Source organism: Pseudoalteromonas sp. J010, from assembly GCF_003934235.1.
GTDB lineage: Bacteria > Pseudomonadota > Gammaproteobacteria > Enterobacterales > Alteromonadaceae > Pseudoalteromonas > Pseudoalteromonas peptidolytica.
On record NZ_RDBW01000027.1, the window covers coordinates 1 to 57,671 of the forward strand.

Here is a 57,671-nt window from a genome sequence, read left to right on the forward strand (position 1 = left end):
CTGCATTAATGGTTATTGGCAATTAGCGACATAGGTTAAATCGTTAATATGCTCCGGTGCGTCCATGATATAAGTCGCTTCGCCTGTATTGGCATCTAGCGTATAAAGTTTTGCATCCTCACCTTTGTTACGCCCAGACACATATAATGTGCCATCGCTACTCACTGCAAGACCCGAAGCCCAATTTACGCCATGCTCACCCACTAAGTCTAACGTCATGGCTCCTTTGTCAAGCACATACAATGCTTTGCCTGTTAACACATAAATTAGATTCGTGTCAGCTGAGTATGCAATATCGCCATGTGAGAAATCATCACCTGCATAGCTTAATTTGCCTAGTACCGTTTTTGCACCACTTTGTAAGTCAAACTCGTACAAGTACGTTTTACTGCTTGAAAGGAGCTTTGTACCATCTGGTGTAACCGCTGAGCGGTAAATCGGCCAAGAMACGGTATTGGCTGCRAGCGTTTGCTCGGCGCTATCTAGCGAAACTTTCCACAGTGATGAAGCTTTGGTCGTACCGTTAGTCTGCTCCATAAAATATAGCTCACCGTTGTGCGCCGCGATGTTAGAGGCGGTGTTATCRACGCCTTCTACATATGAATACGTACCACCACTGGTATCAAAGTGATAAACATAACTATTGCTTTGTTCGCCGAAGTTGTTTATGCCATAAACACCCACTTTACAACCCGTCGTTGGTGCTGGTGTCTGTGCTTCTTCTGTCACAACAACGTTGTCGAGTAACGCACCATAAGAATCAGAAGTACCAACTCCTTGAAATTTGAGTTGTGTTGAGCTTGATGTCGCCTCTACAGTAAACTCGTATTTTGACCATCCTCGTGTCGTCGCATTCATTGTTGCCAGCGTATTTTCGCCAAACCAAGCGCGTGCAAGATTTGTTGAGTTATTATCTACAACACGAGCCGAGTAATAAAAGCTCACTTTGTATTTTTTACCAGCTGTAGTCGGTATGTCTTGATAAATCGTGTAATTAGCCGTTGAATCAAGCTCTAAATACTGATCCCCGTCTTGTGCGTTAATGATACCAAGACTTTGCTTTTGGATCTCGAACCTTGCTCCGTCTCGATTCCAGCCCTGTAAGTCATTAAACAAAGCCCAATTGCCAGAAATACTACCTGATGTTTCAAATGAACCATTGATGACTAAATTATCAGCAGCATTGGCTGACCCAACTGCTAACAACATCGCACCTGCAATAACGCTTAATTTCATACCTACTCCAAACCACAAGCTGAATTTGTAAATTAAATGTTTACAAAAATCAAAACAACATACTACCATTGTCGTACTTTTCTACTCCATGGTCAATGAGCAATCAAAAAACCAGACTTAATCATTTATTTAATCCATTTCCACTCATAAAAAACAATACTTTTTAACTAGAGTGTTATGGGTGCGATTGAAAGTAACACTACCATTTCAAAGAATGCGTACATTAAACTCGGGGTTGTTAAACATAGAAGGGGGTCTTTAGTAATTTACCGTGCAGCTTCGTGTATTTTCTTGGTTACAATAATGAAAGTCTAAATAGTAGCTGTCTTGTGATGGCATTTTTCCCAATTTAATGGCGTGATACAGCAGCTCAGCTCCCTTGCGACCCATTTCAAACGGGTTTTGACCAATGTTTATTGTGGACAAGCGGTTTTCTAAGGCTCTCAACTGTATTTCTTCAGTATCAGCCGAAATAATTACGGCTTTTTCGCTACTCACTTTTTCCCTGTACGGAGTCAACTTCGTTATATATTTTGGATGAAACTGAGCAAAACCTGCTACCGCTAAAAAAATAGGCGGTTTCTCATACTGCATTAGTGCCAATAGTTGGCTAAGAGCATCGTCACGCTTGCCCATCGTATATAATGGGCAGCGCTCAAACTCAATCCAGCCATGCTCGCCTTTAAGTGGCTCTATACTTGAGTGCTCAGATAGTGCATACCTGACACCGTTCATTCGCTTATCTAGGTTTGGTGTTGAGTGGTGCCCTGTTTGTATGCAGATTTGTTGTGGCTCGCTAGACTTAAATGCTTTGGCGGCCTCACCTAACGCAACACCGAACGCAAAATTATCGGTACCTACATATGCGAGGCGATAACTTTTATGTGCTTCCAGTAAATCTGAATCAAAGGTTATTACTGGTATATTAAGCTGCTTTGCTTTTTTCAGTGAACGCGAAACCAAGAAATCAGAATCAGTCGTGGAAATTAATAACCCGTCTACTTTTTGCGATAATAAGTCATTTATCACTAAGCTTTGTGTTCTAAAGTCCTGATAATCATCAGCACCATCGTAAATACATGTCAAGTCAACATGACGACGTGCAAAATGAACACAGCCTTTGAAAGATTGCTCATAAAAGCTGTCGTTTTTAGTCTTACCAACGACGGCAATGGTTATGCTGGCGTACGCGTTCTGGCTCATAACTAATAGGCTTATCAAGCCTATTGCGATTACAATAAAACGCTGTACTTTATGAGTTAACTGCATGTTTCGAGTGGACTATTTTTAATCTCTACAGCAAGCATAACCGATATTTTAGACAACGCAACCCTCAATAAACCGGCATATAAAACAAGCAACAGGATGAACAATTAATGCAATGCCTAGGCTAGTCGCCCTACTCATCTAGAAGTACTTCAATAACGAACAATTCACAGGACGCTAAGCATTGCAGGTTTATTTTAATTATTGGCGTTCGTAAACTCTCTGTCTTTGGGTTTACTATCCAAATGTCCGCTACAGCGGGTTGCTATCAACGCCATCATGCTTATCAGTGCACCGACCCAAGCGGTATCTTGTAGTGACATGCTGTCAACAATCTGCCCCCCAAGAATAGATCCAAGTGCGATCCCTATGTTAAATGCCGCAATATTAAAACCTGATGCGACATCAACCGCCTTAGGAGAAACCTGCTGAGCCAATTGCACAACATAGACCTGTAACCCAGGCACGTTACCAAAGGCAAAAGCTCCCCATAATACGACCGTTATTATCACACCGACTTTGGACTGCATAGTGAAGGTAAGCGCCAACAACACCAGGCTAAGCATGGTAAAAATAATGGTAAGCGCACTGACAGCACCCTTTTTATCAGCTAGTTTACCACCATAAATATTCCCGACCGCAACAGAAACGCCATACACTAGCATGACAAGGCTTACCGCAGTAGAACTAAACCCAGCTTGTTGTTGTAATATGGGAGCCAGATAGGTAAAAGCGGTAAACGTGCCACCATACCCCAATATTGTGATTAAAAACACAAGGAGTAGCCTAGGCTGTGCAAGCACTTTTACTTGCTCTGAAAACCTTGCGGCAGGCGCTTTTTCAAGATTTTTAGGAATAAGCAATACGCAACCAACGAGTGCGATAAAACCAAGCCCAGCCACAATTAAGAACGTCGCCCGCCAGCCAAATATTTGCCCTACCCATGTACCTAACGGCACCCCGGTGACTAAAGCAACGGTCAGGCCTGTAAACATAATAGCAATTGCGCTAGCAGCGCTTTCTTTGGCCACTAAACTAGCTGCAATTGTCGCACCAATAGAGAAAAACACCCCATGTGCAAGCCCAGTTAGAACACGAGCAATAACTAACCTTTCATAACTTGGAGCTTGCCAAGCGATAAGGTTACCGAGAATAAATAGCACCATTAAACTGATAAGCAACCGCTTTCTCTCCCATGTGTTTGTAAGCGCAGTTAATAGTGGAGCGCCTATCGCTACGCCAATCGCGTAAAGGCTCACTAATAAACCTGCGCTAGGCAAAGACACGTTCAAATCAGCAGAAATGGTTGGGACTAACCCAACGATGACAAATTCAGTGGTTCCAATAGCGAATGCACTGAGGGTCAGTGCGAGTAAAGCAAACGGCATAGTGTACCTTTTGTGCCAAGATTAAATAGTTGCTGTAGTGTGCGTGAAGTTTTATTTGCCAAAAACAGTAAAAATGACAAAATACTTTTGTCAAAATTGAAAAGGTAACCCAATGGCTGTGAATTCAAAATCAGAAGATCTCGACGCTTTCGTTAGTGTGGTAGATACAGGAAGCTTCTCATCCGCTGCCAATTTGATGGATCAACAAGTTGCAAAAGTATCTAGAGCTGTAACCCGCTTAGAAAAGTCATTGAATGTAACGTTATTAAATCGTACCACGCGGCGTATCGAGTTAACTGAAGAAGGAACACTATTTTTGAACTATGCGCGCCAAGCGCTGAATACGCTTGCCCAAGGAGAAGAAGCGTTGCGGCTTCTGCGATTTTCCCCTGCAGGGAGGCYAAGAGTAGATGCTGCCAGTCCATTTGTACTCCACCAGCTTACCCCTTTACTTAAAGGCTTTAATAATGCTTTTCCCGCGATTAATCTTGAAATTACCAGTCATGATAGCATCATTAATTTGCTGGAATACAAAACTGATATTGCAATTAGAATTGGCGATTTACCTGACTCTAACCTCCATGCTCGCCTATTAGGGCGCAGTAAATTACATCTAGTCGCAAGCCCTGACTATCTTGAAAAGCTTGAAAACCCAAAGAATGAGCCTCTTGAACTTGCTGATCATCGCTTAATTGGCTTTACTGATGCGCCGCATCTCAATCATTGGCCACTACACACACCACAACAACTAAAATTTTCCATAAGTGCGTCGAGTGGCGAAACTGTGCGGCAACTTTGTATTGCTGGCCACGGTATCGCACTTTTATCTCACTTTATGGTCTGTGACGATATACGTTCAGGTAAACTGGTTGAGGTATTTCACGAGCGCATTGTTTCACCTAATAGACGAGAAACAGTGCAAGCTGTTTACTATCAAAATAGTGCCGTCTCATCGAGGGTTTCTGCATTTTTAGATTACATTACCCCTAGACTGCAACTTTGATTATCAAATTAAACAAGTTACAAATTCAGTATGTACGCTATAGATCAATCAATGTGTTTCATTTTAATCGACAATCACAGCTCGCTATGTGTTGAAAATACAACCGCGAGCCATGAAAGCCTATCGCTTAAAATCCCCATTGTAGAGACTAATTCTGTCACAGAGATAGTGTATGATGCCTAGCTCAATCCAAGGAGCATTATCGTGTCACAAATATTCTCATTTACTATCGTACTTACTTTTCTGATTTGCACATTTCATGCTTCAGCAACTTCCTTTTTAGCTTTTGGCGATATGCCATACACACAGGTAGACCATGAAATGCTGACATCAACAGGGGTGTTACATAAGTTAGCGAATGCGACTGAGCATGACTTTATCGTCCATGTTGGTGATATGAAGTCTGGCTCACTTTCATGCACGAATGGATTACTGCGCAGCAATTATGCTCTGATTTCTAATGTGAGTAGCAAACCCTTTGTCTACACACCTGGGGACAATGATTGGACAGACTGCGATCGTGAAACACTCTCGCCAAGATATGATGAGCTAGAAAGGCTGAACTTTATTCGCGATAACTTTGCAGTCCAAAGCCCTCATTTGCCACAATTTAAGCGCCAACTCACTCTACCAGAAAATCAGGCATGGGTAATTGATGACGTACAGTTTTTAACCTTGCATATCCCCGGTACCAATAATGGCCGCAGGCAGATTTTACTTTCAAATAAAAAAGCGGCGTACAATGCATCCCAAAGTCGTGATGAAGAAAATATAAAATGGCTGAATAGCTTGCTATCTTCTAAGCGTAAAGCGGCGGTTATATTCATGCAAGCCGACCTATATCAGCCACATAAGTACTCTGGACACTGTAACAAAACGACTAAAGCCAAGTGCGATGGCTATCAGCTATATCGCGAAACATTTGCACAATATGCAGCAAGGCTTAGTTATCCACTATTGCTGATCCATGGCGATACCGGTGAGTTTTGCTTTACTAAGCTTGCAAACAACCTGTGGCGGCTCAATGCACCGGGAGATTTTCAGTTTTTAGATATCGCAAAAGTCACTGTTACTGACGACAAAAATAAACCGTTTTCGGTTTCGGCATTGCACTCAAAGGCAAAGGTTGCCAAATGTAAGGGGCTGTAAAGCCCCTTTACTGTATGAGTCTAAGGTTATAATAACAGCTCTTGTTGTTTACTATGGCTTTCAAACTGCTCTTGCTGCACTGTGTCTACAAAGACCCACTCACTTTCTATTTTCTCTTTGCTGATATTAAGTGTYAAATAACCGCGCTGATGAATATTGGCATATTCAAGGTCATCTACTAACAATGTTAATACCTCAGCAAACTGTAACGCCTGCTCATCGCTCAATTGCAAATAGTGCTCAAGACCAGGAGAGCTCACCGAGGCCGTTGCATATTCATAGCCGCAAACCTCTCCCTTGGTATTACATAATTTACCTGACCACGCATTATGTGTGTCACCCGCAACAACGACTAGGTTTTTATTAGCGGCTTTTGCTGTCTGTAAAATAACTTCACGTTCAATCGGGTAGCCATCCCACGCATCAAGGTTGTACGGTGCAGTAAAATCTACTCGTGCTTTTTCTTGGACAGTTAGGGTCGGATCGCCCGCTATTAATCGTGTTTTTATTTGCGCAAGCTCAGACAGTTGTGCTGACATCTGCGCAGAAGGGTTTGCTAATGACATGAGTAACTCAGCAGGGATCATCATTTTGGTCATTAATACCTGCTGTCCCAACACTTGCCATTTGGCAGATGAAGTTTTCATATTATCGGTTAACCACGTAAGCTGTTCAAGTCCTAACAGTTGTTGCGTCGGTGCAGTGAGATCAGCTTGAAATCCAGTTATATCAAGTTGACCGCTTAAGGGGTCAATATAGTTTTGGTAATTTAAAGATTTTGCTCGACTTTCGTGGCGTGTGTCTAGCATATAGAGTGATAGTAAATCACCAAATTCAAACTTTCGATACAGACTTTCTAATTGCCCTTTGACCACAGGGCGTACTGGCATCCACTCATAATACGCTTGAAGGGCAGCAAGCTTACGGTCAGAGTATTCTCCCTCACCTTCATTATGATTTTCAGCGCCATCTAAATAGGAGTCGTTACAAACTTCATGGTCATCCCACACTGCAATAAAAGGCGTATTAGCATGGAGTGCTTGTAAGCCAGGATCCGTACGATACTTTGCATATCTCAAGCGATAATCATTTAACGAAATGATTTCTTCTGCATTATCGGACTCTAACGCTCTGCCCATTTGCGTCGCATTATCAGTCGCGTAGCCGCCCATACCATATTCGTAAATATAATCACCTAAATGCAATACAGCGTCTAGGTCATTACGCTTTGCAGCTTCTGCGTAAACATGAAAGTACCCAGCAGGATAATTTGCACAAGACATAACCGCCAATTTAACTTGGTTTACGTCATTAACAGGTAAGGTTTTGCATCTACCGATTGGTGAATGGGTTTCTGTGGTCACAAAACGGTAAAAGTATTGGCTATTTGCGCTTAGATCACTAAGATCGACCTTCACCGTATAATCGTTCTTCGCCTGTGCCACTAGCTGATGGCTTTGTAACAGCACCCCAAAATCCTGAGATTCAGAAACTTGCAAAGTGAGTGCAACACTACTTGGATTGCCTTGCGGCGTTACGCGAGTCCATAGGATAACTTTATCTGATAACGGGTCGCCACTGGCAACACCATGGTCAAACGCCACGGTAAAATCATTGCTTGCTATATCCTTGCTACCACTACTGCCACATCCGGTTAGCGAAACACTCACGGTTGCTGCCCCAATGCCAATCAGTGCACTTTTGATAAAATCTCGACGGGTAAAACTTGCCATTATTCTCGTTCCTTAACTACACAGTGCACCTTACGCTCTATTCTCCTTTTTGTATAAATAGATAACAGAGATGCACTGACTAACTTTTTGGACTGACAAGCTTAATGGGGCATTATGACAATTTTAGGACTGGTCTTATCTGTTTATTGCTCCATGGCAACCACGCTACCTCGTCCTTGACGTTTTGCCTCGCTCAGCGCTTCCTCAGCGCGGTGGATCATTGCTTCTACCGAGCTTTGAAGACCGCAAAACTCCACTACCCCGAACGAACTAGTAAGCGCGATGTTTTTATCACACGTCACCTCAAAGGCTTGCTGCACAATAAAATTTTTAGCACGAGCCGCCAACAATGAGGCACCTTCAAGAGCAGTATTGGGCAATAACAGGGCAAACTCAGTACCATTGATCCGCGCTATTATGTCGGTTTCTCTTAACATTCCATTAAGTAGGGAACTAAATTCAACAAGTACCCTATCCCCTACGGCATAACCATATTGCTCATTAATTGTTCTAAAATGATCAATGTCGGTAATAATTAGACTAAAAGGAACTCGGTAGCGCTCATATAACTTAATTTGACCATCAAGCTTTTCACTAAGTTGTCTGCGACTAGCAACCCGTGTCATCGGATCGATCTGAGACACAAAGTCGAGCTCGTTTTGCAAATGCGCTCGTTCACTCTCGAGCACCTTAATCGCGGTAATATCTTTACCGTATATGAGATAAGCATGGGAACTTAACGGGAGGCACTTTACACTAAAAAACACGCCGGTCAGGGTATCAATCTCCAATTCGGTAGCGCCCAGGTCTTGATTGCCCTTCAGACTTAAAAACCAGTCAGCCAATTCATCGCCGTCAATTCTGTCCTCAAAAACACTCCCCTGAGCAGATGAAAATAGCGCCTCTATTGTATTGCCAATTAACGACTTGTTGTGCTTACCAAGCAATGTTGCCATCGTATCATTACAAAAGGTTATCACATTCTGTTGGCTCACTATCGCTACTGCATCTTCACTTTTGTTCAGCGCTTCAATCAGTGTCATTTCTAAATGGTTTTCGCTCAAAATAATGGTTCTCCCTTGGCTTTTCCATACTGTAAAACAATTTATTTAATTTATCTTCTATCTCAGATAAAGCGCTCTCTTATTTTGGAATACACATCAATCAACATTTATTGATTCTAATTTGGCACCAATCATTTTCCCAATTACCTGTATTTAACGCAACAAATGAAACGTATAGTGTGCGTCATATACACAGGAGGCACTATGTTCAAACCAACCAGACTTGTCACACTCATTTCTGCTTTACTCTTACTCAGCGCATGCGGTGGATCAGAGCAAGCGATAACTAACGCTCCACAGTTACAACCTATCGATGTAGCTGCCACACCACAGATAAATGTTGCCGATTGGCACACTTATACAACGCGTCTTTCTTCTCCCAATGAGGTCGCGTTACGCGCCCGCGTAACTGGCGTTGTTCGATCGGTAAATTTTAAAGAAGGTGATACTGTTGAAAGAGGTGAGGTTCTTTTTGAGCTTGATGACCGTACTTTTTTAGCTGACGTGGCCAGCCTTGCTGCGCAAGTAACTCGAGCAGAGGCAGCGCTTTCGCAAGCGAAAAGTGAGTCTGCTCGAGCTCTTCGTCTTAGTAAACAAAAAGCCATATCCACTGAAGAAGTAGACGCTCGAGTTTCACTTACGGCACAGCGTCAGGCTGAATTAGACGCCTTAAGAGCCTCTTTTAAGTCTGCACAACTTAATTTGGAATTTAGCAAAGTCACGGCTCCTATTAGTGGAAAAATTTCATTTGCTGAAGTGACCCAAGGCAATACGATCCGTGCAAATGACACGCTACTCACAACGATTGTCGCGACCGACAAAATGTATGCGTATTTTGATATTGATGAACGCACATGGAACAGTCAATTCGCCACAGTAACCGACACAGATAAATTACCAGTAAAACTTCAGCTTTTAGGTAGCCAGGCACAGCCAATTATCGGCCAGCTAGACTTTATTGACAATGCTATCGATAACCACTCAGGCACCCTAAAAGTAAGAGCCTCTTTCGATAATAAAAATGGTTTGCTACGTCCAGGGTCGTTTGCTCGTGTGAGTTTATCATCCGGAGAACTTAATAACCGCGTGATAATACCTGATAAAGCTGTTGGTACAGATCTTAAAAATCGTTTTGTGCTTGTCGTAAACGATGCTAACACTCTTGAATATCGGTTAATCACGCTGGGTAATCGCTATGGTGAGTTTCGTGCGATTGAGTCAGGACTGAGCGCAGGTGAGCGCATTGCAGTCAATGGCCCTGCTCGGGTGGGCCCTGGAATGCCCATAAGTCCAAACAATGTAACACTTACGCTTCCCGAATCCATTTCAGCTCAAGTCGTTGCAATGACCGAGATTGAGTCAACACAAGGACTAAATTAACAATGAAATTTTCACATTTTTTCATTAAAAGGCCTATCTTTGCCGCAATGATGTCACTGGTGATACTTATCGCCGGTGCCATCTCCTTGTTTCAGCTGCCAGTCAGTGAGTATCCTGAAGTCGTACCTCCGACTGTTGTAGTGTCAGCAACTTACCCAGGCGCTAACCCCAAAGTCATTGCCGAAACCGTAGCAACGCCTTTAGAGCAAGAGATCAATGGGGTTGAAAATATGTTATACATGTTTTCACAAGCGACTAGTGACGGCCGACTGACACTCACCGTTACGTTTGCACTAGGCACAGATCTAGATAGAGCACAGGTTCAGGTACAAAACCGTGTAAACAGTGCCACGCCCAGATTACCAGAAGAAGTGCAGCGCCTTGGTGTAGTCGCAGAAAAAGCTTCTCCAGATCTTACTATGGTCGTGCATTTGGTGTCACCCAGCGGCTCTCATGACACGAGTTACCTTTCAAACTACGCGGATATTTATGTTAAAGACCAGATAGCACGACTACCTGGTGTTGGCGACGTACAGCTATTCGGTGGAGGAAAATATGCGTTGCGGATTTGGCTAAACCCCGAACAATTAGCTGAGCGTAACCTAACTGCCAGCGATATAGTTAAAGCAATAAAGCAACAAAACCGTCAAGTTGCGGCAGGCTCACTAGGTGCACAACCGACCACCAATGATAACCAATTTCAAATACTGCTAAACGTAAAGGGCCGCTTGGCTGAGATAAACGAGTTTGAAAACATTATCGTAAGTGTATCCAACGATGGAGCAATCACTCGATTACGAGATATAGGTCGAGTCGAGCTTGGACAAGATAATTATGCGTTACGTGCACTATTAGATGGAAACGAGGCTGTTGCGATGCCTATTTTCCAGCGCCCTGGCTCAAATGCTATCGAGCTTTCTGATCAGGTGCGTGAAACCATGAAATCACTTGCGACACGTTTTCCTGAAGGAGTCGAATACGATATTGTGTATGACCCAACAATCTTTGTACGCGGCTCTATAGATGCGGTTATCTCAACCCTTCTAGAAGCCATTGTTTTAGTTGTATTGGTGGTTATTTTATTCCTACAGACATGGCGCGCATCTATCATTCCTCTTGTCGCGGTACCAGTATCGTTAGTGGGCACTTTTGCTGCCATGCAGTGGCTTGGCGTCTCCATTAACACCCTCTCCTTATTTGGTTTAGTACTTGCCATTGGTATTGTCGTCGATGATGCTATCGTTGTTGTAGAGAATGTAGAGCGTAATATTGAAAACGGTCTTGCACCTTTCGAAGCCACAAAGCAGGCGATGTCTGAAGTAACAGGCCCGATTATTGCCATCGCGCTAGTGCTGTGTGCTGTATTTATTCCCACCGCATTTATTACAGGACTATCGGGGCAGTTTTACAAACAATTCGCCCTCACTATTACTATTTCTACGTTAATTTCCGCTTTTAACTCTTTGACATTATCTCCAGCACTTGCCGCGTTACTGCTAAAACCACACGGTGCCAAGCCTGATAGGCTCACTGTGATATTGAATAAACTATTTGGACAGTGGTTATTCAAGCCATTTAACCGATTTTTTGACAAAGCAGCACAAGGCTATGTCGCGCTTGTAAAAAGGCTGATCCGCTTAAGTGCTATCGTGCTAGTCATTTATCTAGGGTTGATTTTTGCCACAACAAAACTGTTTGATACCATCCCTGGAGGCTTTATACCGCAACAGGATAAACAATACCTCGTTGCTATCGCTCAGCTCCCAGATGCAGCCAGTTTAGATAGAACAGAGGCTGTTGTTCGTGAAATGGAACAAATTGCATTAAATACACCGGGCGTATTGCACTCTGTATCATTTCCGGGGTTATCTGTTAACGGCTTCACAAACAGCCCTAACAGTGGCATTGTATTTGTCACTCTGGATAAATTTGAAAATCGCACTACACCTGAACTTTATGCTTCCTCAATCGCAGCAAAGTTAAATCAGCAATTTACTGTCATAGATGAAGCATTTGTTGCCGTATTTCCACCGCCTCCTATTCAAGGTCTTGGCACAACTGGTGGTTTTAAATTGCAAATTGAAGACCGTGCTAACCTCGGATTCGAAAAGCTATTCGCAGATCTGCAAGCAGTAATAGCCAAAGCTCAGCAACAACCTGAACTGATGGGACTTTATTCTAGTTTTCGGATCCAAGTACCACAAATGGACATTGACATCGACCGTGAACAAGCAATGGTGCAAGGGGTGCCGCTTGAGGAAGTATTTAACGCATTACAGATCTACCTTGGCTCGATGTATGTTAATGACTTTAACTTGTTTGGTCGTACATACCAGGTGACAGCACAAGCTGACGCTAACTTTAGAGCAGATCCTGCACAAATATTGTCGTATAAAGTCAAGAACAACTACGGCCAGATGGTGCCGCTTGGCGCGGTATTAAAGGTAACGCCAACCACGGGTCCTGATAGAGTTATGCATTACAATGGTTATCCAACAGCAGAATTAAATGGTAGCCCAGCTCCAGGTTTTTCATCGGATCAAGCGCAAGTTGCGATTGAAGCGGTGTTAAATGAAACCTTAAGTGAGGGTATGGCGTTTGAATGGACCGAAGTAACCTATCAACAAATTCTAGCTGGTAATGTGATGATTTATATTTTCCCGTTAGTCGTCTTATTGGTATTTATGGTCTTAGCTTCACAGTATGAGAGTCTAAAATTACCTTTTGCAATTATATTAATTGTGCCTATGACGATTTTGTCTGCGCTGGTCGGTGTCTGGTTGACAGGTGGTGATAATAACATCTTCACACAAATTGCATTGATCGTACTGGTTGCTTTAGCCTGTAAGAATGCCATTTTAATGGTCGAGTTTGCTAAAGAGGAATATGAGCAAGGAAAAACAAATTTAGCGGCTATTATTGAAGCATGCAAATTAAGGCTCCGCCCAATTCTGATGACATCTATTGCGTTTACAGCTGGTGTCGTTCCTCTAGTTTTAGCGACGGGTGCTGGCGCTGAAATGCGAGAAACAATGGGAATTGCGGTATTCTCTGGCATGATTGGTGTAACGTTATTTGGCTTATTGTTCACGCCAATATTTTTTATGGCGATGACCAAACGCTTTCATACTTCTGCCAGCCACCAGACAAAAGCGGCTCACCAGCAGGTTGAAACCGACGTCAATTAGTTTGAAGGTAAGTAGTAATCATCTTAAAGGTCTCCAAGGAGGCCTTTTTTATTCCCCCAATCTAAGGAGCTGAATTAAGAGGTCTATTTTGAGGCGAGAAAATCTTGTCAATAACTTCGCTACCGCGTCCTACTACCGCTAAGATACCTATATCCATGTAGGAAAGACAAAATTTTGCTATCTAGTTGTTCTAGAAAAGGGATTTTTAACGCTATTAGCGTCAGGTTTACTCCTTCAAATTGAGCAAGAATTAAGTCTAATTGGCATTATAGTGGAAAGATAGATTTTGATTAACGTATTCAACGGCAGTGTCCAGATCGACAAACAGCACTTGCTCTATTGGCTCTGGCATCCCAATTTCTTTTCGAAGCTTTTCCATTTGGCGCTTTGCAATCGCTGAATTTAGTACATAACCTGCACTTACACACCCTAGTTGCAGGCACCGTTTGGCGACATTAACCAATAAATCATAGGCTTGCGGTGTAGCGGCAATCGCTTTTTCTGAATAACTAACATAACCCCATGCTGGCACCGCAATTTCATCACGACATTGTTCCATCGTCCGAGAAAAGAAATGGATCATGGATTCATTAATATTGCCTTCAAAGCAGGCAAATAGGATATTTTTTTCAGTCCAAAGGGTGACCTTACCGCAACGAGTCTGAAAACTGTATTTTGACATTAGCGCCCACCAACTCCTTTCAACAGCCGTGAATTATATCTTAGTCAACAAAGGTTAAAAAAGAGTTTGCACTACTTTTTTAACCTTCCACTTGATAAATGCTTGCTAAAATCAGGGTTCTGCAAGCTGCTTCTTCGTTGCTTCAGACTCTTCTTTGCGGTAATTGTTATATGATAATCCCATAAACTGTGGCAAAGTCGCGCTAATTGCAAGTGATGATAGTGTACCAACTGCTATGCCACAGCATAGCGCCATGGCAAAACTACTCAACCCGGCTCCTGCGAGCCACCATATTGACAGTACAGTTGCTAATGTTGTCAATGAGGTAATTAACGTACGACTCAACGAATCTTTTATCGCTTGATCAATGACCTTTGCCACAGGCGCTTGCTTGTAACGTTCCTCAAAAAGCAGCTCCCTCACTCTGTCTCCAACCACGATGGAGTCATTGAGAGAGTACCCGATGATAGCCAGTAACGCCGCTAATACCGTTAGGCCAAATTCAACCTGCGTGGCAGAAAATAACCCTAGTGTAATAATGACATCATGAAATAATGCAATACTTGCTGATACCGCTAGACGCCACTCAAAACGACATGCCAAATAAAGCAGCACGCTCAGTAAAGCAAATAATCCAGCTAGCCCGCCTTGCTCAATAAGTTCATCACCAACTTGAGCGCCAAGATAACTGGCATCTAATACCGTTGCATGCCATTGTGAGTTTAGCTCCGAATTCCACTCTTTTACCTTTAAATCATTAGTAGAAGAAGGAGTCTGAAATATTCGCCAACTGCCATCCATTTGCAGGTCAATTCGAGCATTATCCACCCCGAGCTGATGTAACTTCAGTTGCATTTCATCAACAGTGACGGACTTTGGTACATCAATTACAGTGACATACCCACCTGTAAAATCTTGCCCAAAAGCGATTCCTTTTTGGGCTATTGTAACCAAGCTCGCGAAAACCAATACCACCCCTAAAATAAGCCCTATCAATCTGATGTGTTGCATATTACTTTTCATATTACTTTCCTCCTTGACGCTGCTGAGAATATAAAGACTCAGACAGTAACCCCGATACAATAACCCCAGCAAAAATACTAGTCACAATGCCAAGCGCTAGCGTGATAGCAAACCCTTTCACCGGCCCATATCCAATCCCAAGCAGAATAAGTGCTGTGATCATCGTTGTTAAATTAGCGTCAACGATACTGGACATTGCTTGTTGGTAACCTTGCTTTAATGCTATCACCATGGTTGCTCCTTTTGACCTCAGCTCTCTTACCCGTTCAAAAATAATCACGTTTGTATCCACTGCCATACCAATTGTCAGCACCAAACCAGCAATGCCTGGAAGCGTCAACACAACTCCTGGCAACAATGACATTAAGCCAATGAGGCATACTAAATTGACGAGTAACGAAATAATTGCGATGACTCCGAGCTTTCGATACCACAGAGCCATAAATAACAAGGTGATGCTGAGTCCAAGCGCAAGGGCTTTAAAGCCGCTTTCAATATTTTTCTCACCCAAAGATGGGCCTATTGTTTGCTCTTTTACTATTGTGATTGGTGCATCCAACGATCCTGCTCTTAATAACAACGCTAACTCTTGCGCTCGTTCCATTGATTGCATATTGGTAATGCTAAAGCGGGTATTTAGTACTTGTTGTATAGTTGCAACCGATATCACCTCTGTATGCTTTTTCGTCTCTCCACTGGTACTGACGTAGTACTGTGCAAACACAGTCGCCATTGGCTTGCCGACATTTTGCCGGGAAAAGTGGTTAATCTTTTTACCACCACTTGATGATAAAAATAGCTCTACCAGCGGTTTACCGTATTCATCTCTACCGGCCGTGGCCGATTCAATTTCATCACCACCAAAAATTGCGGTAGGGTCAATATTGATAACGTTTCCTAATTTATCTTTTATTCTCTGGCCGCCTGCTGTCTGTAACGCATGGAAAGATAATTTGGCAGTGGCACCTATTATGCGTTTTGCTTGGTCAGGGTCTTGCACCCCCGGTAGTTCAATACGGATATAATTATCACCTTGTCGTTGGGTTACCGCTTCAGTGATCCCGAGTTCCTCAATTCGCGAGCGCAATGTTGATAATGCCTGAGTCATTAACTGCTTATGAAGCTCAATTTTTTTTGCCTCGGGAAAAGATAAAGTCAATTTAGTGAGACTACCATAGGCTTTTCTATTGCTGCTAAGGTGCGGATACCGGTCGTGTAAAGTAGTGCTTAATGCTTGTAACTCTGTTTTCCCTTGTACTGTTGCAACTATCTCGACCTCTTGAGCATTGATAACTTGAGGCGAAGATAGATGGCGATAGCGGTTATTAATTCGAATGCTATTGGCCTCATCTGCAACAGATTGCAGTTGGCTCAGCATTGCCTGCTCAACATCAACTTTGAGAACAAACAATACTCCCCCATCTAGGTCTAAACCAAGCTTGATTGGCTTTAATCCAGTATACTCAAGCCATATAGGCATTGTGGATGCACTTATTACTTTAACATTTAGTTCACTGTGCAGTGCGGCTATATGCGCCCTAGCCTCTGCGGTAAGTGCTCGATTTTCTAGCTCTACTAAGTATCCACCTTGATGTGATATTACCTTTTTTACCTTAAAGCCTTCATTTTCAAGATTATTTTTTAGCTCAGGCACAGATACAACAAGCATGTTGTTAGCGCTTGCCTGAACCTGTATTAAGTTCTTATTTGGGTATAAGTTTGGTGTAGCACAAATTATCAGTATCACTATGATAATTGCGGTAAAGAATTTCTTGAAGCGCGACGAAGTTGTCATGCCGTGCTTGCTATTCAATTGTTCTATATTCTTCATTTTATTCTCATTGGTCGAGCCAATTTATTTATACCAATTTGCTTGATCCTGATTTCCGATGATAAGTAGTTCATTTTGTGGCAAGAAAATCGTCTCTATAACACCATAGTCCCTGCTCGTGTAAAGGTATCTACATGCTCTGAGCAAGGAAAGCTTCGCTATTTAGTAGCTGTAAACTAGAAACTTTTAACACAGTTGGAACCAGATTTACTGCTTCAAATTGAGCTCATATTAGGACAAATTAGTATTAAAACTGGCGAGCATGCCAATACTATTTCGACTTTTACTAATTTTGTATTTACCAAATCAGTTATGGCAATTATCTTAATTAAGTGATCAACTTGCCTACACGGGCACTGGTATGTTGCCTTCGTTGACCAGCAAAATTACGCAAAGTAAGTAAACCATCGATCAATATTGGATGCTCAAAATTCAAATTAATACCAAGTATCTTAATTAAGTGATCTATTTTGAGGCGAGAAAATCTTGTCGATAACCAGGCAAAAATTTTGCTATTTAGTTGTTCTAAATAAGAAATTTTTAACGCTGTTAGCGTCAGATTTGCACCTTCAAATTGAGCAAGTATTAGGTCTAATTGGTATAAGGTTAACTTTAAATCCGAAATGAACGATGATTATACGTCGTAGCTTAGACGACCTTTGAAGATGAGGTTGGCTGGTTTGCAGGTATCGATAGAGCCGTTTGCTGGCCGTGTATCAGACATGTACCACGGTAAATCATTGGGTTTTTCCATTTGATAAACCATGGCAGGAACATATTTTGGCTCTGCTAGCGCAAACGCCAGTGCATATTCCGCTTGCTGTTTTGGATGCAAGAAATAACTAGGATGATTGGAGCGCTCTCGCTCTGGTAAAAAGCCAGTATCATGATCGTTGTCATCATGTGAAAGCTTGAACGGCATAACTTGCTTATGCTGATCTGGTTGATTAACTGGTAACTGAATAGCATCATCGGTAATAGACATCGACTTTGTTACCGGTATAGGAGAAGTAGTATTGCAATCAAGTTCTGTCGCACACCCAGCACCAACCCATAAAAGTATAAGTAGCGAGAGTATTGCTGGCAGACTAAAACGTTTCATTGCAATTATTAGTGTAAGATAATTTAAATCATAAGTTGGGGCGATGTTAGCAGATTCAAGACTGCCGAGATATAAAAAAACCCCCGTTTTCGGAGGTTTTTCTGTCCAGCGTGTGGATTACAGGTTTACTTGGTCTTTTAGACCTTTACCCGCTTTGAACGAAGGAATGTTCGCAGCTGGGATCTGGATTTCAGCACCAGTTTGTGGGTTACGGCCAGTGCGAGCAGCACGCTCTTTTACAGTGAAAGTACCGAAACCAACTAAAGCAACTGAACCACCTTCTTTCAAAGTGTCCGTTACTGCGCCAGTGAATGATTCTAGAGCGCGAGTTGCCGCTGCTTTTGAAATTTCTGCGTCTGCCGCCATCTTTTCAACTAGTTGAGCTTTATTCATTATTAGATTCCTATAACTTTATAATTTGCCTAAGCAAAACCTATGTTTATGCATTTTGCCTTTGTGTGCAACCCCAAAATTGATAATTTAGACTAAATATTTATTATTTTGCGCTGTTTTAGCTCAAAGCGCACAGTTTGAGACCAAAAGCTATCAATTTGCGTGTCCACGCGCAAGGTTTGTACCTAACAAAAACCGATTAATACAAATAATAATATAAAAGCCAACACTCCACATTGCCCCAAATGTCGGCCAAAAAACGTACCAAGGTTGGTGTATTGTCAACACATCAAAGTTCGCAGCGCCTAGATAACTGGGCGGCGCACACACCGCAAAAAGTAATATTTGCACAGGCATTGGTAAAGTAAGCAATTTAGCGAGTGCTTTATTTAATGTTAATAGCAGCGCTATCCAAAGTACCCAAAGCCAAAGAGGGATAATTGCCTCTCCTTGATAGCTCATTAGATTACTTTCAACCGCTGTATACTCAACGAGCACACCTATCACGGAGCCAACTAATGCCAATATCATGTTCAACCGTCTGTTTGAATGCCCCAACAGCATTATCACGCAGCCCGCTGTCATAAACCAAAGTGCCTGAGACTGAAAGAACAAAGCAGCAAACCAAACACTTTGAAATATCAGCGCGTTAGTAATCCAATGCTGCAACACAATCATTTGACTGATATCCGGGTTTTCTAGCAACTAGGTGAATGGCACTGGTCGCTCGACGCTTAAACGCGCCTTCGCAATAGCACAAGTAAAACTCCCACAAACGGTAGAAACGTTCATCAAATCGCTTGCTATCCAAAGATGGCCAAGACTTTTCAAAACGAACTCGCCAATCATACAAAGTTCTTGCGTAGTGAAGCCCTATGTCATGTAGCTCATGTACTACCATGTCTGTTGCGCTTGAGATTTGTTTACTCATCTCGGTGACTGAAGGCAAACATCCGCCCGGGAAAATATATTGTTGGATAAAATCAGATTGCTTTAGATAGTGCTGATAACGTTGACACGCGATGGTGATTGCTTGGATCAACATGGCACCAGACGGCTTTAGGAGTGCATCGCATTTCGCAAAAAAGCCAGAAAGATATTCATGTCCTACGGCTTCAATCATTTCAATTGAAACCAATTTATCGTACTGCCCTTGTAAGTCTCGGTAATCTTTCTTCAATAGAGTAATTTTATCACCAAGTCCTTCCTCTACAATTAACTTCTCCACATAAGCGTGTTGCTCCTCAGAGATTGTTGTGGTCGTTACATGGCACCCATGGTGTTTGGCGGCATAGATAGCAAAAGCCCCCCACCCAGTGCCTATCTCGACCACTTTGTCAGAGGCTTGCAAGTCTAGACGTTTGCATATTGCAGCGAGTTTATATTGCTGTGCCTGCTCAAGTGTCGCCTCTTTACTGGGGTAAACAGCACTCGAATAAAGCATTTCTTCGCTGAGAAACGACTCGTAAAGGTCATTTCCTAAATCGTAATGGGCTTCGATATTACGTTTCGAACCTTGTTTTGAGTTTTTGTTCCTAAAGTGCTTAAGCTTGTGTGCGATATTAGATAAAACCGCAAACTTTCTTTCGAAGGCATCCAACTGTGCTTGGTTGAGCACGAATATTTCTATTAATGCTGTTAAATTAGAGCAACTCCAATGACCCAAAATGTACGCTTCTCCAGCGCCTACGCTTCCTCCGAGCGCAAACAATTTATACATTGCGGCGTCGTGAACCACAACTTCAGCAATAAGCTCTGAGTCCATTGAGCCAAAGTGATGTCGGTTACCGCCCTCGACAAGCACGACCTTACCAGACTCCAAGGTATTTAATGCGCCGAAGACGAGCTTCTTGTATAACTTATCTAGCGTACTGAGTGATATTGATGAGGTAATTGTTGTGGTGTTTTCCATCTTAAACTCTTCCCGGATGCCCAATGAAGGGTACCTTCTTTAAAAATAACTTTAACGCTTGCCAATAGATACCCTTTGCTATACTCCACGTCATCGCAGGAAAGCGACGTAACAAGCGGTTGATGTTCTTGTTAGTCAGTGCCTGCTTTTTCAACGCCAAAGTCGCATCGAATAGCAATTCGTTACCTTTTCTGTTCTCTATATGGATAACTGTGGTTTGTCCTGGCGGCTTTACTTTCCAGTGATAACGCATATCCAAATTCATAAAAGGTGATACGTGAAAAGCTTTTTCAAAGTTCACATCTTCATGTAAATCAACTGAATAAAAATAGCGCTCGTTCCAAGGCGTGTTACTCACCTCAGCGAGCATATGACTGAAGCCTTGTCCGTTTTCATGCTCAAAGAAGTAAAAATTCACTGGACTAAAATAAATACCAAAGCAGCGCATTTGTGCCATCAGATAAACTTTAGTCGAGTCTGTTACAGGTCGGCCTAATTGTTTAGACTTTAAATAAGCACGTTGTAGTAAGCTGCCTTCACCATCTTTGATGTAGTCCTGCTGATTAAACTTGAGCAGTTTTAAGCCAGAAGAGCCAAACACTGACGAGATACCGTTCAGGGACTCTGCCTCATGTAAGTCAATCCACATCATATACATCGGGTAAGAAAAAGCATGATGAGCGTGCGCAAAACGCCTATGTCTCACTCTCCCTACCAAGATGGCGCTGTTCAAAATTCAACTCCAAGCTGCCTTGCAACATCTACAGCACTTTTGACACCATCTTCGTGAAAACCGTTAAACCAATAAGCGCCACAAAAATAGCTATGATGTTTGCCATCGATCTCAGGCTTTCTTTTTTGTGCATCAATGCTGGTCGTGTTGAAGACCGGATGATGATATACAAATCGTTGGATCACTTTGCTTTCATCAATGCCACTATCATGGTTTAATGTGACACAATATTGATATTTTGCGTCTAGCCCTTGAAGTATGTTCATTTGGTAAGTCACGACTGCGGCCTTGTCGGTCGCCTCGTTTAGCAAATAGTTCCAACTCGCCCATGCCGCTTTACGTTTAGGCAGCAGGCTTGTGTCGGTGTGAAGCACAACTGAATTTGCCGTATATGGAATAGCGCCAAGAATTTGTGTTTCTTGTTCCGACGGCGAGGCCAACAATTCAAGCGCCTGATCGCTGTGGCACGCAAACACCACCTTATCAAACTGTTCTTGGTGACCATCCTCAAATACCAAAGTCACGCCATCATCGTCGCGTTGTACGCTTGTGAGTTTGGCATTCAGAACAATATTCTCACGGAACTGTTCCACTAATGGCGCGATGTATTCTCTGGAGCCACCAGGGATCACATACCACTGTGGACGATTAGCAATATCCAAGAGACCATGATTGAAAAAAAAGCGCACAAAAAACTTAGCCTCAAAGTCGAGCATTTCTTTGATACTTGTAGACCAGATTGCTGCCCCCATCGGTAGGATGTAATGCAGTTTAAAAAACTCATTAAAATTATGGTGGCTTAAAAGCTTACCTAATGTTTCAACACCGTTATAGTCATCACGCTGGTGTAACTCTTTACATACTGTATTGAACCGAACAATATCTTTTAGTAGCTGCCAAAACTTGGGTCTAAACAAGTTGCGTTTTTGAGCAAATAGGGTCCATAGTGAATGCCCGTTATACTCAAACTCTGTTTGGCTGTTGTGAACGCTGAAGCTCATCTCTGTTGGTTTACGCGTAACGCCTATTTCTGCGAGCAGCTTTTCAAACTTTGGGTATGTTCTGTCATTAAATACTATAAAACCGGTATCTATTGCGATTTTTTCGCCATTATTTTCTACATCAATAGTTGCCGTGTGACCACCAATATAATTATTTTTTTCAAACACTTTGATATCGTGTTTACGGTTCAGTAAATACGCAGCAGTCATACCTGAGATGCCACTACCAATGATTGCAATTTTAGCCACGGGCTATCCTTTTCGCGAGAGGCAACCATAAAGAAAATGGTAAAAGCCTAAGAAGTTTCAAAAATAAGGTAAAACGTCTGGGAAAGTGTATTTCCCTTTTGCGCTTAGAGATCCCCGCGCTTATGTATCCTACTGCGTCTTCAACACTGACTATACATGGCATCGGGAAATCATTTTTGTCTGTTAGCGGTGTTTCAACAAAACCTGGATGTACAACTGTGACGTCCACACCTTTTAAAGTAACAGAAAGCGTTCTAGCTAGATAGCTGAGTGCCGACTTTGACGCGCCATATGCTTCAGCACGAGGCAATGGCAAAAAAGAGCTGCTAGAGCTGATGATACATAGCTGACCGCCTCGTTTGATTTTGGGTAGAATAATATCTAAGCAATGCCCTATTGAAATCACATTAATTGTCATGATCCGTTCAAAAAGGTGGCCGTCAAAGTCATTAGGGTTATCAATATATTCACAACCGCCAGCATTTAGAATAACCAAATCTAGCTCATCAAGGTCGGCAAACTGACGCTCTATTTCTTCACGCTTCGTTAAATCAAACGCTTTCGTTTTTACGCCGCTCTCTTGTGCTAGCGAACTAAGAATCTCAATATTTCGCCCACATGCCGTAACGGTATTGCCTTGGTTAGCATAATATCTTGCCAACCCCTTACCTATGCCTGATGTTGCACCCGTGATCAGTACATGTTTCATCCAGTCACCCTCTTATCAAGCATACGAATTATGTTGCCAAGTACAGGAACCTGACGGTATAACATTTGTGCGCTATCGAAATAATCTCGGTGGTAAGCAACTTTATCACCTTTAAAGCTCAATCTACTGTGCCCATCAACATCAATAGTCTTTCCACCATTAAGCTTTGGATGACGATAAGACATTATCCAGTAAATAAAGCTAACATCATCAGACTGATAATCGCTTGTCACCGTAAAATTGATGTCAGCAACATTTTCATATAAAGCTTGAAAGTACAGTGTTAGCTGTTCAAGTCCTTGGATGTGATGGAGCGGATCTGTGAAATTAATATCGTCTGTATAAATCTCTGCTAGCTTGTCTAGGCAATGCTTGTCGATTTCGTTATACACTGACACAAATCGCTGGGTTTTGTGATCCATACCTTTTATACCTTAAATGCCTCAAGCGCTCTTGCTCTGGCTTCTTTGTGATCCACAATTGGTGCACAATACTGACCGCCAAAAGCCGACAAATAGTCGTGCGGAAAGTGGATGTGCTTAGCTGGAACGTTTTTCAATTCAGGCACATAGGTACGAATGAAAGTACCATCAGGATCAAACTTTTCACTTTGCGTAATAGGATTAAATATTCGAAAATACGGTTGAGCATCGCATCCTGTACTTGCAGCCCATTGCCAACCACCATTATTACTCGCTAAGTCCCCATCAATAAGTTTAGACATAAAGTAGGCTTCACCTTGACGCCAATCGATCAATAGGTGTTTTGTTAAAAAGCTAGCCACTATCATGCGTAACCGATTGTGCATCCATCCAGTTTTGTTTAGTTGACGCATAGCCGCATCTACAATGGGATAACCTGTTTGACCTTCGCACCACAATTGAAACACCTCGGGATCTGACTGCCATGCAACAGCATCGTATTTTTCGTTAAAGTTAGAGCCTTTGCATAACTTAGGAAATGCAACGATTAGGTGTCGATAAAACTCACGCCAAATTATTTCATTTATCCAACAAAACTCCGGCTGGCTAGGTCTCTCTAGTACTTCAGGGTTATCGAGTTGGATCTGGGTTAGCAATTGCTTAGGTGAAATAATGCCAAGTGCAAGATATGGACTTAAACCTGAAGTTCCCTTGATTGCAGGGAAATCTCTATCACCCTGATAGTCTGTCAACTTATCTTTAATAAAACGATTAACAACTGCCACGATAGATTCATCATCAACCGGCCACTTCTGTGATTCCATGGTCATTGCAAAAAACGATGGTGTAGTAAAGTCACCGGCGCTGCGCTTTTCAAGTGGCCAATGTTGAAAGTTAAAGCGCTGATCTGAAAATAATTTGAGCCACGCTTTCTTGAATGGCGTAAATACTTTGAACATTTCACCAGAGCCCGTCAGCACAGTACCCGGGGGGGCAATTACATCTCCATCAAAACATGTCAGTGAAACCCGCTTAGAGCACTCATTGTCGCGTGCAATTTCATTTACTTCATATTCTTTGTTTGCAAACAGACGACTGATGTTATTTTCTTCGCAAAATGCGCTGAGCCGCTCTGGCAGCTCAGTGAACATGCCCGCCTCAATAATATGTAGCTGGACACCAAACTCGCTCAATAACGCGCCAAGCTCAACCAGCCTCCGCTCCAATAAGTCTATCTGGATAGACGCGGTATTGTGTTGTTGCCACTGTGGCTTACAATAAAAAAAAAGCGCATCCCGTGCGCCTTCATTTATGGCTTCTATCAAAGCCTCATTGCCGTATACCCTCAGGTCACGGCGAAACCAAAAAGCAGTTTTCATGGTTAAATTCCGAATCTTAAGCGCAACTCGTTGGGGTATGGGTCAAAGTAGACTTGACTCTGCAAGTAGGCTTTGGGATGTACTGTTAAATGATGCTTTAACAATGTAAGAGGAACGTAAAGCGGCACTATACCCTTACGATACTCTTCAATTGCCGTACACATTTCTTGCTTCTCAACGCTCGACAGCTCATTTTTGAAATACCCTTGTAGGTGGGTCAACGTGTTAGCCTGATTTTTTCTGTTTGCAGGCTTTTTGAGCGCTGTCATCAAACCGCTTATGTATTGCAGCTTGAGCGTTTCAATACCTAATTGCTTGCCATCGCCCAACAGCCTTCCCAAATTTTTGTATGCCTGATAATTATGACTCATCAAAAGGTACTTATGCTTGGCGTGAAACGTAGTGATTTCATGTAAGCCAACGTGTTCCTGACTGACTAATTCTTGCCAGCTTTTATAAACAAACACACGCATAACGAAATTTTCTCTGAGGTACATATCGTTGAGACGGCCATTTTCCTCACAAGGTAGTAGTGGATTGTGTTTCATAATTTGCTCAGCAAACACACCGATACCCTCAGAGGTATTGCCCGTACCCGCTTCGTTATATACCTTCACACGCTCCATGCCACAGCTTGGGCTTTTAGCGCAAAATACAAACCCCGATAAATTTTGAGCCTGTGACGTGGCGATTTGCTCGCCATACGATTTAAGTTTTGGCGCTACATCTTCTATGCCGTCAGGTCGACTTACCTTAATGATGTCACCGACCCTGATTTGTCTAATGGTGGGTCTTGGAATTGGGAGGCCTATAGCGACCTCAGGACAAAACCTAACATATTCAACGTGTTCTGCAAATTCATCCATACAAAAGTTTGAACGCTTATGGCCGGAATCAAATCTTACTTTATCACCGGCCAAACAAGCGCTAATACCAATTTTTATCGAAGATGAAAACTTCATACTGAGACTTTTTCCTTAATAAATCAGATTGCCAATTGGATTTAGCAACTTACTAAGCCCTTTATTGAAGTGTAGCGCACTGCTGACGACAGTAAAGCACAGACAGCCTGATTTGGTACGAGGCGAGTGATTATGTTGGCCATCTTGCCAAATAAAGTCTCCGGGAACATATTCACCGGACTCGTCAGAAAAATCACCGTCCAATAGCAAAGTGATCTCAAAACCGGTGTGAGTATGCTCAGGGATCTCACCTTCCGCTTCTATTTCCAACAGGCTTGAACGCAACTCACCGTCTTCAAGCAACAAGCGAGCGCGCGATACTTTTCCCACGCCAGAGAATTTTGTTCTGTCAATATTGGCTATGGCTCGTGGTAGTTGCACATCACGTCCCTGATAGCTAAACGTCGGTTGAATGTAATCATGTACTTCGTCAACATCGTCAGTCAACGCAATCGACTCCATCAGCTGTATCATATCAGCGTCCAAAGCAAGTGGCGCTGCGTCACTGAATTGTTGACTTGCTTTGGCTTCCTCTAATGCTTGGGTTTTCTTTTGACAACAAGGACAAAGCTCTACGTGTGCAGCAATCGCGACGCTAATACTTGCGGGCAGACTGCCCTCAACAAATTGTTCTAATAATGATTCATTAGGGTGATGCTTAATCATGCCTGATCTCCCAGCTCTGCGCGAAGCTTTTGTAGTGCTAGTCTTAAACGAGATTTCACCGTGCCAACCGGAATATTCAAATGTTCAGCCAGTTGCTCCTGTGACATTTCTTGAAAATAAACCCCTTTGACAATATCACGTTGGGCAGGTGGTAGCTTGTTAATGTATTTTTGTATTTGAGCAGTTTGAAGGTGGTCTTTGAAGCCTTCATCGTCTGTTTGAGAATCTTGAATTATCGGCCAGATGTCTTCGCTTATATGCTCTTCTTTGTTGCTCTTCATCTTGCGTAAAGCATCAAAAGAGGCGTTTCTCATCACCGTATAAATCCATGTCGTCGCAGCTCCCTTATCGTGGTGATACAAATGAGCCTTTCGCCATACCGACGTCATGGTGTCTTGCACTAACTCCATTGCTTGTGCTTCGTTACCAAATTGCTTCAATCCAAATCGTTTAATTTTAGGAGCAAAATATTCGAATAAATACGCGAAGGCCTTTCGATCCCTACTTGTCGCGACTTTGACTAGTGCGTCTGACAACGCTTGTGAAGGGGTATCTTGCACTGCTTTGCGAGTTCCTGATTTAACGTTGCAATCAACTGATTGCTGTTGGCCTATCATAGCTCACCTTCCTGATTATACTTACTACTGTGCTTTACGATTTGAAGCTGAGAATCGATCACTTTTATTTTTCATCTAACACAGTATGTAAGAATTCGGCTACCTGTTCAAATGTCTGGGCTTGCTTTATTTTTAATTTTTGTGCCATCGATATAGGCAAAATCTCCAACCACCTGTACGCAACCCAGAGCGGCTCTGAAAAACGCTTGTCTTTGTATAAATCGTCCAGTATTGGATTGGCGATGAATACATTGCGAAGCTTCTCCTTGAGGGTGCTATCAATTAGCTTGAAAGCCGTGTCATTACACAGCCACGGTGGCCCTTCTATCTCGCTGCATTCTCCATACCTAAGACCTTGGTGGTCAACCTCAACGTTACTGATCGAAACTCGTTTGATTGCCTCAACATCTATCAATAGTTGGCCATCTTCACCTTGAGAGAAATCCACTATTTTCACGTGAACCCCTTCATTTTTTATATCTTTAGGCGCCCCCTCCACGTCAGCGCACAACACAAAACCTTGATTGGTTTTGGCCGCTTCTTTCACCATATATAAGTAACGTTGCTCGAAAATCCGCAAGCGGGTAAAGCCACCCGGAAGCAAAAATATCGGCAATGGAAATAAAGCTAGTTTCATAATTCCCGTTCAAATACTCAAAAACTAACGATAATTACGGCTATGTTATTTATCTGGATCAGTTGAATATGAAGGGTTCTAAATTTGTTACTCCCAAAAAAATTGCTTTGCAATTAGATTTGTGCCTGAAAAGGTCACACCCTCAGCTTCTAAGCGTTGTTTTTGTTCTTGAAATTTATCGCTATCTGATGCAAATGAAATGCGCCTTTGACTATTCACTACCCGATACCAAGGCAGAGTCGATTCTGGTGGTAAATGTTTAAGTAACTGCCCTACTTTACGGGCATAATTAGGAAAACCGGCTAAACGTGCAACTTGCCCATAAGAGGCTACTTTTCCCCTTGGAATGGCACCTATCACGGTAAACATTCTTTCTGCTAATTCATGTTGTTCGATGGTCTTCATATGCTTTATTCAACACCTTTAGTTGTTCCCAAAAATATCTAGCTACTGGCCCATGATGAGAAATATGTAGGCGAAAAGCATGGATCTCTGCTTCAAACTCGTCTTTTCGATCATTAACACGTACGCGTTGTAAAATACCAGAGTCAATTTCCTCGCGGCAAAAGTTAAGGCCGATAAGCGCGTATCCCATGCCTTGTAAAAGGTATCTTTTTATCGCCAAAGCATCGTCTAGTTTCATCACGTTTTTACTATTACCATACGCCAGACGTTCGCTGTCAAAATTAAATTTACTCTCTTTCATCGCAAGAGACGGGTAATTAGCAAGCTCAGCAAAACCCAACGATTGCGGCATGTAGCCATGTAATGAGACTAGACCGAGTTTAATTTTCCCTATCGGCATGGTTTCAAGATCGCCTGTTGAATGAAATAAATCAAACCAAGGGCCTATACCTAAGTTTGCAGCTCCTTGGGTAACCTGCTCCAACGCAAAAAAACGCTTACCACTTGAAATGTTCATTTCTGTCGACGGAAATTTYATAAATGCACGGCCTAGTACTTCATCAATTTGATGTTGATAGACAATTGGTTCGTAGCAGATATTAAAGCTTGGCTCATTACCAGCCGCAAATTCATTCGCGAGTAATGAAAGATCTCTATGATGATTTAATAATTTTTCAGCCTCGAAGTAAAATCGGCGGCCTTGTTCTGTCAATATATTACGGTATTTCTCACGCTCAAACAGCGCAAATCCCATAGATTGTTCTAATCTTTTTATTGATTGCGAGACCGCTGGCTGCGTTTTATGAAGCTTATTTGCAGCTTCGGTAAGACTAGGTGCTTCAACAACAGTACAAAATACTGCTAAGTCTGAAATCTTCATAAATAAATCTTATGCAGTAGAGAATGTTTTATAATTTTTATTTTATAAGTAATTCTATTATTCTGCACGCATTATAATTAACGTTGTCATGGAGAACAAAATGTTAAGAGTGTTTTCTGGGCTTGTATTGGCTACTTTATTACTGGGCTGCCAAGAACAAGTAGAACAAACTCAAGTAGAAGCCCCAACAAGACCTGTAAAAATCCACACGGTCTCAGATCCAAATAGTAGTACACTACGCAGCTTTCCTGCCGAAGTGGTTGCAAACCAAGGCTCCTACCTCGCTTTTCGTGTCAATGGTGAACTCATTGAGTTTCCTGTTCTTGCCGGCCAAGACGTGCAAAAAGGCCAACTGTTGGCAAAGTTAGATCCTGAAGATTTCAATCTCCAATACGAGCAGCGCAAAGCCCAATTTGAACTAGCGAAAGCGCAACTTTCAAGAATAGAGCCACTCTACGAAAAAGGCATTGCGACTAAAGCTGAATTTGATAAAGCTCTAGCGGATAAACAAGTAGCAGAATCGGCATTTAAAATCGCTAAAACAAATTTGGAATACAGTGAACTACGAGCACCTTTTAGCGGTACAGTTGCAAAAGTATTTGTAAAAAATTACGAGAATGTCGTTGCAAAACAAAATATTCTTCGCTTAGAAACTCGCGATATGATGGACGTTGTTATTCAAGTGCCAGAGCGTATTGTTGCGCGCGTAGACAAAGATTCAGACTACAAGCCAACGGTTGTTTTTGATGGTTATCCGAGTAAATCATATCCATTGACAATTAAGGAGTGGGATACACAAGCTGATCCTGCAACGCTTACTTATAAAGTTGTTTTTAGTTTGCCTATTCCAGAAGATTTTAACCTTTTTGCTGGCATGACAGGTCATGTATATGTCGACCCAAGCAAGATAACAAACAAAGACAATACGGCAATTATTATCCCTAACCAAGCTGTTTTTTCCGATAAAGAGCAAAACACGGATGGAAACAGCTACGTCTGGATTTACCACAACGACCAACAAACGGTGAGCAAACGCAAGGTTACTGTTGGTCAGCTCAATCACACAGGGATAGAGGTCACCTCTGGTCTTGAACCCGGTGAAAAGATCGTCGCAGCTGGCGTACATTATCTACAAGAAGGTGCGAAAGTGAGACCTTGGACGAAAGAAAGAGGCCTGTAATATGAGTTTAGCCAAATGGTCAATTGAGAATAAAGTTATCAGTTGGATGTTTGCCTTGCTCTTACTGATAGCAGGTGCAGTATCTTATCTCGGCTTAGGTCAACTTGAAGACCCTGAGTTTACGTTGAAAAAAGCCATGGTTGTGACGATGTACCCTGGTGCTTCACCTCAGCAAGTCGAAGAGGAAGTTACATTTCCAATTGAAAATGCAATCCAATCTTTGCCCTACGTAGACTATGTAACTTCTATCTCATCACCGGGGAAGTCCCAGATCACGGTTGAGATGAAGAGTAAATATCGAAAAAAAGATCTACAACAAATTTGGGATGAACTAAGACGTAAAGTAAATGATCTAGCGCCCAAACTCCCTCCGGGAGTCATGACACCCAGCGTTATTGATGATTTCGCCGATGTATACGGAGAGCTGTATGCCGTAACAGGCGAAGGCTACTCATACGACGAGCTAAAAGATTATGTGGATTTTTTAAAACGCGAGTTAGTTTTAGTCGATGGCGTAAGTAAAGTAACCGTGGCTGGTGAGCAGCAAGCCCAAGTCATTGTTGAAATATCGACGCAGAAACTATCCCAGCTTGGTATCCCAACAAGCCACATATTTTCTTTACTTCAAGCGCAAAATACTGTTTCAAACGCAGGTAAAATCAGAGTTGGAGATGAATCAATCCGACTCCACCCAACAGGAGAGTTTACAGATGTCTCCGAGCTTGAGGGATTACTCATTTCAAAGCCTGGTGCTAAAGAATTAATATACCTTGGGGATGTAGCAACCGTTACTCGTGAATATGCAGAAGTCCCCAATCACATCACTCGTTTTGCACAGCAGCGCGCTTTATTAGTGGGTGTTTCTTTCACGTCTGGCGTTAATGTAGTTGAAGTGGGTAAAGAGATCGGCCGACACTTAACCCAGCTTGAATACCAAAGACCTTATGGTATTACCATCAATACGGTATACAACCAACCTACCGAAGTGGAGACCTCAGTTGATGGCTTTATCATCAGTCTGGTTGAAGCGGTTGCTATCGTTATTATTGTGCTACTTATTTTTATGGGCGTGAAAAGTGGCATATTGATAGGTGGTATCCTACTCATAACCGTGCTCGGTACATTTATTTTTATGAAGATGTTCGCCATTGACTTACAACGGATCTCGCTTGGTGCATTAATCATAGCGCTGGGAATGTTGGTAGATAACGCCATCGTTGTAACCGAAGGGATCTTGATAAATATAAAACGTGGACAATCAAAGCTCCAAGCTGCGGTTAATATTGTAGAGCAAACTAAGTGGCCGCTTCTTGGCGCAACTGTGATTGGCATTACCGCCTTTGCACCAATAGGGTTGAGCTCAGATGCAAGTGGCGAATTTGCCGGTTCTTTATTCTGGGTGCTTTTAATATCATTATTGCTAAGTTGGGTTACCGCTATCACGCTTACCCCATTTTTTGCTAATGCCATGTTTAAAGGGCCAAAAGCAAAAGAAAACAATGATGACGCTGAAGATGATGACCCTTATAAAGGCGTAATCTTTACTGTATACAAGTCAATGCTGACGTTTTGCCTCAAGCACAGAGCGGTAACTATTATCTCAATGGTGTTATTACTTGTTGGTGCGGTCGTCGGCTTCAAATCAGTAAAACAGTCATTCTTTCCCGCATCGAATACACCTATGTTTTACGTAGATTATTGGCACTATCAAGGTGCTGATATCCGTAGCACAGCGAAAAATGTCGAGAAAATAGAATCATTCTTACTTGCCGATCCACTTGTAAATGAGGTCACCACAACGATTGGCCAAGGTGCACCTAGATTTATGTTAACCTACTCACCAGAAAAGCAGTATGACGCTTACGGCCAGCTTATTGTCAGAGTAAAAGACAGAGATGCTGTTGTCAGTATGATTGCGAAGTTGCGTGAGTATGAAAATCAACACGAACTAGACGGTCAACTAAAAATTAAACGAATGGAAATAGGCCCATCGACTGATGCAAAAATTGAAGCGCGTTTTTCTGGCCCAGACCCTGTTGTCTTAAGGCAATTGGCGGAAGAAGCTAAAAGTGTAATTCGACGAGATGAGAAAGCATTTAACATTCGAGATAACTGGCGTCAGAGAACTAAGCTCATCCGCCCACAGTTTAACGAGCTCAAAGCAAGACGCCTGGGGATCAGCAAATCCGATTTAGATCAGTTATTACTTTCTTCAGTATCAGGTAGTAAAGTTGGTTTATATCGAGATGGCACTCAACTACTACCAATCATCGCTCGGTCGCCGGAAGAAGAGCGGCTAAATGTTGAAAACTTGGGTGACCTACAAATATTTAGCCCAGTTTTAAATGTTTACGTTCCGGTTTCCCAAATCGTAGATGATTTCAGTGTTACGTGGGAAGATAGCCTTATCATGCGCAGGGACAGAAAACGCACAATTACTGTTATGGCGGATCATGACGTTATTGGTGATGAAACTCCTGCAAAACTGTTTGCACGAGTCAAAAGCGATATTGAAGCTATCGAGCTTCCTCAAGGCTATGAGATGCAATGGGGCGGTGAATATGAGTCATCTAGTAAAGCGAAAACTGCAATTTTTGGCTCGCTACCAATTGGCTATCTTGCTATGTTCATGATCACTGTATTGCTATTTAATTCAGTGAAAAAACCTTTAGTGATATGGTCAACCGTGCCACTTGCCATTATAGGCGTAACAGCCGGACTTGTTTTATTGCAAGCCCCTTTCAGTTTCATGGCACTACTCGGGTTGTTGAGTTTATCAGGAATGCTCATCAAAAATGGGATTGTACTGATGGATCAAATTAATATTGAAATTGAATCTGGTAAGTCTCCATATCAAGCTGTTTTTGATTCTGGTGTGAGTCGTGTAAGACCGGTTTCAATGGCTGCTATTACGACCATCCTAGGCATGATCCCACTGCTATTTGATGTGTTCTTCCAATCGATGGCTGTTACCATCATGTTTGGTCTTGGATTTGCTACTATATTAACCTTGATTGTACTTCCTGTACTTCACTGTGTGTATTTTGGCATTAAGCAACCAGACGCTTAAAATAAAAAGCCCCTTGATAGACTGTCAAGGGGCTTTACATTCAAATTGATTTCTTTGACACACTACTTTTTAGTTTTATTTAAAGACAGCGTACCCTTCACTCTGTTAGCGGGTTTACCACTGTTTTTCTGACCAGGTTTGCGTGTTTTACTACTTCTGCCTTTATCAAAAAAGTGTTGTTTTCCCCGTGTTTTACTATCTCTTTCTTTATTTTTGCCCGATTCACTCGTTTTGGTTTTTCGGTTTTGAGGGCGCTTCTGCGACTTTACTTCGTTCGACTCATCATCGTTTCGGTTGAACTTATCGCTTACTTTTCCTGCACCCGCCCCCGCTGAGGCTTCTTGTGTTTTAACCGAAGATTCCGTAGCTCGATTAATTTCGCGCATTTCTTGCTCGCTGAGGTGACGCCATTGGCCGCTGGCAAGTCCGGTAAGGTCGATATTCATAATTCGAATACGTTTTAAACTCGTTACTTCAAAACCGAGGTATTCGCACATTCTTCTTATCTGACGATTTAGACCTTGAGTAAGTATGATAGTAAATGACTTGATGCCAGTTTTACGCACCTTACAGCGTTTAGTTACCGTGCCAAGGATCGGAATGCCCGATGACATACGCTTTACAAAACGCTCATCAATTGGTTTATCAACAACCACCTCATATTCTTTTTCATGGTTATTTCCAGCTCGGAGAATTTTGTTTACCATATCTCCTTGATTAGTAAGAAATATTAGCCCTTCTGACGGTCTATCTAAACGCCCAATAGGAAAGATCCTTTCTGGATAATTGATAGCGCTCACAATATTGCTTTTAATTTTTCGCTCAGTGGTACAGGTTACACCAACCGGTTTATTGTAAGCGATAAAGACCGATTTTGGCTTTGCTTTGAGTGGTTTATTATCAATAATAATGGTGTCAGCGTCTGACACTTTAGTGCCCATTTCTGGTAGCGTGCCATTTACTTTAACTCGGCCAGAAGCAATTAAGTCATCAGCTTCTCGACGGCTGCAAAATCCTGTTTCACTGATGTATTTATTGAGGCGCTTTTGTTCTGTCACAGTAGGGAACCACATAGAGTAAAAACGATTATTGTAATCGCTTAATGGCCTTTACACTACCGGATTTCTAGTTTTGTCGGGTTTTTCTCAATAACTTTGGTGAAAATTGATACCGCGCGTCTGGTTTATCAATTAAGCTCATGGCTCTGTAGTCTATAGAATGCCAATTCTTTGCAGATTTAATCCAATGATAACTATCGAGATTTTCTTTTGTCAGCACCATCAGATCAAACGCTAACTCTGAATTATTTTGCCAGTAGGAATGGCCATTATGATGATCGTAAATCGAAACGAGTGCCCATGCCCCCATCATGAAATGTCCACCTACAGAAGCATGCAGATCATCATCTCTAATTAGTTCAAATGTATCATTTAACCAGTCAAACCCGCCAAAAACTGCACGATTATTATTCTCTCCAGCAGCAGTAAGGGCGCCCATTGCCATTAAATCAGACGCGCACCAAATAAGGTTTGTTTTAGGATAACGAGATAACAACTTTTTTGTCTTTTCGAACGCTTGCTCTTTTGACCATCCAGCATATACCGTTTGCTGTAGCGCCACCCCAACCTCTGAAAAAAAACGACTTGCACCACCACTTCTAATGTCTGACTCCGTACCATAATGCCCATTGATTGCTACTGGATATATTTCTTTATGACCCTTTGATTTTGCTTGAAGATAAAGTTGTTTTGCTAGATCGTAGCCCGCCTTATCGTTGTCGTGATGCAGCTCACCTAACCAATATTTGTATATTTCTTTTGGGTTTCCAATCGCAAGCTTCTCTGGTCCCGATATTGTCTGTTCTAACGTAATATGGTTGATTTCATACTTTTCTAAAAGTCTAAGACTATCCTCTGCACCACCGGGATAATTAATTAAAATAACATAGTCAGGTGTGGCACGATAATTCAAATATTTTGTCAATTCTGACAATTGGATTATTCTATTTCCTTCGCCATAAATCACATTAAGGCGTATGCCCAGTTGCTCGGCGGCAGCTTCTGTAGCGCCTTGTACACGATGCCAGAAAGGCTCACCGGGTAAAGAAGGATTAACAAACAGTACGTTAATAGAGTCAGCCGCACTTACCTTTACACAGCAAACCGAGAATGCCATAACAACAAACAGTTTTTTAATCATGACCACCCCTTCGTAGCGTTAACCACTTAAGTAGCTTTTCTAGCGGGCCTTGTTTGAAGACCTTAAAGTACAGATTCGCAATAACTAGCTGAAGTATAGTCGCAACCACAAAAGCAGCGAAGTAGTCCACTCGATCCCACTTACTAATCGCTTCAGGTTGAATGAAATGAAAATAGCTAACAAAGATAATTGATTGTGAGATATAAAGGGTGAGTGCCAATCGCCCCACAACTTGCATCGTATATAATTTATACCGACTTGCTCGCATTACTGATTTAATCACCACAATATAAAATAGAGCCACTGGTATAGCTAGTAACCAGTCAATCCCTTCAAAAAAAGCAATACCAACCTTTCGTTCAACGACAAATCCAACAAATGAAAGTACAATAGCTAGAACTGCATATAAATTAATTTTCTCTGTCGGTTCACGCGTATTTAACTCAAATAAGCCGTCTTTAAAAAGTAGCATACCGAGCAGCATTAAACCTGCGGTGTACCATAAAGTAATAACTGGAATAAGCAGACTAACAATAATGAAATAAAGACCATTGTTTACAACAAGCTGCCAATAAGTATTCGGCACTCGTTGTACAAGCTCGAGGTATTCTGGACTGCTACGGTTTATGCTCGCTTCAGGGTCAACAAGCAATAGTAAACTCAATAGCAGTGCCGGCAATACGATAAACCCTGCCGTATAACGTATTAATTTTGCACGCTGAGCGTCTATAAATTTCAAAGCGACAAAACCACTTAGGGCATAATTAAAAAGAATATCGCCGGGCCATATCAACACACCGTGCACCATGCCAAAAAGTAGCAGCCATTTGAGTCTTATTTTTGCTTGTTCCGATGAACTAGCATTAGCCACTTGGACGCACAGTGCTGCGCCGAACAACATTGCAAAAAGAGAGCGAAATCGACCGTCAAAAAAAATGCTATTCACCATAGCAAAAAAGGGGTCTAAATGATGAGCAGGACTTGCAGCTACATAACCCAGTTCAAAGTTGGCCATGTGCACTAGATTCATGGAAAGCAACCCGAGTAGCGCAAAGCCTCGAATTGCATCCATTGCGATAATTCTTTTCATTAATACACGCGATTTTTATACATATCAGCCCAGTTTATCGCAGCAGCATGAAAATCAGGAAGGTTTTCATCTTTATAATTCAAATAACTACAAGCGTCCTGTAATGTCCACCAGCTGCCCGATTCATAGGCTTTCACAATATTTAAAATATAATAAAGCGTATTGGGCTTGCCAATCAGCGCATCATGAAGTTGCTCAGGAAAGGGCAATTTATTTACTACCTGCTCCATAGGTTTATCAAGTATTGCATCCAATAACGAGAATAGACCGGTCATAAAACTCATATTTGCCAAGCCAGGAGAGATCTGTTGAGCAATAAGCTCGCAAAAACGCGAACGAACTATCGACAAGCGAGTTAACTCCGTTGGCTTCCCCTCTGCCACATGGGCAGTCATGATTAAATTAACAAACTTTTTGACTCGTTCGTTACCCAAATAAACGAGCGCTTGCTTCAACGATTCAATCCGGCTCTTAATTGGAAATACTCCTGAGTTAATTAATCTCAGCAGTTTGTAGGCTAGTGCAGTATCTTGGGCAAATAACTCAGCCAACCTCGTTATACTCATATTTGACTTTAACGCTTCTTCGTAGATAAGCATCACAATGACATAATTAATTGAGATATCTTTATGCTCTATCATTTTAGGTTTAGCAAAAAAGTAACCTTGGAAGAACTGGAAGCCCATTTTTTTAGCTTGTTCAAACTCTTCTTCAGTTTCTACCTTTTCCGCCAGTAGCTTAATGTTTTTTCGAGCTTTGATCATATCAACAACCGGCTCGATAGAGTCGAGTGAGTTTTCCATTACATCAAATTTGATCAATCTAACCAGCTTCAGAAAAGGATCCCAATCTTTTGAATACTGAAAATCGTCCAACGCTAACCTAAAATTACTATGAAACAACCCCCTAATACGTTCATAGTTCTGTTTTGTTGGAGGAATAGTCTCGAGCAACTCTAGAATGACATCATTGGCAGGCAGAAATTCACAAAGATCTTGGCGCAGCGAATCTGGACCAATATTAATTAGCGCTTTTTTCCCTGAAGTGAGATTTCGCATACCGAGGTTAAGTTGATTATTCATTATCAGCTTGGCTGTCGCTGCATCATCTGCAATATTGGGAAAGCTATTTTTTACACCATCGCGAAACAACAACTCGTATGCAACAACTTGTTTTTTACGATTAAATATGGCTTGGCGAGCCACAAAAACCTTCAAACAAAAACTCCTTTGTAGCCAAAGTGACCATTCGCACTTTTGGTTTACTATTTTTTAGATTTTAACCCTTTATGATGATAAAGAAAATCAAACTAAGCTATTAAGAATCAAAATAATAGCTTAAAAGATAATGCAATTYGGAAAAAAAGAAAGGCTGAAGCCAGCTTTTGCTGCCTTCAGCCTAGAAGATTGATTAAGATTCGTGCTAATTTGCGATGAGTGAATTCAACTTTAAACAATAGAGTCCTTACTCGCAGCCAGCCTCGTCGCTAGCCAGGTTATATTTTTGGTAAACGTTCACTTATCTTCGAGTGTGCTCGCCAGTCTGCAAATGCGCAACGTAATTAATAGAACTGAGGGAAGGATTAGTTATACCAATTTGCTTAATTAAGTGGTATTAATCACTTAAAATACCTAAGCTAAAAAAGTGTAACATCTGGCTAGCCAAAGGTTATTTCTTGATACAAGGCGAATTTGTGTGTCAAAGGCGAGTCTGTTGCATAAAAATTTAACACAGTAGTAAGGGATAACCGCTGCTAGAGAACCAGTTATTATCCCGAGTTTAGGTTAATTAATGCAGCTAGCGTCGTTTATCGATACAGTTGCTCTGTGTATTTTTGGGCTACACTATACCAGTCAAACCGCTGTAGTTTAGCCTGCTGGCAAAGCGCTTGGTATTTGATTTGATTGTTACACAGATCGGCTAATGCAAGTTCAAAAATCGCGATAAGCTGTTGACCTTGCTCTGCAAGTGTATCACCTTCAAAGCAATATCCGGTTTCGTTATGCTTTACCGTATCAGCAAGTCCACCTACCTTGTGAACGATACAAGGCTGCCCAGCTCGCATCGCGAGCATTTGACTTATTCCACATGGTTCAAATGAGCTAGGCATTAAAAAGAGGTCGCCAAGTAAATAAAGTAGCTCACCCAACTCTTTGCCGTAACCATTCAAAAATAGTACGTTACCGTGCCTTGCCATTATTTCAGTGAACAATTGTTCTAAGGCAGGATCCCCAGAACCCACGATAATAATTCTAGCACCGCTTCGACCAGCCAACTCAGCAATATTATCCAAAACAGTCCCAGCGTGAGTCGGCTGCCTTAAAATAAGCGCTTTTTGATCTGTGAGTCTACCGACACTTGTGATCATTTTTCCGTCAAATGGCTCGCCAAGCCAAGCTTGTATCCGCTGGTGAGCAATGTAAAACCGAGACAGTACCTGATTAGACTTAGCCATCCATTGAAATACGTGTGACTCAGCAAGTTTCAAGTAATCTACAAGAGTGGTTTGGCAGTGTGTCTCTGCGTCTTCAGCATACACACACCCGTTCAAGATACCTGCCAACCGCCCTTCGTGACAAGCATGCTGCATATCTCCCTCCAAGCCCTCACCACCAAAAAAACCTAGTTCAGGGTGGCTTGGAAGCATCACTTCTTTTGCATAATTGGGAGAGACGACGTGGACTCTATCAGTGAGATTAATGGCCGCTCGCATCGGATTAAAGCAATGAGGATATTTTGGGTCGCAAATACTAAGGCCATCATAAGTCAGTGTTGGAAACCAAGACTCTAAGCTTGAAAAGTCATGATTGAAAGGTCGTATACCTTGAAGCGCGAGGTTGTGTACTGTGTATACCGTTTTTAGCTGCTTTAGGCGTTTAAATCTCGGACTAAATCGACGCAACACCGCAACCACAGCGGCATGCCAATCATGTAGGTGCACAACATCTATGTCTGCAATTAATTCATGCTCTATAAGCTCAGCCACCGCCGCACTAAAAAATGCGAAACGGTTTGCATCAGTCGCAAATGGTTGATGAGTATCATTACAATAAATTGCTCCATGGTGCTCACTAAATAAAGAATGTGAGACCACATATTGAGTAACGCCGTCAGATTTTTCCACAGACCAAAGTGTTGCTGTCTCTAAATGTTGACGGAATGGCACTGCAATATCTGCTACAAAGTGTCGATTTAACGCAATTTGTCCGTAATCAGGCGTTACAACTGATACTTTAATACCAAGCTCCGCAAGTGCATAGGGAATATCACGGATAACATCAGCTACCCCGCCAACTTTACAATTTGGCAACCGATCATTCTCGGCTGCCACAAGAATTACATGCATAATACCTCTACATGGACTATTTATTATGTTTTTTTGGTAGCTCAGCCAACATGTCTCGGGTAACTAGCACTATCCCTTTATTCGACACTCTGAAGCCATTCGCTTTATCTTGCTCGTTATCATGACCTATAGTCATACCCTCTGGTATCTGACAACTCCTATCTATAATGGCATTTTTAATACGACAATTCCGCCCTATTTTTACACCAGGCAACACAACTGCGCCTTCAATTTCGCAATAGGAATGTACATGCACATTTGAGAACAGTAGGGATTTTTTTACTTTAGAACCTGAGATGATACAACCACCAGAGACCGTTGAATCAACTGCCATACCACGTCTATCATCATCATCAAAAATGAATTTAGCTGGCGGTAGCTGTTCTTGATATGTCCAAATAGGCCATTGCGGATCGTACAAATCGAGCTGAGGCTCTGGTGAAACTAATTCCATATTCGCTTCCCAAAACGAATCTAACGTACCTACATCGCGCCAATAAGGTTGGCCGCCGTATGACGGATCGCTGAAGGGATAAGCAAACACATTGTGCTCTTCTATAATAGCCGGAATAATATCATGGCCAAAGTCACGACCTGATCCCTCACGTTCTGCATCTTTTTTTAATTGCTCAAATAAGAACTCAGTATTGAAAACATAATTTCCCATTGACGCTAGACACACACCAGGCTTGCCCGGAATAGAGGTTGGGTCAACTGGTTTTTCATCGAAACGACGTACCCGATTACTCTCATCGACCGTCATTACACCAAACGTTTTTGCCGCTTCTTCACAAGGCACTTCAATACAACATACGGTCATATCAGCCCCTGTTTCTACGTGTTTTGCAAGCAGTCCACCGTAATCCATTCTATAGACATGATCACCGGATAAGATCATCACGTATTTGGGGAGCTCGTGACGAATAATATCCATATTTTGAAATACTGCGTCTGCGGTGCCGCAGTACCACTCATCACCATATCGTTGTGATGCCGGTAATATCTCTACAGATTCTCCCAGCTCTTTTTTAAAGTGACCCCATGCGCGATTAACATGACGGATAAGCGAGTGTGATTTATATTGCGTGGCAATCCCCACTCGTCTGATCCCTGAGTTAATACAGTTTGACAGTGGAAAATCAATAATTCGATGCTTACCGCCAAAGTATACTGCGGGTTTTGCTCTCCAAGTGGTGAGCTCATGAAGGCGCGAACCTCGTCCACCCGCAAGTATTAAAGCATATGTTTCTCGAGTGAGGGTACTAATATAACGATTCGCATAATTAGGCATTATTTGTTCTCTCCATAACTTTGTTGCGGTGACTACTGCATCGGACTCAATCGCCAAATATCATCGCTGTATTCTTGAATTGTTCTATCACTGGAAAATTTTCCACTCGCTGCTGTATTGAGAATACTCATACGCAGCCAGTGTTCCTTGTCTTTATATGCTTGAGCCGCATGCTCTTGACTTTCAACATAAGAAGGAAAGTCTTGAGCGACTAACCATGGGTCGCTGCTACTTTTTATTGAGTTGATAATGTCATCGAAAATATTAGGCTCAAAAAGATTGAAATGGCCGCTTTCCAATAGTGTCATCACGCGGTTTAAATCTTGATTACTTTCTATGATTTTTAACGGTTGGTAATGTAGTCTGGCCTGCTGAGCTTCTTCTGCTGTTAAGCCAAATAAGTAAAAATTATCGGCACCGACACAGTCTCTAATTTCTATATTAGCGCCATCAAGAGTGCCAATTGTCACAGCACCATTCATCATAAATTTCATGTTTCCGGTGCCTGAAGCTTCCTTGCCTGCGGTTGATATCTGCTCCGATAAATCAGTTGCAGGACATATTACTTCCATCTTTGAAACGTTGTAATTTGGTAAAAATGCAACGCGAAGATAAGGCTTAGCTGCGGGATCATTATTAATAACGCTTGCAACATTATTGATGAGTTTAATGATCTTTTTAGCCATGTAATAACCTGGCGCTGCTTTACCGCCAAATAAAACACAACGGGGAACCAACCCAGAAACTTCCCCTCTGCAAACTCGATCATATAGGTGGATCACATGAAGGATATTTAATAACTGACGTTTGTATTCGTGTATCCTTTTTACTTGGACATCAAACATCATGTCAGGATCAAACTCTACGCTACACTCTTGTTTTACCAGCTCAGTTAAGCGGCGCTTATTTTGCTGCTTCACCGCCAACCATTGTTGTTGGAAAGCGTGATTATCATAAAATCGACGCAGCTCGCTGATTTTTGAAAAGTCTGCTTGCCAGCCATCTCCGATTTTCTCTGAAATAAGCGCTGCAAGTTGTGGATTACAATGTGACAACCAACGTCTTGGTGTTACCCCATTCGTTTTGTTGTTGAACTTTTCTGGGCATAGTTGATAAAAGTCATTGAATAAACCAGCTTTTAACAACTCGGTATGTAAAGCTGCAACTCCGTTTACCGAATAACTACCAACAATTGCAAGGTATGCCATACGAATTTGAGGATGTTCTGACTCTTCGATGAGCGACAACGCGCGCTGCTTCTCTATATCTCCTGGCCACTTTAATGCGACTTCTGAGAGGAAACGAGCGTTTATCTCATAAATAATTTCTAATAGCCTAGGTAGTAAACGTTGAAAAAGGCTGACCGACCAACGCTCCAAAGCCTCTGGCAGTAGAGTATGGTTGGTGTAGGCCATCGTTGAGGTCGTTATTTTCCATGCTTCATCCCACTCCAGCTCATAGTCATCCAGCAAAATACGCATCAGTTCAGCAACCGCGATGCTAGGATGTGTGTCATTAAGTTGGAACACATGAAAGTCTGCAAAGTCCTTAAAATCATCTCCATATTGTTCAACCCATGTAGCAATAACATCTTGTAAACTTGCGCTAGATAAAAAGTATTGCTGCCTTAGTCTAAGCTCTTTACCGTTTTCACTGGCGTCATTAGGGTAAAGCACCATAGTGATCTGTTCAGCTTGGTTTTTTTTAGCAACCGCTTCTGAATAACTCCCGGCATTAAACTCGGTTAAATCAAACTCATCCGTCGCTTCAGACTTCCAAAGCCGCAAGGTATTTACAACACCATTTCTATACCCAGGCACAGGTACGTCATACGGAACGGCCAAGACATCCTGCGTATCAAGCCATTCGTGGTGTTGCCTACCCTGCTTATCAGTATGTACCTCAACATGTCCAAAAAACTTCACTCGCCTTGCTTGCTCAGGTGCTGCCAGCTCCCATGGATGACCTTCTCGGAGCCAGTTATCAGGCTGTTCAATCTGATGACCTTGCTCACAGGTTTGATTAAACATACCAAACTCATAGCGTAAACCGTAACCAATAACAGGAAGCGCAAGTGAGGCACAACTATCTAAAAAACACGCCGCTAAACGTCCTAAGCCACCATTACCTAAGCCTGCATCATGCTCTGCCTCTGCTACTTCTTCAAGTTCAGTGCAGTACTCTTGTAGCGCCGACTGCACTTGTTCATGAAGGTCAAGATTAATCACTGCATTTGACAACGCTCGGCCCATCAAAAACTCTAAAGAGAGATAGGCAGCTTTTCGAGTTTTCTGACTTTTAATGTGTTCTTTGGTCGCTCGGCAACGAGCAACTAATCGGTCGCGGATCGTCAGTGCCAAAGCGTGATATAGGTACAAACGGGATTCCCCGACTTTGTCACGCCCCAAGGTATAATAAAAATGACGCGTTAAATCGTCGGTTAAGGTGTCTTCATCTATCTTTGGTGCATCTTGCCAATGTTTCACAACGCAAACTGGTGCACTTTTATTAGCCATGCTATTCATCCCCTTTGATTGATGTAAATATCCATGCTGACTTAGCCGGAACCTGTAAATATGAGTCAATATCTGTTTTGTGTACCTCGACAGCCGTTGTGATCGCTCGTTTCCAATTAGAGGAAAAAGCACTTTGTGGCAATTTGATATTTATTGTGTTGTCACTTGCGTTCAAAATAATCAGTAAACTTTGGCCTAATTGCTGATCTGTAATGGTGTAACTTAGCCATTTTCGACTCGGCTCACGCCACTGCTCTGGGGAAAGTGGTTTGGCTTCTTCATTAAACCAATTAACCGCGAACCGGCTGTCGCTGTTATGCACATAAAACAAGTAAGAAAAGGCCGCAAACTGTTTGCGTATTGCCAATAAGTCTTGAATGAAGAAAGTAAGCGGATGATGCTGTTGATGATTTTTCCATGCTAACCAACTCGTACAATTGTCTTGGCAATAAGCATTATTATTACCATTTTGCGAGTGTGCCATTTCGGTGCCAGCACAAATCATCGGAACGCCTTTAGATAAAAACAATGTTAGAAGCGCATTCTTTTGCATACAAAGCCTAAGTTCATTCACTTTAGGATCTGCACTGAACCCCTCAACACCACAGTTAAATGAATAGTTTTCACTATGGCCATCTCGATTAGCTTCACCATTGGCTTCGTTATGTTTTTGTTCGTAGGCCGTCCAGTCAAACAGTGAAAAGCCGTCATGACTGGTAATAAAATTAATAGAGTTCAACGGTCCCCGTAGATTATGTTCAAATACATCACTTGAACCGTGGATCCGCATTGCCAGCTCAGGAAGCACTCCCTCATCCCCACGCCAGAAGCGCCTGACAGTATCTCTAAATTTATCATTCCACTCTCGCCAAGGTGCAGGAAATTGCCCTAGTTGGTAACCCCCAGGTCCAATATCCCAAGGCTCTGCAATTAATTTCACCTTACTCAGAATAGGATCTTGATTAAGCGCTTGCAAAAAAGCATGCTGATTAGAAAAGCCAGAGGTTTGACGTGCTAGGATCGTCGCCAAATCAAATCTAAAACCATCTACTCCCATATATTCCACCCAATATCGCAAGCTGTCTAATACCAGTTTCAATACGACGGGGTTTGAAATATTAAGGGTATTTCCACATCCAGTGTCATTTATATAAACATTTGCTTTATTTGGTAAGGTGCTGTAATAGGTGAGATTATCAAACCCTTTAAAGCTAATCGTAGGTCCATCTATGCCGCCTTCGGCTGTGTGATTAAAGACCACATCTAAAATCACCTCTATTCCAGCCTGATGCAGTCGCTCGACCATTAACTTAAATTCATTAATATCATCACTGACAAGGTAACTTTTGTGTGGAGTAAAAAAGCTAAGCGTATTGTAACCCCAGTAATTTTTTAATCCCTTAGTAGTCAAAAACTGTTCGTTAATAAAGGCATGCACTGGCAAGAGCTGCACAGCTGTCACACCAATATGCTTCAGATGATCAATAAATACAGGTTCGGCAAGGCCCAGATATTTACCTTGCAGCTTAGCAGGTACCTCAGGATGGCGTACCGTGGCTCCTTTTACATGACACTCATATATTACGGTTTTACTCCAAGGTGTGTTTGGGCGCACCCCTACATACTTTTCGGTCGCTACGACTTTGCTTTTTGGCATGTCACATGCGTTGTCTGATGGATTCAAATGCCCCACAGGCAGGTGGCAAAAATGTCGCTCACTCCATGTAAACTCACCAAAAAAATCTTTGCAATATGGGTCTAGTAAAAGTTTATTGACGTTAAATAATAAGCCTTTCTCTGCGCGATAATCGCCATCAACCCGGTATCCATATAAATCACCTGCTTTTGCCCCTTCGATAAATAGCGACCAATTTCCCCCTTCGTGGCGAAACATGGGCAAACGATTGACTTCACTATGCCCGCTCTTATCAAACAAACACAATGTCACTTTTGCCGCTTTTGGCGCATAAACACAAAAGTTAACGCCTTTGCCCGTAACAGTTGCGCCAAGCGTATAAGGGTGGCCACGATAGCTGATTAGCATGTGCCACCAGAGATCAGCTGTAAATAAATAGTCGCCAGCGGCGGGATGGTTATATCAATACTTTGACTAAGTCCGTGGCTTTCAATCTCTTTCGACTCTATCAATTGTTGCTTATGTGCAACAATACCAACGCCACTGCCCCAAAACTCCGTGTCATCAGTGTTTAAAATCACTTGATAAACGCCAGAAGCCGGCACGCCTAAACGGAAATGAAAATGTGTCTGGGGGGTGAAATTTGCCACTACGACAAGTGGGGTCAAGCCATCGTTTCCATAACGGATAAAACTAAAGATACTTTGTTCAGCATTTCCACCATCTATCCAATTGAATCCAGTGGACTTAGTATCACACTCGAACAATTGAGGCGTTGTCTTGTAGGTTTCATTTAGGGATTTGATACATTTATAGATACCGCGATGCGCTTCACTCTCTAACAAATGCCAATTTAATTGCTGGTTGTGGTTCCATTCCTCACGCGGTGCCAACTCAGACCCCATAAATAGCAGCTTTTTGCCAGGGTGTGCGAACATAAACCCATAATAAGCCCTTAAGTTAGCAAATTGCTGCCAATCATCCCCTGGCATTTTGCTCAATAACGCACCTTTCCCGTGAACGACTTCGTCGTGGCTTAATGGTAAAATATAATTTTCAGAGTAAGCATAGACCATGGAAAAGGTCATTTCATGATGATGGTACTTACGGTGAATGGGGTCTTTTGACATATAATTCAGAGTGTCGTTCATCCATCCCATATTCCATTTATAGCCAAAACCCAATCCATCATGTTCGACACTACGCGTCACCCCAGGCCAAGCAGTAGATTCCTCAGCTACCATCATGATCCCATCATTTTCACCGTAACATTGAGTATTTACTGACTTTAAACATTCAATCGCACCCAAGTTTTCACGTCCACCATATTGGTTAGGGATCCACTCGCCTTGCTTTCTGCTGTAATCCAAGTACAACATCGATGCCACGGCATCGACACGCAAGCCATCAATGCCGTATTCCTTAATCCAGTACATCGCGTTAGACAATAAGAAGCTTTTTACTTCTGCGCGGTCATAATTAAAAATGTATGTGTTCCAATCAGGGTGGAATCCCTGTCTTTTGTCAGCATGTTCATACAAGTGCGTGCCATCAAATTTATGCAAGCCGTGAGGATCGGAAGGAAAATGTCCAGGAACCCAGTCTATTAACAATCCCAACTCAGCTTGATGACAACATTCAACAAAGTATGCAAAATCTTCTACTCCTCCAAACCGACTGGTGGGTGAGAACAAGCCAACAGGTTGATAACCCCAAGAGCCATCAAAAGGATATTCGCTGATTGGCATCAATTGCAGATGTGTGAATCCCAAAGACTTCACATAAGGGATTAAGTCATCTCCAAGTTCACGGTACGTTAAATAGCGATTACCTTCTTGTTCTCGGCGCTTCCAAGACCCAAGATGTACCTCGTATATACTAATTGGTGCATCAATCCTATTGCGAGATGCTTTTTCTATTTGCTCAGGTTGAGTCACCACTGCTGTTGGCTTTGATTGCGTAATACTTGCAGTCCCTGGCGCTTGCTCCATTTTGAATGCAAATGGATCTGCCTTTTCAATTCGCTCTCCATCAAATGTTGTAATAGCAAACTTATAGCAACGGTCGACATTCAGCTCAGGTATAAAAAGTTCCCATACGCCACTGGCAGGGTGCAATCTCATTGGATGTTGCGTGTTGTTCCAATGGTTAAAGTCACCGATCACCGAAACAGATAATGCGTTTGGTGCCCAAACGCTAAAGCGAAACCCTTCAACATCATCCACTGTAAGTTGATGTGCGCCGAGGTGCAGATAGGCTTGCGCCTGTGTACCTTCATTAAATAAATACAAAGCTTCATCTGATAAGGTGCTCGCAAACGAATATACATCTCTACCGGTTACTGTCTGATTTGGATAAACAACTTCTAACTGATATTCTTGATTGGCAAAATTTTTGTCTAAAACCGATGAAAATAAAGCGCTTTGACGAAATTGCGTTAGCGGATACCTACTATGTTTTGTAAGTACAAATACCTCTTGCGCCCCTGGAATGTAGCATCGTACCACCGACTGATTGTCATCAAATTGATGTAACCCTAAAAAAGCAAACGGATCACGACACTTACCTGCCGCCAGCGCGGTAACTTGGCAATCATAATGAGGCATTTGAGCGTCTTCTAAATTTGGTCTTGTATTCATCTATAAATTCCTGCTTGTGACAGCGTCGCGGATCAGCATTTGGGATTTTGCGATAATCTCTGTTGATGTTTGCGTTAACTGCCGCCTCCAGTTTGGATATTCCTTATCGGTACCGGGGATATTTACTGGTAGCCGCTGACAGTCGAGATCATCCAATTGTAGCGTCAGCATTTTTGCCGGTGACTGAGCTAACACTTTTATTAACGCCGAATAAACTAAAGCAGCCTCGCTTTTTAGGTCTATACCTCGCACACCATGAAGACTCAACCAACGACAAAGCTTGTCTCGCTCTGTCTCCCTTTGTGCATTTGCAACTGAGGTTTGCTGCTCATCGAGTAGCTGATATTGCTTTTTGAGCCGCAAATCATCGTGCTCCCACCAGCCAAAAAAAGGTGGTACGTCATGATTAGCAACCATTAACAAAGCATTTTTTTTATAATGTTCAACGGCGAGAAACTGATCATCATGATCTTTTTCAAAATAAAATAGAATATTGCTGTATATGTGGGACTCTGCCATTGCTAACTTAATTTCCGTTGGCACCACTCCCAAATCTTCTCCGATCACCATGACTTTGTGTAGCGCCGACTCTATCTTCAATATTGCGAGTAAGTATTCAAAAGGATAATAAACGTAACAGCCACTCTGAGACTCCCCACTTACAAAGCACCACCATAAGCGTCTTAACCCCATCACATGATCAATCCGTAGCCCCCCGACTCCGCTGATATTTGCTCTAATCAGCTGTTTAAAAAACTCGAACCGTTCAGCTTTTAACTTGACAGGGTTAAGCGCTGGCAGTCCCCAATTTTGTCCCTGCTCAGCCCATGGATCTGGCGGTGCTCCAACTCTCGCATGTTCAGCATAGAGTGACCGATTACTCTCATATTCGCTCGAGCCGTCAGCACAACCAACGGCTAAATCATTAATAAGCCCTATTGCCATACCGTGTTCTAGTGCCACTAGCTGACAATGTGCCAACTGCTCAAACGCTACCCACTGTAAAAACCTGGCGAACTCATCGTCATTAAACCCACTCAACTCTTCTTTTTTGCGCTGACAAAACTGTTTAAAATCAGCATCCCAGTCATTGCGTTGATTTTGTAAGTACTGCCATAAGTTATGCAGCTTAGCTAATTTGTCGTTCATACAACGAGACATATCAAGGTAACTGTGATTATGGTCACTTTTATCGATATTACTTTGCTTAAAAAACACGTTTTTATCTACATTGAATCGCTCACATAACAGCTCAATAGATATATAAAAAGGGTGAAGTAAGCGCCTATCATTTGGGCTATACGGGCTTGCCTTTTCTGGTTGTTCAACAAACAGTAGGTGGAGTGGGTTCAATAAAATGTAATCAACTCCCTCGCCAGCTGCCAAAACAATCAGCTCTTTCAACTCAAAAAAATCAGCGCTTAGTTTTGAGTTTTCAGGTTTAAGCGAATAAAGTTGTACAGAGATCCCAAGTAACTTTTTATTATCCGAGATGGGATCGTAGCAATGCTCGGGAGTAACCCAAAGCTCAGTTTCGTAGCATTGTCCATTTATAGTTACTTTGGCTTGATGATAACCAACAACAACTGGAGCAATGGCGACTGACAATGCTACATAACGCGCTCCTTGATAAACGTAGTCACCCACTTCTGACAGGTTGTTGCATTCACAAACAAAATGATAATTTAATGCAGGAATAGAGATAGTAAGCTCAGATAAGCTACTACACGCTTCAAGTCTCAACGTTAACTTAGGCTGGGCTTCTTTTGTTAACGTAATAGCTTCGATAGGTGTTAGCCATTTTGCAATATCCAAAGCAAAATTAAGTGCATTTACTTCATCAATATCATCTGTATTTACACCACATTCTTTGAGGGCTGACAAGCGAGTCTGGTGATCAAAGATAACATGATCACCTGTATATTTATGATATTCATAACCAATACCATATAAATATAAAAGCTGAGCAATATGGTCCATTTATTGTCTTAAGCCCTGCAAGTGGATACAACGCTGTTGTCTTCCCCAAATCCATTTGGCACGTAATCATCCGCTTGATGATCGTTATCCCAGACCTCGCCATCAATCAAATATCTAAAATGGTAATCTTTGTCGGTTGGTAAACGGTGTTTAAGTTTAAAAGCACACTCTTTTTTAACAAACTTCATTGGCTCAGGTTGCCAGCCATTAAAATCCCCGACCAGCGCTACAGTTTTAGCTTGTGGGTGTGAAAATGAAAATGTAACTTCTGCTTCGTCTTTTGTTTTAAAAAACCGTTTGGTGAGCATATAACCCCCATTTACCTTGTGTGAGTCCATATTTCACAGTGACGTACGCTAATACTGCAAACGACTGGTAACTGTGTACGATTTACTTTGGGTATTTTTTAAGAACCCAGCTATCTGACACTGTGCTAACACAGCACAATCAAGCCTGCTCTATCAATCACGAACCTCAAGTACAGCAAACAAATATTGAGTTTGTATGACAGTACTAATTTGGTGCGCCTTTGCACCACTTTGTCGCAACCTAAATCTGACAAGTCGTAATTTCAGGTTGCTATGAGATCCTTGCAATCGCTGAGCCAATTACGTTAAAAGTTAAGATGAAAGCTAGTTAAGAACCGTTCTCATGTAAAGTGAATTTAACTAATAATTGATCAAGCGCATATAAAGTCACGACCAATATGAGATTTTTGGTACTTTCGCACGATGAAGTTTGCAACTGAATGCTAAAATGTGTAAAAAACTATCTTACAGACCAAATCATTATCGCCTACCATGTCATCTTAGCTTGATAACGTGAGTAGCGAATTTTTAAGGAAAGCCTATTCATGACACGTGCTATAAGACTAACAAGTACCCTAGTTTTAGGCGCGTTATTTGTTGTCATATTGCTTCATCTATCGTTTAAAGCGCACGTTTTTGAATTACTATCTACTGGTTTTGCGGTTAGTTCATTAGAAAACTCAGTGGCATCACCTTGGTATGCCTTTTTATTACATGGAATACATTTTAGTAGCAGCGAAAGTGACCTATTTGTGGTGATTGACCTTGCAGCTGATACACGCAAATTTATTGACGTCAACTTAGTATGGTATGACGTATTTACTTCCCCCATCACACTGACGGCTTTAGCGACCTTACTCACGATTATTTTTTATTTACTGAAGGCAGAATGTCGATACCGCAATCAAGATAGAGACGTGGACAAGATAAACAATGATGTACACAATATCCTGACTCGCCTTGAAGTTGACAGTGCACCGCTTCATCACAAGTCACCTCTTGCTGGGTTAAGTCACTCTATTCATGATTTATCTAGTCACCTGGCGCGGGTTAAACGTCATTCCGAGTCGCAAATTTTTCAAGATAAGCTCACCAAGTTAATTGACCGCCATGCCTACATTGATCATATCGAGGTAAAATTAAAACAAGCAGAACTCAATCAAGCAAAATGCGGCCTGCTATTTATTGACTTAGATGGCTTTAAACAAGTGAATGACTCTTTCGGTCACAGTTTTGGAGATGAAATTCTTATTCAAGTTGCACTACGACTATCAAAAGTGGTTCGTCAGTTTGGACTTGAAGACACCCACCCAATCTATGGACTTGAACAAAACTTATCACGCCTAGGGGGCGATGAGTTTTCGATTTTTATTCCCACACTTCCTAACCCTAATTTATGTACTGAAATTGCACAGTCTATCTTGTGCGATATAGAAYGTGACTTTTTACTTGGCAATAAATTGGTAAAAATTGGCGCAAGTATTGGTATCGCGGTTTATCCCGACAGTGCAGCAACGCCAAACTCGCTGTTGCAAATGGCCGATGTAGCTATGTACCGTGCAAAATCAGACGGTCGCGGCATATTTAAAGTCTATTCACCTGAAATGGGCTCTAAAATGCGGCGCTATCATTACCTGCTTGAAGAACTGAGACTTGCCATTGCAGCACAAAGCTTTTACCTCTCATTCCAGCCTATCGTACATGTTGAAGATTGCGCGATTGATTATTTTGAAGCGCTGATCCGCTGGAACCATCCAATAGAGGGGCTTATCCCCCCAGCTGAATTTATTCCTATTGCTGAAGAGTCTAATTTAATCCTAGAGCTTGGCGACTGGATCTTGCTTGAGTCATGCAGGCAAATGTCTGCTTGGCATAATGCAGGTATGAAGAAGGTAAAAATTTCGGTCAATGTCTCGGGTATTCAGCTTAAACATCGGAAAATTTTTGAATGGGTCAATGCGGCACTGGAAAAAACTGGGCTACCTGCAAGTGCATTGATGCTAGAAATTACCGAATCAACACTGATCAAAGCCAGCAATGAAACAATTTCTCAGCTACAGCAATGCAGAGATGCAGGAATAAGCGTTGCGATTGACGATTTTGGTACTGGTTTTAGCTCTTTGAGCACACTCGCTGACCTTCCTATCGATGTAATCAAAATCGACAAGCTATTTATCACTCAAGCAAATAGCAATCCAAAATATCGTAAAATATTAAATTCGATCAGTGAACTTGGACAGCAATTAGAGCTGAAAGTTGTCGCCGAGGGAGTTGAGCAAATTGAGCAATTTGAGTTAGTTAAAAACCTTGGGATCAGTTGTGTACAAGGCTACTTAGTCAGCAGGCCAGAAAGCTCCAACAACGTTGGTAGCAAAGTGCTCAATGGCAATGTAAATCACATCGCAGCTACGGGCACGAGTATTTGGTTGCCAGAACACGTAGGGTGACTCCCTCGCCTTACGTTGAAAAATAGATACAGTCTTATAAAACTCACTTCACGTTATCCATGAATTGTTCTAACGCTTAAATTTTGTTTCTAAGATAACTGACGAGTTAGTACGCTCTATTCCTTCCAAATTACCGATTTCGTCAAGTAGGTGGCTCAGCTGCTCCAAACTCTGCGCTTCAACAATGGCAATCAAGTCATATTCTCCACTTATAGCATAAAGTGCTGAAACATTTGGTAACTGTTGTAATGCCAAGTTTGCTTTTGCGGTGAGCTTTTGCTTTACCTTTATTGCAACATGGGCAGACACAAGGTCATCGATATATTGTTCAGCAAATTCGACCCGATAGCCCTTGATCACTCCATTTTGTTCTAATTTCGCAATACGGTTCTGTACTGTCGTTCTAGAAATATCGAGTTTTCGTGCTAACTCTGAGATGCTCTCCCGTGCATTATTTCGCAACAGTGCAATGAGCTTTTCGTCTTGTAAACTTATCATTTTGCAATTTAACCATGTCAATTTGATATAAATCATAGCAAATATGTGAATTATTGCACTGCAAATTATTATAAAAGCGCGTAATAATGAGGAAATAGCAAGTTGGCTGTGAGCAGAACATCAAATAAACAATTTTTGCTCAACAGAAATAACGCACAACGATAAAAATTTAGGAGAAAGCGTCATGCAAGCAAACCGCGAATTATTCGATGAAGTCATGGTTCCAAATTACAACCCATCTGCTGTGATCCCTGTCAAAGGTGAAGGCTCTCGTGTATGGGATCAAACAGGCAAAGAGTTCATCGATTTTGCTGGTGGTATCGCGGTAAATTGTCTCGGTCACTGCCACCCTGCGCTTGTCTCTGCACTAAAAGAGCAAGGCGAAAAGATTTGGCACCTATCGAACGTAATGACGAACGAGCCAGCATTACGCCTTGCCAAAAAATTAACCGATGCGACATTTGCAGAGAAAGTATACTTCGCAAACTCAGGTGCTGAAGCAAATGAGGCTGCACTTAAACTTGCTCGGCGCTGGGCTTTAGATAAATTTGGTGCAGAGAAGTCGCAAATCATTGCATTTAACAAAGGCTTCCATGGACGTACTTTTTTCACCGTAACTGTGGGTGGTCAAGCAGCCTATTCTGACGGTTTTGGTCCAAAGCCTGCTGATGTTACTCATGTTGATTACAACGACCTATCTGCGTTTGAGAAAACAATCTCAGATAATACCTGTGCTGTAATGATGGAACCGCTTCAAGGCGAAGGTGGAATAATTTCTCCAAACCCTGAATTTGTACAGGCTGTACGTGAGCTTTGCGACAAGCATAATGCTTTACTTATTTTTGATGAAGTTCAGACTGGTGTTGGTCGTACGGGTGACCTATATGCTTATCAAGGCCTAGGTGTAACACCTGATATTTTAACCACTGCAAAGGCACTTGGTGGCGGCTTTCCTATTGGTGCGATGTTAACAACAACTGACATTGCGTCACACTTAAAAGTAGGTACACATGGTTCAACATACGGTGGTAACCCGTTAGCCTGTGCCGTTGCAGAAGCCGCGTTTGATACAGTAAATACCGAAGCGGTGCTATCAGGTGTAAAAGCCAAAGAGCAACTATTCAGAGATGGTCTAAACGCTATTAACGACAAATACAATGTATTTTCTGAGGTGCGCGGTAAAGGTCTTCTTCTTGGTGCCGTGCTCAATGACAAATTTGAAGGCCGTGCACGTGATTTCCTTGTAGCAAGTGCAGAGCACGGTTTAATGTCACTAGTGGCAGGCACTAATGTCGTTCGTTTCACACCTTCTCTTGTGATCACAAATGAAGAGATCGCAGAAGGTTTAGCACGCTTTGAACAAGCGGTTGCTGCAGTAGTTAACGGCTAAGGAGCTGGGGATCTTCATCCCCTCTTTCTCATGTTAGTATTAAGACCAATACAAAAAACTGACTTTGATGCGCTAAAAACGATTGCGATTGAATCTGGTCACGGGTTTACCTCATTGCCTGTCGACGATGAATTGCTATCGAATAAAATTGATCGCTCAGTTAAAAGCTTCACAAAGTCAGTTACAAAACCGTATGACGAAGGCTATTTATTCGTTCTTGAAGACACCCAAACGGGAGAAATTATCGGCACCACGGCAATCGAGGCCGCTGTTGGTATGTCTGTACCTCTGTATCACTACCACTTGGGTAAAACTGTACATCATTCAAGTACGCTTGGGGTTTACAACACCGTAGATATTTTGTCCATGTGTAACGATTACACTGGCAGTTCAGAGATTTGCACGCTGTTTTTACGAGAAGGTCATCGCCAAGGGTTAGCGGGGCGTTTTTTATCACGCAGCCGTTTTTTATTTATGGCCGAGCATGCAGAGCGTTTTAGCGATACTGTTATTGCAGAAATGCGAGGCGTTAGCGATGAACATGGTCATTCACCATTTTGGCAGTGGTTACAAGAACACTTTTTTAGTATCGAATTTCCACAAGCTGATCACTTAGTAGGACTGGGAGACAAGGTTTTTATTTGTGAGCTGATGCCGAAGTACCCTATTTACGCAAACTTACTAAGCCCAGAAGCACAAGCCGTTATCGGTCATGTACACGAAAAGACCAAACCTGCATTAAGATTATTACAAAAAGAAGGATTTGAGCACCGTGGTTACGTTGATTTATTTGATGCTGGACCCACTGTTGAGGCTAAACTCGAAAATATCAGCACAGTAAGAGAATCTTTTAAAGGCGAGGTTGAAATTGTAACCTCAGTACCAAATAACCTCCCCAGCCTCGCTATTTCCAATGGTCGACTAGACGTGTTTAAAGCCACTTTTACCGATCAAGCATATTTGTGCGAAGCTGAAGAAAAAATTCAACTCACCACCGAAGTTGCAAATGCACTTGAAGTCACTCAAGGTGAGTTAATAAGCGCATTTAAATTATAAATTTCATGTCGTGCTAATACCAAAAGGTATAACGTTAACAACTGTCACCGAGACAAAAAATTAGGAAACCATTATGCACAACAACGTAGATACATTATTTGAACAGCTGTGGGATAATTACCTAGCAGTAACGCCCTCTGCGGTAAAGGTCCACGAACTGCTGGGCTCGACACAAAAAGATGACGTGATCAATGACCATATCGCGCTTCGCACCTTCAATATCGAAAAAGTTGGGCTAGAAAAACTCGCAGCACACTTCAAAGCTGTCGGTTATAAAGAGTGTGGTGAATATCACTTCGAAGCAAAAAAACTATATGCAAAGCACTATGAGCACCAAGATCCTACTAAACCAAAAGTGTTCATCTCTGAGCTGCTAGTTGAGAAATGCTCTGAAGAGCTACAAGCAATAGTTAAAGACATGGTTGAGCAAATTGACGAGTCAGCGGTTAGTGCTGAAAACTTTTTGTACTCAGGGACGCATTGGAGTGTATCTCACGACACATATAAAAAACTATTAGCAGAAAGTGAATACGCCGCATGGATGTCGGCATGGGGTTATCGTGCTAACCACTTCACGGTCAGTATCAACTATCTGAAAAACTTCACCACAATTGAAGCAGTCAACCAAGCACTAAAAGACAATGGCTTTGAGCTAAATACCTCAGGTGGCGAAATCAAAGGCTCACCAGAGGTGCTACTTGAGCAATCTTCTACACTTGCTGATCACCAATCAGTGAAGTTCAGCGACGGTGAATTTAGTATCCCTAGTTGTTTTTATGAGTTTGCACTGCGCTATAAAAAACCAGATGGAGAGATCTACACCGGTTTTGTTGCAGCCTCTGCTGACAAGATTTTTGAAAGTACCAACGCAAGATAGTCACTGAAATGACAGTGCTTGTACTCAAGCACTCTGCCCAAATTGCGAAGCAGCCTTAATGGCTGCTTTTTATATTAATTTCTTCACAAACTTGCGGCAATATCGCTTCAGTAAGGCCTGCTGGCAGCTGGGTTAACTTAGGCGTGGCCAACTTGGTTACATTGTTACCAGCAATAATATTATCAATCCAATCAGCGAAATAAGAAACGCGACTATAGACTTCTGTCACACCGTAACGGCCAATTTTTCCGCCCTCAACTCTTGAGCTTACCCCAAACACAATACCTTGCCCATTCTCATATTGATAGGCTGGACCGCCGCTATCTCCCCCACCCGACACACCTTCCAAAGGGAGCCCATTTTCACCACGGTCGAAGCTAAATTTAATAACCGGACCTTGGGCTACTTTTACGGTATTTTGTGCCCGTCGCATTTGACCTTGATTAGCTAAATTGTCAATCGTTTGCCCAGTTATACCATTACCAGTTCCTCCTATGCCGATAAACCATAAAACTTCATCAAGCTCTTCTTTTTCACGGTTAATCATCAGTGGCTTAACATCGCTTAGCACTTGCTGGAGCTTGATAAGTGCAATATCGTGACTTTTCCCTGGCATATAGTCTGAGTGAACAAATACTTGGTCAATCAAAGTAGGGACATTATTTATTAGTATTGTCGAATTCGGCCGCAGGCAAAATGTTGCGTGAGCGGCGGTTAATACCCACTTTGATCCTATCAGTGTGCCATGCCCACCATCGATGTAAAAAGTTGCTAATTGCGGTAATACATCGCTCGATACTCTATAGTCTGCGTCATCTACGTCATGTCGGATCACGATACTATGTGAATTAAAAGAAATACCTAATATTATCAAAAGCCAAAACCGCATTTTATACTTCCTTTATCAAAACAGAGTGAGTCATCAAAGTGGTGACCTATAATGGGTAAAAAACCACAATAAAACATAATAATACGATGCTCAACCCCTGCATACTTTTTCGCTCAATGATTAGGGCTTTTTGTATCTTACCGCTATTGAATACAAAGAAATGGTCTTACGGAAAATTCGGCTTTATACCACTTATTTTGCTAACGAAAAGGTGTCTATATCAAAGCAGACAAGGCGGGAATTTTTTAT

The 57,671-nt window shown here is 42.1% G+C and carries 46 protein-coding genes; 10 read left to right on the forward strand and 36 right to left on the reverse strand.

The window, feature by feature from the left end; translation table 11 throughout:
• Positions 1-12 precede the first annotated feature (12 nt).
• The 3 genes from EAG18_RS14655 to EAG18_RS14665 all read right to left on the reverse strand — a co-directional run bounded on the left by EAG18_RS14655 (position 13) and on the right by EAG18_RS14665 (position 3,890).
• A complete protein-coding gene (locus EAG18_RS14655) occupies positions 13-1,236 on the reverse strand; it encodes a DUF642 domain-containing protein (RefSeq protein ID WP_125253126.1) in 1,224 nt (407 codons plus the stop codon).
• A 258-nt stretch (positions 1,237-1,494) separates the two neighbouring features.
• The gene (locus tag EAG18_RS14660; protein ID WP_275557307.1) at positions 1,495-2,439 is read right to left on the reverse strand and encodes a substrate-binding domain-containing protein; all 945 of its coding nucleotides are present in this window, start codon (positions 2,437-2,439) and stop codon (positions 1,495-1,497) included.
• A gap of 260 nt (positions 2,440-2,699) precedes the next feature.
• A complete protein-coding gene (locus EAG18_RS14665; RefSeq protein ID WP_125253127.1) occupies positions 2,700-3,890 on the reverse strand; it encodes an MFS transporter in 1,191 nt (396 codons plus the stop codon).
• Positions 3,891-4,002: 112 nt separating this feature from the next.
• On the opposite strand from EAG18_RS14665, the gene EAG18_RS14670 reads away from it, so the two are divergent.
• Both EAG18_RS14670 and EAG18_RS14675 read left to right on the forward strand, forming a co-directional pair.
• Complete coding sequence (locus EAG18_RS14670; protein WP_125253128.1) at positions 4,003-4,893, forward strand: LysR family transcriptional regulator; 891 nt, start codon at positions 4,003-4,005, stop codon at positions 4,891-4,893.
• A gap of 204 nt (positions 4,894-5,097) precedes the next feature.
• The gene (locus tag EAG18_RS14675; RefSeq protein WP_125253129.1) at positions 5,098-6,042 is read left to right on the forward strand and encodes a metallophosphoesterase; all 945 of its coding nucleotides are present in this window, start codon (positions 5,098-5,100) and stop codon (positions 6,040-6,042) included.
• A gap of 26 nt (positions 6,043-6,068) precedes the next feature.
• Here EAG18_RS14675 and EAG18_RS14680 read toward each other — a convergent pair whose 3' ends face one another.
• Both EAG18_RS14680 and EAG18_RS14685 read right to left on the reverse strand, forming a co-directional pair.
• On the reverse strand, positions 6,069-7,775 hold the full coding sequence (locus tag EAG18_RS14680) for an alkaline phosphatase D family protein (protein ID WP_125253130.1): 1,707 nt from the start codon (positions 7,773-7,775) through the stop codon (positions 6,069-6,071).
• A gap of 143 nt (positions 7,776-7,918) precedes the next feature.
• Positions 7,919-8,839: a sensor domain-containing diguanylate cyclase gene (locus EAG18_RS14685; protein WP_275557308.1), complete on the reverse strand. Its 921-nt coding sequence runs from the start codon at positions 8,837-8,839 to the stop codon at positions 7,919-7,921.
• A 204-nt stretch (positions 8,840-9,043) separates the two neighbouring features.
• Between EAG18_RS14685 and EAG18_RS14690 the strand changes: the two genes are divergently transcribed.
• Positions 9,044-10,219: an efflux RND transporter periplasmic adaptor subunit gene (locus EAG18_RS14690; RefSeq protein ID WP_125253132.1), complete on the forward strand. Its 1,176-nt coding sequence runs from the start codon at positions 9,044-9,046 to the stop codon at positions 10,217-10,219.
• 2 nt (positions 10,220-10,221) lie between these two features.
• Positions 10,222-13,407: a multidrug efflux RND transporter permease subunit gene (locus EAG18_RS14695; protein ID WP_125253133.1), complete on the forward strand. Its 3,186-nt coding sequence runs from the start codon at positions 10,222-10,224 to the stop codon at positions 13,405-13,407.
• A 256-nt stretch (positions 13,408-13,663) separates the two neighbouring features.
• On the opposite strand, the gene EAG18_RS14700 is transcribed toward EAG18_RS14695, so the two are convergent.
• From EAG18_RS14700 to EAG18_RS14785, 18 genes are all read right to left on the reverse strand, one after another.
• Positions 13,664-14,089, reverse strand: coding sequence for a hypothetical protein (locus EAG18_RS14700; RefSeq protein WP_125253134.1), 426 nt, complete (start codon positions 14,087-14,089; stop codon positions 13,664-13,666).
• Between the two features lie 111 nt (positions 14,090-14,200).
• A complete protein-coding gene (gene secF / locus EAG18_RS14705; RefSeq protein ID WP_125253135.1) occupies positions 14,201-15,112 on the reverse strand; it encodes a protein translocase subunit SecF in 912 nt (303 codons plus the stop codon).
• Position 15,113: 1 nt separating this feature from the next.
• Positions 15,114-16,943 carry a protein translocase subunit SecD gene (gene secD, locus EAG18_RS14710; protein WP_125253136.1) on the reverse strand — a complete coding sequence of 610 codons (1,830 nt, stop codon included), beginning with the start codon at positions 16,941-16,943 and terminating at the stop codon, positions 15,114-15,116.
• A 634-nt stretch (positions 16,944-17,577) separates the two neighbouring features.
• The gene (locus tag EAG18_RS14715) at positions 17,578-18,045 is read right to left on the reverse strand and encodes a hypothetical protein (RefSeq protein WP_125253137.1); all 468 of its coding nucleotides are present in this window, start codon (positions 18,043-18,045) and stop codon (positions 17,578-17,580) included.
• A 117-nt stretch (positions 18,046-18,162) separates the two neighbouring features.
• Positions 18,163-18,438: an HU family DNA-binding protein gene (locus EAG18_RS14720; protein WP_125253138.1), complete on the reverse strand. Its 276-nt coding sequence runs from the start codon at positions 18,436-18,438 to the stop codon at positions 18,163-18,165.
• 153 nt (positions 18,439-18,591) lie between these two features.
• Positions 18,592-19,116, reverse strand: coding sequence for a DUF2878 domain-containing protein (locus tag EAG18_RS14725; RefSeq protein WP_125253139.1), 525 nt, complete (start codon positions 19,114-19,116; stop codon positions 18,592-18,594).
• A complete protein-coding gene (locus EAG18_RS14730) occupies positions 19,088-20,350 on the reverse strand; it encodes a cyclopropane-fatty-acyl-phospholipid synthase family protein (protein WP_125253140.1) in 1,263 nt (420 codons plus the stop codon). Before EAG18_RS14730 ends, EAG18_RS14725 begins: the two co-directional genes overlap by 29 nt.
• A gap of 1 nt (position 20,351) precedes the next feature.
• Entirely contained in the window at positions 20,352-21,083 is a 732-nt protein-coding gene (locus EAG18_RS14735) for a DUF1365 domain-containing protein (protein ID WP_125253141.1), read from the reverse strand.
• Positions 21,080-22,333 (reverse strand): FAD-dependent oxidoreductase, encoded by a 1,254-nt coding sequence (locus tag EAG18_RS14740; RefSeq protein WP_125253142.1) that lies wholly within the window; start codon positions 22,331-22,333, stop codon positions 21,080-21,082. Before EAG18_RS14740 ends, EAG18_RS14735 begins: the two co-directional genes overlap by 4 nt.
• Positions 22,326-23,042 (reverse strand): SDR family NAD(P)-dependent oxidoreductase, encoded by a 717-nt coding sequence (locus EAG18_RS14745; protein ID WP_125253143.1) that lies wholly within the window; start codon positions 23,040-23,042, stop codon positions 22,326-22,328. The genes EAG18_RS14740 and EAG18_RS14745 overlap by 8 nt, the downstream gene beginning before the upstream one ends.
• On the reverse strand, positions 23,039-23,464 hold the full coding sequence (locus EAG18_RS14750; RefSeq protein WP_125253144.1) for a nuclear transport factor 2 family protein: 426 nt from the start codon (positions 23,462-23,464) through the stop codon (positions 23,039-23,041). The genes EAG18_RS14745 and EAG18_RS14750 overlap by 4 nt, the downstream gene beginning before the upstream one ends.
• A 5-nt stretch (positions 23,465-23,469) precedes the next feature.
• A complete protein-coding gene (phrB, locus tag EAG18_RS14755; protein ID WP_125253145.1) occupies positions 23,470-24,843 on the reverse strand; it encodes a deoxyribodipyrimidine photo-lyase in 1,374 nt (457 codons plus the stop codon).
• A gap of 2 nt (positions 24,844-24,845) precedes the next feature.
• Positions 24,846-25,805: a DUF523 and DUF1722 domain-containing protein gene (locus EAG18_RS14760; protein ID WP_125253146.1), complete on the reverse strand. Its 960-nt coding sequence runs from the start codon at positions 25,803-25,805 to the stop codon at positions 24,846-24,848.
• Between the two features lie 15 nt (positions 25,806-25,820).
• A complete protein-coding gene (locus EAG18_RS14765; RefSeq protein WP_125253147.1) occupies positions 25,821-26,471 on the reverse strand; it encodes a ChrR family anti-sigma-E factor in 651 nt (216 codons plus the stop codon).
• Positions 26,468-27,088 (reverse strand): sigma-70 family RNA polymerase sigma factor, encoded by a 621-nt coding sequence (locus tag EAG18_RS14770; protein WP_125253148.1) that lies wholly within the window; start codon positions 27,086-27,088, stop codon positions 26,468-26,470. Before EAG18_RS14770 ends, EAG18_RS14765 begins: the two co-directional genes overlap by 4 nt.
• 64 nt (positions 27,089-27,152) lie before the next feature.
• Complete coding sequence (locus EAG18_RS14775; protein WP_125253149.1) at positions 27,153-27,725, reverse strand: LON peptidase substrate-binding domain-containing protein; 573 nt, start codon at positions 27,723-27,725, stop codon at positions 27,153-27,155.
• 87 nt (positions 27,726-27,812) lie between these two features.
• Complete coding sequence (locus tag EAG18_RS14780) at positions 27,813-28,130, reverse strand: MGMT family protein (protein WP_125253150.1); 318 nt, start codon at positions 28,128-28,130, stop codon at positions 27,813-27,815.
• A complete protein-coding gene (locus tag EAG18_RS14785) occupies positions 28,108-29,010 on the reverse strand; it encodes a LysR family transcriptional regulator (RefSeq protein WP_125253151.1) in 903 nt (300 codons plus the stop codon). Before EAG18_RS14785 ends, EAG18_RS14780 begins: the two co-directional genes overlap by 23 nt.
• 100 nt (positions 29,011-29,110) lie before the next feature.
• Between EAG18_RS14785 and EAG18_RS14790 the strand changes: the two genes are divergently transcribed.
• Positions 29,111-30,190: an efflux RND transporter periplasmic adaptor subunit gene (locus EAG18_RS14790; protein ID WP_125253152.1), complete on the forward strand. Its 1,080-nt coding sequence runs from the start codon at positions 29,111-29,113 to the stop codon at positions 30,188-30,190.
• A gap of 1 nt (position 30,191) precedes the next feature.
• A complete protein-coding gene (locus tag EAG18_RS14795; RefSeq protein WP_125253153.1) occupies positions 30,192-33,260 on the forward strand; it encodes an efflux RND transporter permease subunit in 3,069 nt (1,022 codons plus the stop codon).
• A gap of 62 nt (positions 33,261-33,322) precedes the next feature.
• On the opposite strand, the gene rluF is transcribed toward EAG18_RS14795, so the two are convergent.
• The 11 genes from rluF to EAG18_RS14850 form a co-directional block, all read right to left on the reverse strand.
• Positions 33,323-34,318, reverse strand: coding sequence for a 23S rRNA pseudouridine(2604) synthase RluF (rluF, locus tag EAG18_RS14800; RefSeq protein WP_125253154.1), 996 nt, complete (start codon positions 34,316-34,318; stop codon positions 33,323-33,325).
• 67 nt (positions 34,319-34,385) lie between these two features.
• Complete coding sequence (locus EAG18_RS14805; protein ID WP_125253155.1) at positions 34,386-35,459, reverse strand: ABC transporter substrate-binding protein; 1,074 nt, start codon at positions 35,457-35,459, stop codon at positions 34,386-34,388.
• Positions 35,452-36,549 (reverse strand): DUF418 domain-containing protein, encoded by a 1,098-nt coding sequence (locus tag EAG18_RS14810; protein WP_275557309.1) that lies wholly within the window; start codon positions 36,547-36,549, stop codon positions 35,452-35,454. The genes EAG18_RS14805 and EAG18_RS14810 overlap by 8 nt, the downstream gene beginning before the upstream one ends.
• On the reverse strand, positions 36,549-37,766 hold the full coding sequence (locus EAG18_RS14815; RefSeq protein ID WP_125253156.1) for an HDOD domain-containing protein: 1,218 nt from the start codon (positions 37,764-37,766) through the stop codon (positions 36,549-36,551). The genes EAG18_RS14810 and EAG18_RS14815 overlap by 1 nt, the downstream gene beginning before the upstream one ends.
• A 590-nt stretch (positions 37,767-38,356) precedes the next feature.
• A complete protein-coding gene (locus EAG18_RS14820) occupies positions 38,357-39,895 on the reverse strand; it encodes a glycogen/starch synthase (protein ID WP_125253157.1) in 1,539 nt (512 codons plus the stop codon).
• A 16-nt stretch (positions 39,896-39,911) separates the two neighbouring features.
• Complete coding sequence (gene glgC, locus EAG18_RS14825) at positions 39,912-41,186, reverse strand: glucose-1-phosphate adenylyltransferase (RefSeq protein ID WP_125253158.1); 1,275 nt, start codon at positions 41,184-41,186, stop codon at positions 39,912-39,914.
• Positions 41,187-41,218: 32 nt separating this feature from the next.
• Positions 41,219-43,702 (reverse strand): glycogen/starch/alpha-glucan phosphorylase, encoded by a 2,484-nt coding sequence (locus EAG18_RS14830; protein WP_125253159.1) that lies wholly within the window; start codon positions 43,700-43,702, stop codon positions 41,219-41,221.
• A gap of 1 nt (position 43,703) precedes the next feature.
• The gene (glgX, locus tag EAG18_RS14835; RefSeq protein WP_125253160.1) at positions 43,704-45,746 is read right to left on the reverse strand and encodes a glycogen debranching protein GlgX; all 2,043 of its coding nucleotides are present in this window, start codon (positions 45,744-45,746) and stop codon (positions 43,704-43,706) included.
• Positions 45,740-47,977 (reverse strand): 1,4-alpha-glucan branching protein GlgB, encoded by a 2,238-nt coding sequence (gene glgB / locus EAG18_RS14840; protein WP_125253161.1) that lies wholly within the window; start codon positions 47,975-47,977, stop codon positions 45,740-45,742. Before glgB ends, glgX begins: the two co-directional genes overlap by 7 nt.
• Entirely contained in the window at positions 47,978-49,957 is a 1,980-nt protein-coding gene (gene malQ, locus EAG18_RS14845; RefSeq protein WP_125253162.1) for a 4-alpha-glucanotransferase, read from the reverse strand.
• 8 nt (positions 49,958-49,965) lie between these two features.
• Positions 49,966-50,265: an isoamylase early set domain-containing protein gene (locus tag EAG18_RS14850; RefSeq protein WP_125253163.1), complete on the reverse strand. Its 300-nt coding sequence runs from the start codon at positions 50,263-50,265 to the stop codon at positions 49,966-49,968.
• A 545-nt stretch (positions 50,266-50,810) separates the two neighbouring features.
• Between EAG18_RS14850 and EAG18_RS14855 the strand changes: the two genes are divergently transcribed.
• Positions 50,811-52,712, forward strand: a complete 1,902-nt coding sequence (locus EAG18_RS14855) for an EAL domain-containing protein (RefSeq protein ID WP_125253164.1) — start codon at positions 50,811-50,813, stop codon at positions 52,710-52,712.
• 69 nt (positions 52,713-52,781) lie between these two features.
• On the opposite strand, the gene EAG18_RS14860 is transcribed toward EAG18_RS14855, so the two are convergent.
• The gene (locus tag EAG18_RS14860; protein ID WP_125253165.1) at positions 52,782-53,210 is read right to left on the reverse strand and encodes an Lrp/AsnC family transcriptional regulator; all 429 of its coding nucleotides are present in this window, start codon (positions 53,208-53,210) and stop codon (positions 52,782-52,784) included.
• 184 nt (positions 53,211-53,394) lie between these two features.
• Between EAG18_RS14860 and EAG18_RS14865 the strand changes: the two genes are divergently transcribed.
• The 3 genes from EAG18_RS14865 (at position 53,395) to EAG18_RS14875 (ending at position 56,533) form a co-directional block, all read left to right on the forward strand.
• The gene (locus EAG18_RS14865) at positions 53,395-54,600 is read left to right on the forward strand and encodes an aspartate aminotransferase family protein (protein WP_125253166.1); all 1,206 of its coding nucleotides are present in this window, start codon (positions 53,395-53,397) and stop codon (positions 54,598-54,600) included.
• A 30-nt stretch (positions 54,601-54,630) separates the two neighbouring features.
• Complete coding sequence (gene astA / locus EAG18_RS14870; RefSeq protein ID WP_125253167.1) at positions 54,631-55,656, forward strand: arginine N-succinyltransferase; 1,026 nt, start codon at positions 54,631-54,633, stop codon at positions 55,654-55,656.
• 73 nt (positions 55,657-55,729) lie between these two features.
• A complete protein-coding gene (locus EAG18_RS14875; RefSeq protein WP_125253168.1) occupies positions 55,730-56,533 on the forward strand; it encodes a DUF1338 domain-containing protein in 804 nt (267 codons plus the stop codon).
• A gap of 55 nt (positions 56,534-56,588) precedes the next feature.
• Here EAG18_RS14875 and EAG18_RS14880 read toward each other — a convergent pair whose 3' ends face one another.
• A complete protein-coding gene (locus tag EAG18_RS14880) occupies positions 56,589-57,422 on the reverse strand; it encodes a trypsin-like serine protease (RefSeq protein WP_125253169.1) in 834 nt (277 codons plus the stop codon).
• Positions 57,423-57,671 lie beyond the last annotated feature (249 nt).

Excerpts from the sequence above, each read along its gene's own strand:
- EAG18_RS14660 (WP_275557307.1), bottom strand. The coding sequence starts at position 2,439 with ATGAGCCAGAACGCGTACGCCAGCATAACCATTGCCGTCGTTGGTAAG.
- EAG18_RS14665 (WP_125253127.1), bottom strand. The coding sequence starts at position 3,890 with ATGCCGTTTGCTTTACTCGCACTGACCCTCAGTGCATTCGCTATTGGA.
- EAG18_RS14690 (WP_125253132.1), top strand. The coding sequence starts at position 9,044 with ATGTTCAAACCAACCAGACTTGTCACACTCATTTCTGCTTTACTCTTA.
- EAG18_RS14695 (WP_125253133.1), top strand. The coding sequence starts at position 10,222 with ATGAAATTTTCACATTTTTTCATTAAAAGGCCTATCTTTGCCGCAATG.
- EAG18_RS14700 (WP_125253134.1), bottom strand. The coding sequence starts at position 14,089 with ATGTCAAAATACAGTTTTCAGACTCGTTGCGGTAAGGTCACCCTTTGG.
- secF (WP_125253135.1), bottom strand. The coding sequence starts at position 15,112 with ATGAAAAGTAATATGCAACACATCAGATTGATAGGGCTTATTTTAGGG.
- secD (WP_125253136.1), bottom strand. The coding sequence starts at position 16,943 with ATGAAGAATATAGAACAATTGAATAGCAAGCACGGCATGACAACTTCG.
- EAG18_RS14715 (WP_125253137.1), bottom strand. The coding sequence starts at position 18,045 with ATGAAACGTTTTAGTCTGCCAGCAATACTCTCGCTACTTATACTTTTA.
- EAG18_RS14720 (WP_125253138.1), bottom strand. The coding sequence starts at position 18,438 with ATGAATAAAGCTCAACTAGTTGAAAAGATGGCGGCAGACGCAGAAATT.
- EAG18_RS14725 (WP_125253139.1), bottom strand. The coding sequence starts at position 19,116 with ATGATTGTGTTGCAGCATTGGATTACTAACGCGCTGATATTTCAAAGT.
- EAG18_RS14730 (WP_125253140.1), bottom strand. The coding sequence starts at position 20,350 with ATGGAAAACACCACAACAATTACCTCATCAATATCACTCAGTACGCTA.
- EAG18_RS14745 (WP_125253143.1), bottom strand. The coding sequence starts at position 23,042 with ATGAAACATGTACTGATCACGGGTGCAACATCAGGCATAGGTAAGGGG.
- EAG18_RS14750 (WP_125253144.1), bottom strand. The coding sequence starts at position 23,464 with ATGGATCACAAAACCCAGCGATTTGTGTCAGTGTATAACGAAATCGAC.
- phrB (WP_125253145.1), bottom strand. The coding sequence starts at position 24,843 with ATGAAAACTGCTTTTTGGTTTCGCCGTGACCTGAGGGTATACGGCAAT.
- EAG18_RS14760 (WP_125253146.1), bottom strand. The coding sequence starts at position 25,805 with ATGAAGTTTTCATCTTCGATAAAAATTGGTATTAGCGCTTGTTTGGCC.
- EAG18_RS14765 (WP_125253147.1), bottom strand. The coding sequence starts at position 26,471 with ATGATTAAGCATCACCCTAATGAATCATTATTAGAACAATTTGTTGAG.
- EAG18_RS14770 (WP_125253148.1), bottom strand. The coding sequence starts at position 27,088 with ATGATAGGCCAACAGCAATCAGTTGATTGCAACGTTAAATCAGGAACT.
- EAG18_RS14775 (WP_125253149.1), bottom strand. The coding sequence starts at position 27,725 with ATGAAACTAGCTTTATTTCCATTGCCGATATTTTTGCTTCCGGGTGGC.
- EAG18_RS14780 (WP_125253150.1), bottom strand. The coding sequence starts at position 28,130 with ATGAAGACCATCGAACAACATGAATTAGCAGAAAGAATGTTTACCGTG.
- EAG18_RS14790 (WP_125253152.1), top strand. The coding sequence starts at position 29,111 with ATGTTAAGAGTGTTTTCTGGGCTTGTATTGGCTACTTTATTACTGGGC.
- EAG18_RS14795 (WP_125253153.1), top strand. The coding sequence starts at position 30,192 with ATGAGTTTAGCCAAATGGTCAATTGAGAATAAAGTTATCAGTTGGATG.
- EAG18_RS14805 (WP_125253155.1), bottom strand. The coding sequence starts at position 35,459 with ATGATTAAAAAACTGTTTGTTGTTATGGCATTCTCGGTTTGCTGTGTA.
- EAG18_RS14810 (WP_275557309.1), bottom strand. The coding sequence starts at position 36,549 with ATGAAAAGAATTATCGCAATGGATGCAATTCGAGGCTTTGCGCTACTC.
- EAG18_RS14820 (WP_125253157.1), bottom strand. The coding sequence starts at position 39,895 with ATGCATGTAATTCTTGTGGCAGCCGAGAATGATCGGTTGCCAAATTGT.
- glgC (WP_125253158.1), bottom strand. The coding sequence starts at position 41,186 with ATGCCTAATTATGCGAATCGTTATATTAGTACCCTCACTCGAGAAACA.
- EAG18_RS14830 (WP_125253159.1), bottom strand. The coding sequence starts at position 43,702 with ATGGCTAATAAAAGTGCACCAGTTTGCGTTGTGAAACATTGGCAAGAT.
- glgX (WP_125253160.1), bottom strand. The coding sequence starts at position 45,746 with ATGCTAATCAGCTATCGTGGCCACCCTTATACGCTTGGCGCAACTGTT.
- glgB (WP_125253161.1), bottom strand. The coding sequence starts at position 47,977 with ATGAATACAAGACCAAATTTAGAAGACGCTCAAATGCCTCATTATGAT.
- malQ (WP_125253162.1), bottom strand. The coding sequence starts at position 49,957 with ATGGACCATATTGCTCAGCTTTTATATTTATATGGTATTGGTTATGAA.
- EAG18_RS14850 (WP_125253163.1), bottom strand. The coding sequence starts at position 50,265 with ATGCTCACCAAACGGTTTTTTAAAACAAAAGACGAAGCAGAAGTTACA.
- EAG18_RS14860 (WP_125253165.1), bottom strand. The coding sequence starts at position 53,210 with ATGATAAGTTTACAAGACGAAAAGCTCATTGCACTGTTGCGAAATAAT.
- EAG18_RS14865 (WP_125253166.1), top strand. The coding sequence starts at position 53,395 with ATGCAAGCAAACCGCGAATTATTCGATGAAGTCATGGTTCCAAATTAC.
- astA (WP_125253167.1), top strand. The coding sequence starts at position 54,631 with ATGTTAGTATTAAGACCAATACAAAAAACTGACTTTGATGCGCTAAAA.
- EAG18_RS14875 (WP_125253168.1), top strand. The coding sequence starts at position 55,730 with ATGCACAACAACGTAGATACATTATTTGAACAGCTGTGGGATAATTAC.
- EAG18_RS14880 (WP_125253169.1), bottom strand. The coding sequence starts at position 57,422 with ATGCGGTTTTGGCTTTTGATAATATTAGGTATTTCTTTTAATTCACAT.